The sequence below is a fragment of the Empedobacter stercoris genome (assembly GCF_020281205.1).
Lineage (GTDB): Bacteria > Bacteroidota > Bacteroidia > Flavobacteriales > Weeksellaceae > Empedobacter > Empedobacter stercoris.
This window is the reverse complement of sequence record NZ_JACXZC010000014.1, coordinates 1-57671: the sequence shown is the minus strand read 5'-3', so window position 1 is coordinate 57671 and position 57671 is coordinate 1. Positions and strand designations below refer to the sequence as shown.

Below are 57671 nucleotides of genomic sequence, written 5' to 3'. Positions count from 1 at the left end.
TTATTAATTGGTTTCGGAACACGCTATGCAGGTGGTTGTACATCTGGACACGCAATTTCTGGTTTGAGTGATTTGCAATTACCTTCATTAATTGCTGTAATCGGATTTTTTATCGGTGGACTTTTAATGGTTCATGTATTGTTTCCTTTAATTTTTTAATTTCATGAGAAGTTTAGTTTATATCATATTAGGTATTATCTTTGGTGCAACCATGTATAAGGCAGAAACAGCCTCTTGGTTCAGAATTTTTGAAATGTTCAATTTTCAATCTTTCCATATGTACGGATTTATTGGTTCGGCATTGGTTGTCGGAACGATTGGAATTCAATTAATGAAAAAGAAAGAAGCAAAAGATATTAATGGTCAGAAAATTGTGATTCAACCCAAAGCAAAATCGATTGCACGTTATTTAATCGGAGGTATTTTCTTCGGTTTAGGTTGGGCATTAGTTGGTGCTTGCCCTGGTCCAATTTTTGTATTGTTAGGTGCTGGTGTTTATCCAATTTTAATTACAATTGCTGGTGCATTAATAGGTACTTTTGCTTACGGAAAAGTTAGAAATAAAATCCCACATTAAACATGATAAAAGAGAAAATAGAAGCAACTTACCCTTATCAATTTGAAGATGAATTGTTGGATGAAATTAATGAATTAGGTTCATTGATCGAGTTCAAAGCAAATGATGTCATGATCGATTTAAACCAATTTATCAAAGGAATGCCTATTCTTTTGAAAGGTGCTATTAAGATTATGCGCGAGGATTTTGATGAAGGTGAATTGTTGTTATATTTTCTTGAAAAAGGGGATACATGTGCCATGACAATGGCGTGTTGTTTGGGTGATAGACAAAGTAAAATTCGTGCTATTGCCGAAACAGATGGTGAATTGGTGATGATTCCGATTACTAAAATGGACGAATGGTTAGCGAAATATGCTTCTTGGCGTCGTTTTATTTTTGATAGTTATAACAATAGAATGGAAGAGATGTTGGTTGCGATTGACAATTTAGCATTTAATGACATGAACCAACGATTGAAAAAATATCTGTTGGATGTTGCAAGTATTAACAAAGGGAAAGTGATTGTGAAAACACATCAAGAAATAGCATACGAACTCAATACTTCTCGTGTGGTAATTTCTCGCCTTTTGAAAGCATTAGAAAAAGAAGGTTTCCTTCAATTAAATCGAAATGAAATCACGATTAATTAAGAAATCATTTTAATCATACATAAAAAAGGAATCTCAATTTTGAGATTCCTTTTTTATTCTTCAGTATAATCAATAATATCACCAGGTTTGCAATCTAAAGCTTTGCAAATCGCATTTAAAGTTTCGAAACGAATAGCTTTAGCTTTTCCATTTTTTAGAATGGATAAATTAGATAAAGTAATACCAACTTTTTCGCTTAGTTCATTTAATGACATTTTGCGTTTTGCCATCATAACATCTAAATTTATAATTATTGCCATGTTATATCGTTAAATCGTTTTCTTGTTTCATATAAAGACTTTGTTTTAGAGCAACTGCAAATGCAAGCACAAATAATCCTATAAATAAACTGGAAGTATCAATCATATTGTTATAAGAAATGGTGTAATTGCTACCAACAAGATATTTTTGGAGATGGAAGTTTTTTATAAAACTTATTAAGCCATCAATTAAAGAAAAGGCAATTATAGCAAAACCATTGTATAGTAAGTACTTTGTTCAAATAATTCTCCTTTAATGAACCTTTTTATTAATCGAATAAGAGAAAAAAGATAAAAAATAATTGCAACAGCTAATAATAAGTAGATGACCCAAATATAAAATGGATAGATTGACAAACTTTTTTCTGTATGAACGCTCAAACTTATTTTATTAGGGATAATTGTACCGCTTATTTTAGGAAGCAAAACAGCTTGATCGATAGCACTATTTGGTACAACATCAAAATATTTATAAGATTCTGCGATTTCTGCATTTTGCCAACCTCTTTTAAAATCATTGAAACCATTGTTGAAAAAGAAGTCAATAAAAGGAAGAAGAAGAATTAATACACCGATTAATTTTAAATAAAATTTAGATTTAGTTTCCATATTGGTTAAAAATTTATAAGACAAATTAAATCCATATTTTTTGAATTGCAAAATTTATTTATTGTAAAACGATAAATAAATATCGTTTTATAATTGATTTTTAAAACTAAATATTCAAATAATTAATCTGTTTTTTTAAAAATTTTGTAACAAATGTTACAATTTGTATTCTCATGCTTTTCTACCTTTGCCGCGTTATATAAATGACGATATGATTGCCCGTATAATTTATTTTGGATTATTGCTACTTACATTTTTTCCGTTTATAGAGTCGTCAGTAGCGCTTCTTTTAGGAATTGGTTATGGATTAATTTTTCAAAATGAATTTGGTGATTTTTCAAAAAAATATTCCAAAAAGTTATTAAATATAGCAATCATAGGTTTAGGGTTAGGTTTGAATCTTCACGAAGCAGTTTCGGTAAGTAAAGATGGGTTTATTCTCACTTTTATTTCTATAATAAGTGTTTTTTTATTAGGATTTGTGTTTTATCGATTATTAAAGATCAATAAGAATACATCGTTGCTGATTACTTCGGGAACTGCTATATGTGGAGGAAGCGCAATTGCGACTATTTCTTCGGTTTTACAACCAAAAGCGAACCAAATTACGATTGCAATGGCAGTAGTTTTTGTGTTGAACGCAATAGCGCTGGTTATTTTTCCTACGATTGGACATTTATTTCATTTAACCCAATATCAATTTGGTTTGTGGTCAGCGATTGCTATTCATGATACAAGTTCTGTGGTTGGAGCAGCAAAACAGTACGGAGAGCAAGCATTAGAGATTGCGACAACTGTAAAATTGAGCCGTACATTGTGGATTTTTCCATTGGCTTTGTTCATCGGTTATTTTAATAAAAAAGAAAATTCTACTTATAAATTTCCTTACTTTATTTTAGGTTTTGTCGCAACGATGCTAATTGCAACTTATTTTCCACAAGGCGAAAAAGTTTATCAAATCTTACAAGGCATTTCGAAACAATTAATGGTAGTAGCGTTGTTTATGATTGGTTCGTTAATTAATTTACAATCAATCAAACAAGCAGGTTTCAAGACTTTGTCTTATGGAATTTTACTTTGGATATTCATCTCGATTTTATCTTTGGTATTGGTTCTGAAATTTTTCTAAACAACAGATAAGCATTCTTATTCATCTGTAACATTGGTTACTGTCCATTGTTTTTTAGTCACTTAACTTTGTATCAACAAAAGAAAAAAGGTTAAACCATAAAAATATACACATATGTTTTTTCAACACATTTTTGAGAAGTCTTTAGCACATTCAAGCTACATTGTAGGATGTCAAGTTGCTGGAGAAGCGATTGTAATTGATCCAAAAAGAGATATCGATACTTATATAAAAATAGCCGAAGAAAATAATCTTAAAATTACGCACATTGCGGAAACGCATATTCATGCAGATTATCTTTCAGGAAGTCAGGAATTGGCTTATGTGACAGGTGCTAAAATGTATTTGTCGGATGAAGGAGGTAAAGATTGGCAATACGATTTTGACCATGTTGGATTAAAAAATGGAGATAAAATAGAAGTCGGAAATTTAATCTTCGAAGTGATGCATACACCAGGACATACGCCAGAAAGTATAAGTTTCTTGTTGACTGATACACCTGCAACAAAAGAACCTGTCATGATTTTTACAGGAGACTTTGTATTTGTCGGAGATATTGGTCGTCCAGATTTGTTAGAAGAAGCGGCAGGTTTGGTTGGAACGAAAGAGGTTGGCGCAAAGCAGATGTTCGAATCATTGAAAAAATTTCAAGCTTTACCCGATTATCTTCAAGTTTGGCCAGCGCATGGTGCAGGATCAGCTTGTGGAAAAGCATTGGGAGCTGTAGCAAGTTCAACAGTTGGATACGAAAAAATAAGAAACTGGGCATTACAATTTGATCAAAATGAAAAAGGTTTCATCGATTATCTATTAGCAGATCAACCAGAGGCACCAGCTTATTTTGCTATGATGAAAAAATTGAACAAGACAAAACGTCCTTTATTAATAGAAGTTCCGAAATGGGCGAAGTTGACATACATTGAGTTTGAGAAAGCAAAATATTTTGGAATGAAAGTAATTGATGCAAGAATCAAAACAGATTTTTCACAAATACATGTGCCAGGAACAATCAATATTCAAAATAATAAAACATTCAACACTTGGATGGGTTGGATGGTAAATTATCAAGAACCAATCGTGTTAGTTGTAGAAGAAAATGAGGTAGAGGACATGACACGAAAACTAATGCGAATTGGTTTAGATAATGTGTACGGTTATATTACACCAGCAGAATTATTGAGCAATACAGAAGAAATGACTTCTTCAACTATTATTGATGCTGATACGATGGGAAATTATATCGGGAATGATGAGGTTCAAATTTTAGATGTAAGAGGTGAAGCCGAATTTAAAGAAGGTTTTATAGAAGGAGCAAAACATATTTTTGTAGGTTATTTACCAAAACGATACCATGAATTGGATCCGAATAAAAAAGTAGTTTTACACTGTCAAGCAGGTGATAGAGCAACAATTGCACAGAGTTTTTTAGAATCAAAAGGTTTTGAAGTAGAAAATTATAGTGCAGGAATGGCAGATTGGAAATTGAATAAAAAACCATTAGTCAAATAATATGTTTTTCAAAAAAATTATTAAAATGTTGACATCAAACTCAAACGTAGAAAATTATCTACAAGAAGGCGCATTGCTATTGGATGTGCGTACAAACGCGGAGTTTTTGGCAGGACATCATGCAGATTCGGTCAATATTCCATTACAAGAATTAGAAAGCAGAATAGGCGAATTGTCGAGCAAGAAGATAGTAACGGTATGCAGAAGCGGAGCAAGAAGTGGGCAAGCTGCAGTTATACTAAAGAATAAAGGTTTTGATGCCATCAATGGCGGACCTTGGAACATGATTTAAGTACATAATTAAATTATATTGAATGGATTTATTAGACAGAATACAAGGAAATAATTTTTATCTAATTGATTTTTATGCAGATTGGTGTGCACCATGTCAATTACAACTTCAATTTTTAGAAAACTTAAAAGGAAAACTTCCTGATCATGTCGAGATAATAAAAATTGATGTAGATAAAGACAAAATAAGTACGATTCAGTTTGATGCGATGTATCAAGTAAATGGCGTACCAACTTTAATGCTTTTTCATCAAGGAAAACTTCTTTGGAAGCATTATGGAGTTAAGTTTGAAGATGATTTACAAAAAATAGTAGAACAATTTTTGATCTAAAAAAACAGTAATCGTGTCTGAATCTTTTAAAAGATAACGCGATTACTGTTATTTTTTTTTAAACAATATGTGATAATTACTAATTTATTCCTTGTCTTATTTAGATAAAACAAAAAATATTAGATAAAAAGTGTGAATACAATAAAAACGTCAACATTTATTTAAAAAAAATCATACATGATTTGCATTAGTATGATTTATGTTATAGTTTTGAGTAAATAATATTACAAATAGGTAATATGAATTAACACTAATTATGATTGTAAGGCTTCTGTAAAAAGAAGCCTTTTTTATTTTCATTAAAAATAAAGCAGATTAAGCAAACATTTAAACAACACAATTGGTTGTGTCGACTTACTTTTTTAAAGTTAATTACAGTAGTTGAGAAGTTTTTTACAAAATTATTTTTGAAATTCGGTTGCTAATAATTCAACTATTTTCATGATGTTTTGATTTGTAAATAAAAGATAAGATTACATCAGGTAAAAAAAAACAGCTTCACTAAATTGTAAAGCTGTTTTTATATTTTAAATATCATCCGTGTATAAATCGATAATTGGTCGAGGTTTTTTTCGTTTGATTTGCGTTAACCAATAAATGAAAATACCTATTCCATTCCCGAAAATAATCACGGTTATCCAAACTAAACGTTCGTCACTTTTAATCAAATTTGGATTTTTTAAGGCATGTACAATGAAGTAAACAAAAGAAATTACGCCAGTAAAAAAACTCATTAAAACTAAAAAGATGAAAATGATAAGATTTCCTAATAAAGCACTCAGAAGCGATTTCGAATTTCCCATATGTCCAAGTTGCGCATCGAGCGTATTAAACATCGAATAAAAAATTCCAAAATAACTCAGCAAGCCAAGTATAAATAAAGTGATTGGAACAATAGCCAAAGTGGCTTGTAGCTTTGGATTGTTTAAAAGAGACGTTAGATCTCTGTCAATTAGTAGATTTTTCATCATTTGAAAAATAATCTTTTATTTTTTTTGCTTTAGATTTCCCTATACAATCGGTTAACTCTAACAAAGATGCATTTTTTATTCGTTCAACCGATTTAAATTTTGTTAATAATTCTTTAATTGTTTGCGGACCGATTCCATTTATTTCTTCTAAAACCGAATTATAGGCATTTTTACTGCGACGATTTCGATGGCGAGTAATCCCAAATCGGTGCGATTCGTCTCGTACATGTTGCAGCACTTTTAAGGTTTCAGAATTTTTGTCCAAGTACAAAGGATAAGGATCGTCTGGATAATAAATTTCTTCCAAACGTTTTGCAATTCCAATGACAGATACTTTTCCACGTAAACCTAAACGGTCAATCGATTTTAAAGCCGAACTTAATTGTCCTTTTCCTCCATCAATCAAGATTAGCTGAGGCAATGGTTCACCTTCAGCCAAAACGCGTGTATAACGACGTTCTATTACTTCTTCCATTGTTGCAAAATCATTTGGACCTTCAACTGTTTTGACATTGAAAATTCGGTAATCTTTTTTGCTTGGCTTTCCATTTTTAAAGACAACACAAGCCGATACAGGATTTGTTCCTTGAATATTAGAGTTATCGAAACCTTCTATATGACGAGGTTCTGCGGGTAATCGCAAATCAACCTTCATTTGATTCATAATGCGATTTGTATGACGGTCTGGATCGATAATTTTGGTTTGTTTGAGCTGTTCCAAACGATAAATTCGCGTGTTTTTTAACGATAAATCAACAATGTGTTTTTTATCGCCAATTTTTGGAACTGTAATTTTTCGGAATGGAATTTCTAAACTTAATTCGAATGGAACATAAATTTCTTTCGAAGTAAGATTAAATCGTTCTGAGAAATCAATAATCGCGCGCTCCAATAAATCTTCATCCGTCTCATCCAATTTCTTTTTCCACTCTTCGGTATGAGATTGTATAATTGCACCATGATAAATTTTCATGAAATTGACATACGCATATTCCTCATCCGATGTAATCGAAAAAACATCAACATTGGTAATGGTAGGTGAAACAATTGTTGAACGTGCTTGGTAATTTTGTAAAGCTTCGATTTTCTCTTTGATCATTTGTGCTTTTTCAAATTTCAAATCCGATGCATATTTTGTCATTTGATTGATTAAATATTGCTTTGCTTCGTTAAATTCTCCTTTGATAATATTACGAATCGCCGAAATTTGCTCATTATAATCTTCTTCGGTTTGGTAATTTTCGCAAGGTCCAAGACAATTGCCAATATGGTATTCTAAACAAACTTTGAATTTATGGTTTTCGATGTTTTTTTCGCTCAAATCGTACGAACATGTTCTGATTTGATACAATTCTTTGATCAAACCTAATAAAACTTTCATGGTTTTGACATTAGAATATGGACCAAAATATTCAGAACCATCTTTGATTACATTTCGTGTCGAAAAAATACGTGGAAATCGTTCGTTTTTAATGCAAATCCATGGATAGGTTTTGTCATCTCTTAACAGAATATTGTAGCGAGGTTGATGTTCTTTGATCAGATTATTTTCCAATAACAACGCATCATATTCGGAATTAACATTAATCGTTTCGATGTTATCAATATTACTCACCAAAACACGCAATCGTTTCGAATCGTGTTGTTTATTGAAATACGAATTCACACGACGTTTCAGGTTTTTCGCTTTACCAATGTATAACAAATCTCCTTTTTTGTTATAATACTGATAAACACCTGGCGTTTCGGGTAAACTCGCTAATTTTAATTTTACATTTTCATTCATCAAACTACCTCTACAACATTTATTTTTTGCTGTTCATCATCAATATAAATCAAGATTTTTGTTCGAATTTTATAGCCCAAATTGTTGAAAAATTCAGCATATCTATTCACTTGAAAATGATGATCTAAATCGGGTTGCCCAGTTTTATAATCAATAATTGAACAATTATTTTCAGCATCAATGACAACACGATCGGCTCTGAAAATTTGTCCATTTTCATCAATAAAATCGCGTTCATTTAAAACCGTTAAACCTTCAGCAAAATAGGGAACTAATTTAGGATCTTGTAAGAGATTTTGCAAGGTTTTTTGCAGATGTTCTACATTTTCAGCAGAAACAGTACCACGTTGTTTTTCACTTTCGATGATTTTTGGCAAATCATTTTGCGTTACAATTTGTGATAAAATAGTATGAATTGTATTTCCAAATTCTGTGAATTTTAACTTTTCTTGTGCTTTTTCTGAATTGGTGTTAATCACCAAACGTGTATTCCAATCCGAAGAATAAATTTTAAGTTCTGCCGAAGAGTTTTCAATAACTTTTGGTGTTGAAATACGTTCTGGTGTACCTTTCAAAATAACTTCATCTTCAGAAAAGCCTTTGCTGAAAACAAATTCGTGTAAATAGTTGGCAATATTTTTTGATTTCGAAGACTCTTTAGGCTTTTGCGCAATCATGTACAATTGTTCTTTTGCACGTGTTGTTGCAACATAAAGTGTATTAATTTCATCCAATTGAACCAAGTTTTCTTCTTCGTCAATTTTTGATTTTATCGCTTCGTTTTTGATGGTTTTTAATTCATTGTTAATCCCAACATAAAACGTTTCGAATGGATTATCTTCATTTTTTTGCAGTGGAATCCAAATTTTAGAATTCTTACTTTGCCAATCCAAAAATGGTAAAATAACAACTGGAAACTCCAAACCTTTAGACTTGTGAATCGTCATAATTTGAATTGCATCGACACCTTTTGGCGTTTTGATACTTGCTTTATCTTTGATCGTTGACCAAAATTCGAGAAACGAATTAAGATCTGATTCATTTTTTGATGAATAGTCTAAAATAACATCCAAAAAGCTCAAAATATAAGCAGGTGAACGTTCTTGTAAATGCAATGTACGAATAGCTTTTTCGGTGAAATCATATAACGAAAGGTTTTGATCTTGAATAAAATCTAATTCAATTCCAAGTGATTTGGTTAATTTCAAAAATTTCGGCAAACCTTCTTTCAACGCTTTTTCAACGGTGATGGTTAAATCATCTGTTCTGAATAATTCTAATTCGTACGCAACCATCAAAAAGCGTATTTTAGATTGTTCATCTTGTGGATTTGATGTTATTTTAAACAAATATTCGATTAATTGTATTTCGAATGAATTTTTAAGTAATAAAGCTTCATTGGAAATGACAACCAAATTATTTTCAGTCAAATATTTCGCCAACAGAACGCCTTGCGCATTACTACGAATCAAAATTGCAATATCACTTAAAGAAAAACCATTTGCACGACAATCTTCAATCGTTTTCAGAACCAATTCTAAGTTTTTTTCTTTGAATAAGTCTTTTGATCGACCTTCTTGTTCGATAAAATTTATTTTGACAAAACCATCTTTTTGATGATTGGTGAATTGTTTATTACCGATTTCATACAAATACTGAAAACTTGGTAAATTAAGTTTAGGCGCTATAAACGAATACAATTCATTGTTAAATTGGATGATATTTTCGTGGCTTCGCCAGTTTTTTTCTAATTCTTCAACCTTGATATTTTCTTCTTCTTTTCGATCAATTAAATCTATCATTTGTGCTGGATTTCCTCCTCGCCAACGGTATATAGATTGTTTTGCATCACCAACCAACATAATCGTGTCAGATTGCGCACGCGCATTTTCCACCAACGGATTTAGATTGTTCCATTGTAAAGTTGAAGTATCTTGAAATTCATCAATAAAATAGTGATTGTAGCGCGAGCCAATTCGTTCGTAAATAAAATTAGCAGGTTGTTGTTGCAGATTTTTACTGATGATAGTATTGAATTCGTTTATCAATAAAACATTCGAATCTTTTTTGATCGAATCCAACGATTTTTCGACTTCATTAATCAACGAAATTGACGAAATGTTTTTTTGAATAGACGTTAATAAAAGTAAGTGATCATTAATATTTGCAGCTTTTTCGAACAAATCTTTAATCTGTGGAAAAATAGATTCGGCAATTACATCTTTTACTTTCGAAAGATAACCGCCTTCTAAAACATCTTTTGTGTTGGCATCGGTTGGTAAAATCAATCCAAAACCATCATAATTCTTTAATTTTTGGAAAAAAGCGGCAATACCACGACTTTTTCCAGGTAATTCGTTTACAGAAATTCCATTGTTTGCCAGCAACTCAAAAAACTCATTTCCGATTGTAATCAATCCATCTTTCAACGTTTTGATATCATCAAAAATAACCTTTCGGTAACGAATAAATTCGTCTAATGAAATATTTTTTAACTTTTCTAAATCTTGTAAATGACGATCGTTTGAAATATCAGAAGTGTCAGAAGAAAGGGTTTTACGGATATCCCATGATTTATTTTCGTCCATATTATCCAACGCAATTTTGATCATGGTTTGCGTTAATTTTTCGTCTTCTCCAATTTTTGAATAGAGTAAATCAACCGATTCGTTGATAATTTCTGTTGTATTCATTTCGACATCAAAATTCATCGATAAACCCAAATCTTGTGCAAAAGATTTCATCAATCGTAGATTAAATTTATCAATCGTAGAAATTGAAAATTTGGAGTAATTATGAAGAATCGCAATCAGAATATTATACGCTTTCGCCTTGATAATTTCTGGCTTCATGTTCAATTCAGAAGAAAGTTCAAGAATATAAGAATCTTCTTTTGGATTCGAACTTTTGGCAATTTCTTCCAATGTTTCGATGATACGCTCTTTCATTTCACCAGCAGCTTTGTTGGTAAACGTGATGGCTAATATATGTTCGAAATGATAATCGCTTTCGTTGGTTAATAACAACGAGAGAAATTCTTTAACTAATGTGTAGGTTTTACCTGCACCAGCTGATGCATTGTAAATTTTGAAATCGCCTGCTTGTAACAAATTCTGAATTTTTAGGAAAGTTAAACAATCTTCTCAAAAATAGAAAATCAGAATGCCAAAACATGACGTACTAAAAAAGGAAACTCAACTGAGTTTCCTTTTTTGTAAATGTTATAAAAGAATGATTAGAATGAATATCCTAAACCAACAGAAAATACAGAATTTTTGATATCTCCTCCGTTTTCATCAGAGATATTTGAAAGTCCAAAATTGTAACGAGCTCCTGCATTAAGACCGTTTGATAACTCATATCCTAATCCAATGTTTAATCCGAAATCTATAGATTTTAAGTAATCTTTCATATCTACATCTTCATCAATTTTTTGTCCTAGCGCAGTAGTTTTTACATTTAATTTAGAACTTACTAAAAAACCTACTTGCGGACCAGCTTCAATATTAAAACCTTGTGTAGGATAAAATTTAAACATTAAGGGAATATTAATATAATCTAATTTATACTTTACGTCAGCATTTACGTTACCAATTTGTTCATTAACATAAATTTCTCCAGATTCTTTAGCTCCTTGTGTAGAATATAATAATTCAGGTTGAAACGCAAATTTCTCAGCAAATTTAATATTAGCATAACCTCCAATATGAAAACCTACTTTTGCATCAGCATTTTGGTTATCTCCAGATAAATTTGATACATTAAGACCTGCTTTAGCTCCAAATTTAGTTTGAGCATTTGTATTAATAGCGAAAGCTAATAATGAAATAAAAAATAAACATTTTTTCATATAAGTAAAATTTTAAAGTTTGAGTAAATATATAACAATAATGCAAAAAAGGTACTAATTTTTATTCTTTTTACGCTCTTCTTTTTGTAGTATTTCGATTTCTTTTATTTGCTTTTTAGTATTTTGCTCATCAAGCTTCAATTCTGTTAGCTTTTCATCTAATTGTTTAGATAATGATTCATTAGATTCCGTAAATTTATATTCTACTGAATATCCATTCTTTGGAAGAATCGTAATATTCATATCATCACTATTTCTATTATCAACTTTTAAACTTGTAATTGTTTTAGGAAATTTGGATAAATCAAATTCACCATTTTTATTATTTGTAATATAAATTTTATCAATCTCTGAACTAATAATTTTGTGTTCAACACCATTTTTGTCGGTGTAAATAGAATATCCATTTTTCAGAGTAATATTATTTTTTACCGTAGGCATTTTAGCAGTTGTTACTTTTTTATCAATATTCGGAATATCTTTTTCAGAGTTAAAAATTCTGATAACACTTGAATCTTTTTTGAAAATTTCTATTAAACCTTCGCTCTTTTTTACAATTACTTTATTAATATCTTTTGGATCTATTTTTTGTAAAACTTTGCCATCTTTACCATATAGTGTTGTCGGTATTAATTCTTTTTTTCTAACAATATCTTTTATTTTTATCGAATCATTCAAGATGATATCTCCAGCATCGTTTAAAATAATTTTGTTTTGCGGATTACTTTTCAAAATATCTTTTAATTCTTCTTTGGTCATTGTTTTACCATCAGATAAATTTTTGATTAACGTAATAGTGTCATTCAGGTTTTTCGTTATTTTATTTTCTTCTTTTGTATCAAATATCAAATCCGCTTGCGATTGAACAGGTTTTTCCAATGCTTGTTCTACCTTTTTTGCTTTATTTTCTACTTCCTGAGCAAAAGATTTTTGAGAAAACAATACAAAAGCGCTTAGTATAAAAGGTAAAGATGCAAAAGAAAGAGTTTTAGCTTTTCGATTTGAGGTGTTTTTCGTCATCATAAGTAGGCGTTTTTTGGTTAATATAAAATTGAAATTACTCGCCATCATTGATGGATTTTGAGTTGCAATGCAATCTAAAATTTGATGTTGATAAGTTTTTAAATCAGAGTTTCTTTTTAACACATATTCATCTGCTAAAAACTCATGATTTAGTTTGATCGATTTTTTGTAGAAATAAATAAAAGGATTGAACCAAAAAAGGATTTGAAAAATTTCTATCCATAATATATCAAAACTATGTTTCTGAATACAATGTGCTTTTTCGTGATCAATTAAATTTTGATGTAAATTCTCGAGTTGTTTTTTGGGGATAAAAATATAATTCCAAAAACTATAAGGTTGACTTGATTGTAAATCGAGAACATAAGTAATTTCGTGGTCTTTTATTTTTTCTTCTGTTTTAATTTTAAATAACAAGTTGTACAAATTGTAACTAAACCTGGCTAAAAATAAAACTGCAAATAGGATGTAAATTACATTTAAAATATCCCCAAAGTTAATTCCTTCTTCTTGTTGCAATACGTCAGGGTTTTGCATTAAAAAAGCTAATAGTTCAGGCGAAATATTTGTTTCGTTAGCTGTAATTGGTAAATCTATTTTATACAAAGGCGCTGTCAACGAGAAAACTAACGAGAATAAAAGATAAAATCGATTGATTTTATACATACTTTCGCGCTCCAATAAAAGTTTGTAAAATGAATACAAAAAACCAGAGCAAAGAATAAATTTTATGACATAAGCAACCATAAGCTATTTCTTTTTACGGTCTATTTCATTGTCGATGATATCACGTAATTTTTCTAATTCTTCAATAGACATATTGTTTGATTTTGCAAAAAATGAAGCAAATTGTGTTGCCGAATTATTAAAGAAGTTTGAAATCATTCCTTTTACTTCTTTCGAAAAATAGTCGTCTTTTTTTACCAAAGCGTAGTATCGACGCGAGTTTCCCATTTGTTCGTAATCAATATAACCTTTGTCGCGCATCCTTTTTAATAAAGTAGATATAGTCGTGTTTGCAGGTTTTGGATCGTCATAAGAATCGATAATATCTTTGGCGAAAACTTGTTTTCCACTCCAAATAACTTCCATCACTTCTTCTTCTCTTCTTGATAATTTAACTTTCATAATCTACAATTGTAATTTAATTACTACAAATATAGAATTAAATTTAATTTGACCAATTTATTTTTAACTTATTTAACATTTACACACAAAAAAAGGAGCAAAAAGCTCCTTGATATTTTGATTTGAAATGTTATTACATTTCCATTAATTTATACGCTACACCAACACTAAAATAGGTATTCGTAGTACTTTTTGAAGATGGATTATGATTAATATCTGTTAATCCTTTTGTAAAACGAGCATTGATTTCTAATTCGTCAGTTACTTTGTATCCAGCTCCTATATTTAATCCAAAATCAAATGTTTTGAAATTATCTGTAATTGGCTCTTTAGTCTTAATTTTATTGAATTCTGTTTTTTCTTTAGCAGAAACCAAGAAACCTAATTGAGGACCAAATTCAACATTCAATCCGTCCATAATTTCATAACGTCCCATTAGCGGAATATTGATATTATGTGTAACTATTTTTTTATCACTACCATCATGTTTTTTGATTCCAGCACCTTGTTTTGAGTATAATAATTCTGGCTGAAAACTAAATTGATCAGTTACTTTGTAATTTGCATAACCACCAACATAAAAGTCTGTTCTAAATTTTGCACTTTCAGTACCAGATAAAGTAGGGAAGTTAAGACCTCCTTTTACTCCTAAATCAATTTGCGCGTTCGCTGCACTTAATCCACCGAAAAGTGCTATTCCTAAGATTAGTTTCTTCATTTTTTTATTACTTAAGTTTGAGTTATATTATTTAATTCAAAAGTAAAGTTTTATTCATAGATAAAATTGAGCTGTTCTTTAAAAAAACAATAATGCTTTTTTATTTCACAATATCTATGCCTTTTTTGTTAAAAATTCATAAAATATTATGACTTAAATAATTTTCGCTAAATAATCCATAATAATTTTCGTTGCATTTGGAGAATTTTGAACAAAATCTCCTGCTTTTTTTCCACTTGCTTTTCTAAAATTTTCGTCATTCATCAAATGGTTCATTATTTTATTAAATTCGGTTTGATTTGAAATTGAAAAACCACCACCAACTGCTATTAAGTCAACAGCTTCCTGGAATTTTTTGTATTTAGGTCCAAATACAACAGGATTTCCATACGTTACAGCTTCTAATGTATTGTGAATTCCTGCTCCAAAACCACCGCCAATATAAGTGATATCTGCATATGCATACACTTTGGATAGTAGTCCAATTGTATTTAGAATAAAAACTTTTGAATCAATTAAATCTTGTTGCGAAGTTTTTTCTAAATCAGAAAATTTAACAGTTTTTTGATTGATTTTACTCAGAAAAGAATTGATCTCAGCATCATTCAAATTATGTGGTGCGAAAACAATTTTCCAATCATTCGTTAATTTTTGATTGATTAATTCAATAAATAATTCTTCATCTTTTGGCCACGAACTTCCAACAACAATGAATTTTGAATGTTGTTTGAAAGTTTCCATAAAATCCAAGTGATTGTCTTGGTGAATAATTTGTTTTACACGATCAAAACGCGTATCACCTGCAATTGTATTCTGTGTAATCTGAATAGAGTCTAATAAATTTTTAGAATTTTCGTTTTGCACAAAGAAATGATTAATTAAACTTAATTTTTTAGCAAACCAGTTATTTCCATCCTTTTTGAAAAAGTTTTGACTCTCTCTAAAGATAGAGGAAACCACAATTGTTGGTATTTTGTGTTGATGTAAAGTCGAAATTAAATTGAACCAATATTCGTATTTCACCAAAATCAAAATTTCGGGATGCAAGACTTTTATTAGTTTTTCTGCATTCGATTTTGTGTCTAAAGGTAAATAGAAAATTACGTCAGCTCCTTGATAATTTTTTCTAATTTCGTAACCTGAAGGCGAGAAAAAGGAAACAGCAATTTTATGTGTAGGATACTTTTCTTTTAAGGTTTCGATCACAGGTCGACCTTGTTCAAACTCGCCTAAAGAAGAACAATGTACCCACAAAACTTTATCCGTTTTAGATAGTTTAGAAGCTATTTTTTCTTCCCAATTATCACGACCATTTATCCAAAGTTTCGCTTTTTCGTTAAAATTCGAAGCCAATTTTAGCGCCATTCCGTACGCCTTGATTGATATATTATAAAATCCTTGCACAATCTTGCAAAGTTAGAAATTTAGAACGAGCTTTTTTTGTACATTTGTTGTAATAATATCGACTTTTTAAAGTTGTAGATGTTGAAAGATTCATTAAGTTATGAAAAAAATACAAATGGTTGACTTACAGAGTCAATATCAAAAAATAAAAGGTGACGTTGATGCAGCAATTATGAATGTTTTAGATTCGGCTGCTTTTATAAATGGACCAGAAGTTAAACAATTCGAAACTGAATTACAAGAATATCTTAACGTAAAACATGTTATTCCTTGTGGAAATGGGACAGATGCTTTACAAATCGCTTTGATGGCATTAGGATTGGAGCTAGGTGACGAGGTAATTACGGCAGATTTTACTTTTGCGGCAACGGTAGAAGTGATTGATTTATTAAAATTAAATTCTGTTTTAGTGGATGTCGATTATGATACATTTACAATTGATACAGAAAAATTGAAAGCTGCTATTACACCAAAAACTAAAGCAATTATACCAGTTCATTTATTTGGGCAATGTGCTAATATGGATGAGATTATGGCAATTGCAAAAGAGCATAATTTATATGTTGTAGAAGATACAGCGCAAGCAATTGGTGCAGAATACAAAGGTCAAAAAGCCGGTACAATTGGTCATATTGGTTGTACATCTTTCTTCCCTTCTAAAAACTTAGGATGTTACGGAGATGGTGGAGCGATTTTTACGAATGATGATGATATTGCACATCGTTTACGTGGAATTGTAAATCACGGAATGTACAAGCGTTACTACCACGATGAAGTAGGGGTTAACTCACGTTTAGATTCAGTTCAAGCAGCAGTTTTACGCCGCAAACTACCATTCTTAGACGAGTATAATGCTGCACGTAACAAAGCAGCGGCTTATTATTCAGAAGCTTTTAAAGATATTGATGCGCTAATTACACCATCAAAAGGAGAAGATACAACGCATGTTTTTCATCAATATACTTTACGTGTAACAAATGGTAAACGTAACGAACTGCAAGCTTTCTTAACAGAAAAAGAAATTCCAGCAATGATTTATTATCCTGTTCCATTACGTAAACAAAAAGCGTATGATAACGGTCATTACAATGATGCAGACTTCCCACATACCAATAAATTAGTTGAAGAAGTGATGTCTTTGCCAATGCATACAGAGTTAGAAGAAGAACAATTGGTTTATATTACTTCTGCTGTGCGTGAATTCTTTGGAAAATAATTTACCTTAAAAAAATATGAAAAAGCTTCTGATTGGTTTCAGAAGCTTTTTTATTTGCTTAAATTTGGACTAACTAATTCAATGAAATTACATAAAATGAATAAAATATTAGTAACTGGTGGTTTAGGCTATATCGGTTCGCATACAGTTGTAGCACTACAAAATGCAGGTTATGAAGTGGTGATTATTGATGATTTATCAAACACGAATATTGATTTTTTAGATAGAATTACATCGATTACTTCTATAAAACCATCTTTTTATCAAATAGATTTAAAAGATCAAGAAAAAGTAAATGAATTTTTTAAGACTAATAAAATTGACGGAATTATCAATTTTGCAGCACATAAAGCGGTTGGTGAATCTGTTGAAAAACCGTTGATGTACTATCGTAATAATCTTTTAGGATTAATTAATCTTTTAGATGCGATGAAAGATTATAATGCAGATAATATCATTTTTAGTTCATCTTGTACCGTTTATGGACAGGCAGATCATATGCCAATTAATGAACAAACACCACTAAAGAAACCAGAATCTCCTTACGGAAAAACGAAACAAATGGGTGAAGAGATTTTAGAAGATTTCTCTACAGCTTTCGATAAAAATGTGATTTGTTTACGTTATTTCAATCCAGTAGGCGCCCATCCTACAGCGAAAATTGGTGAATTACCAAAAGGAATTCCAAATAATTTGATTCCATATGTTACGCAAACGGCGGCAGGAATTAGAGAAGCTTTATCTGTTTGGGGAGACGATTACCCAACGCGTGATGGAACAGCAATTAGAGATTATATTGATGTGAATGATTTAGCAGATGCGCACGTAAAAGCTGTAACTCGTTTGATTGAAAATAAAAATAAGGCGAAATTAGAGTTCTTTAATCTTGGAACAGGAACGGGTTCGACAGTTTTAGAAGTTGTTCATGCTTTTGAAGATGCAAATGATTTGAAATTGAATTATCAGATCAAAGAGCGTCGCGCGGGAGATATTATCGAAGCCTATGCAGATAATTCGTATGCAGAAAAAGAATTGGGATGGAAACCTGAAACTCAACTTGCAGAAAGTATGCGTACAGCTTGGGAATGGCAAAAAAGTTTAGAACAATAAAAGAAAACGCTGTCAGGTTTAAAACCTTGACAGCGTTTTAATTGTTATAGAGTAGAAATTTAACTTTTGAAATTATTTCTTTACTTTTTTCAATACGTATAAATCTTTTAAATTTCCAGTAATTTCTTTTCCTTCTTGATCTAAAACTTTCAATCTATTTTCTTCAACTTTCAGGACCAAAGGGCTAATATTCGAGTTTAAGTGCAAAATATTTCCAGTAGCATCCCATTTATAAAAACCTTCATCTTGGTAAACCGTTTCTTTTCCTAAATATTCTTGTTCAATGAAAAAGTTACCGTCTTTTTTTAACTCAACAATATATTTTATTCCTTCGCAATCCGCACATGGTAAAGTACCTTCATATTTTCCATCCCAATCCAAAGAGTTTCTTGAATTATGTTCATCTTTAAATGTTTTTGTAGAGTTTTGAGCCACTTCAGCTTTTTTTTCTTCTTGTTGGACACCTTTTGATTGGCATGAGAATAAGATAAATGATGCAAAGATGCTCACTAATATAGATTTCTTCATAATTAATTTTATGATATGTTTAACAACAAATATGGTACCAAATTACGACTATATTTTTCTAACTTTCAATTAAAATTTAATAAAATGTTTCACGCAAAAAAAATACAAACACCTTTGGGAGAAATGCTTGCAATTAATTCACAAAAAGGACTTTGTGTATTAGCATTTTTTGATGGGAAATCAACCGAAAAACAACTTAAAGAGATTGAAAAATTGGGTGAAATTGTAGAAAATAAGCACGATGAAGTTTTGTTAAATTTAGAAAAGGAGTTAGACGCTTATTTTGAAGGGAATTTGAACGAATTTAGCATTCCGCTTGATTTGATTGGAACTGATTTTCAGATAAAGGTTTGGAACGAATTAATTAAAATTCCATTTGGAAAAACACGGTCATATAAGGAGCAATCGATGGCTTTGGGTAATTTGTTGGCGATACGTGCAGTTGCAAATGCAAACGCGAAAAATAAAATAGCAATTATTGTGCCTTGTCATCGGGTTATTGGAACAAATGGATCTCTGACAGGATACGCAGGAGGTAATAAGCGCAAGAAATTTTTGTTAGAATTAGAATCAACACAATTGAATGTATTCTAAAAAAAACTTCGAGAATTTTCTCTCGAAGCTTTTTTAATTTATTTTAGAATAATTATTCCATCGTTTTCAATTCGTTCAAGAAATCAACAATATCTTGACCAGAATAATCCGCCATTCCCATTGTGGTGTGTGCAATGTTTCCTTTTTTGTCTAAGATAATAGTTGTTGGTAACGAACCATTAAAAAATTCAGTCGGAATAGATGAGTTGGGATAAACCACTGGTAACGAAAGTTTTTTACGTTCCATGAATTTCGCTACTTTATCACGTTTTCCTTCTACTTCCACTGTTAAAATCACGATATCTTTATCCTCTTTTACTTTGTCATATAAAGTTTGAATAGAAGGCATTTCTGCAATACAAGGAGGGCACCAAGTAGCCCAAAAATTCATAAACACTACTTTTCCTTTCAGATCTTCCATGTTGACAGTTTTTCCATCCACATCTACCATTTCGAAAATATAATTTGCTTCGGTTTCTGGTTGAGAAGACTTTTCAACTTTTTCTAATTTTGGATCGAATAATCCTAATTTCATTAAACCTTGCTGTATCATTGCTTTAGCTTCTGGTACAAAAAGTAAGACCAAAGCCAACGCTCCTACGATAATAGTTGAGTAATTTCTTTTTAACATTGCTATAAATTTATTGTTTGTTCCCATTGTAATCCGCTTATATCGGTTAGTACTACTTTGTGAATTTTATGCTCTATTTCAAAATTTAAGTTTGCTTTCGCTCCCAAAGGTAACACTAAACTGTGTTTATGTGGTGTAACTTTTGCTACATAATAATTCGAAATTTGTTGTTGGTCTAAATTTGATAACTCTTTCATATCTAATGATTCAATGATTTTATTTTGGTCATTGTAAAAATCAATTTGGATTAAAAAAGAACCATATACATCAGCACCTTCTATTCGCATAACGTCAAATGAAACCTTATTTTGAAGTTGTTTTAAATTGGTGATTTCTACTTTTGGCTTGACCGATTTATTGTGTAAAGTTCCATAAACACCACCATGAAATACTTGATTTGTAAATAACGTAACGAATAATATGAAAAAACTAAATCCGATAAAATGAGGTGTATATTTTTTAAAAGAAATAGAATTCCATTTATTTTCTTGTTCAACAAATTGATTTTTATTGAATAAATAATCCAAGGATATTTTACCAGAGCCCGCTTGCATTAGCGTGAATCCTCCTGCCAAACCTAATACGCCAATTTGCCATTCGTCCAAACAAGTTGTTCCAATCCATCCCGAACCTAACAAAATTCCCATTGCTAAAAAGAAAACACCGATACTCATGAAACGCGTTTTGTAACCAAGCATCAAACACAAGCCTACCACGCCTTCTATAATGGTGAAAATCCACATGTTCCACAATAAAGCTTCGGGATTTTCGACCAAATATTGAATAAGAGGTTTGATGAAAAGAGCGTTCGGTAAAAAATGATTAAATTTTTCGCCAATGTATCCAGTTGCTTCTGGATCAAGTTTGTTTTCTAAAATTAAGCGCCTCCAAAAGGCAGAAAAGTAGGTCCAACCAATGACTAAACGCAATGCCAATACAGCATTACCCATTGATAAAACAGATTTGTTTTGCATGATATGTTATATTATATAAGTTACTTAAATCTACATTTTTGTTTTGTAGTCTAAAACTGTCAACTCGAGTGAAATTCATTTAGAATTTTGTATCGAGAATAAGGTTTTAGAAGATAAAATTCATCTTAATTATCGATACAATTTTTCTTCTTTTTATAGTTCGAAAAATCACTCGAATTGACTAACTCTAATTCAATAATGTACAAATAAGTATAAATTGTTGAATAATTATTGTTGAATTAATTGTGAAAATTACGACAACAACGAATATTTCAATTGCTTATACAATAAATAGAAAGGTATTTTTGGAGATTGTATTTTATTCGAATCAATATCTTCTACGATCAATGAAGATCGTGCGTATTGAATGAATTGTAAAGATATTTTCGGTAAATCAAAATGAGATAAATCAAGTTGTTTGCTTGATTTCTTAATTACTTCAAATTTAATGTTAACACAAGATGTTGTATTACTCTGAATTGTTTTACTTGGAGTTGATTTTGTTTGCTGAACATTTTCAATTTCTAAAATAGTATGAATAGAAGCTTTCATGCTACAAGGTGTAAGTAGCATGAAAATCGAAGAAATAATTAAAACAAGACTTCTAAAATTCATGAAACGAAACTAATCATAAAATTTGATTTAAAACGAATTTATAATTAAACTTTAAGAAATTATTAGAATTTCTATCTTTGTCTTGATGAAAGAAAAACCGTTATTTTTTGTATTGATTATTTTAACACTCTTACTTTTTGTGATCAGTTTAAGTGTTGGAAAAGTTCCGATTTCTTTCACCGAAATATTCAGTGTTATTTTTGGGCATTCAGACAAAATGTACCATAACCTTGTACTCAATTTTCGATTGCCAAAATCACTAACAGCTTTATTGGTTGGTATTGCTTTGCCTATTTCAGGTTTTTTGATGCAAGAATTATTCAAAAATCCTTTAGCAGAACCTTCCGTATTAGGAATTACGTCGATGGCCAGTTTAGGTGTTGCAATTGTGATTTTTCTTTTTTCGATGATTGGATTAGATGAATTTTTAAACAATCCTTGGATTACAATTATAGCTTCATTCTTAGGTGCAATAGTTGCTTTGTTAATGGTTATTTCACTTTCTTTTCGCGTTAAATCATCTGCATCCTTAGTGATTATTGGTTTTATGATTGCTGGTTTAGCTGGCGCATTAATCGGAATGATGCAATATTTTGCACCTTCGGATAAGATAAAAACCTATTTAGTTTGGGGATTCGGTTCATTAAGTGGTTTATCTTGGGAACAATTAGGTGTTTTCGGATTATTTGTTCTAAGTGGAATTATCGTTTCCTTGTTTACTTTACGAGGAATTACAGCTTTGTTATTGGGCGAAAAATATGCACAGTCGTTGGGAATAAATATTAAAAAATTAAGATTAACAATTCTTATTTCAACCGCATTGTTAACAGCTTCAGCGACCGCATTTGCAGGGCCTATTAGCTTTATAGGATTAGCCGTTCCTCATATTTGTAGAACATTATTACGAACAGGCGATATGAAAATTCTATACCGATGGATTTTCGTGTCAGGTATATTTTTTATGTTACTTTTTTCAATCTTGACTGAAATTTTTCCATTTGGAACTTTACCTATTAATATTATTACCGCATTGTTCGGAGCGCCAATTGTGATTAGTATTTTGTTGAATAATAAAAATGGAGTGCGATGAAAAGTGAGGTATTAAAATTGGAAAATCTTTCAGTTGGTTATAATGCAAAAAAAATTGTTTCAACGATTAATACTACGATCTTCACAAATGAATTGATTACGATTTTAGGGAAGAATGGAGCAGGGAAATCAACATTGATTAATACCATTTTAGGTTTTGAGAAAAGTCTTGAAGGTAAAATATATTTGGATAATAATTTATTGCAAAAATTATCTTCTCAAGAGATTGCACAACATATCGCTGTGGTTTTACCACGAATGGCAATTGTTCCAAAAATTAGAGTTTCTGAATTGGTAGCGATGGGACGTTTGCCTTATCATAAAGTTTTGAAGAAAGTTTCGAAAGAGGAACAATACTTAATTGATGAGGTGTTAGAACTGGTCGGAATTACCGATTTGGCTCATCTATTTGCGAATGAAATTAGCGAAGGCCAATTGCAATTGGTAATGATTGCGCGTGCTATATGTCAAGATGCTAAATTGGTAATTTTAGATGAACCAACATCTAATTTAGATTTAGCCAATCGATATAAAATATTTAATTTATTAAATGAATTGAAAACTAAAATGGATAAATCGTTTTTGATGATTACCCATGAAGTAGATTTTGCCTTAGAAAATGCGGATAAAATTTGGTGGATAGAAAAGGGTAACCTTTCTGAAGGAATTCCAGAACAAATAGCATTTGAACACCATATTATTCAGAAATTATCCAACCATAATTTGATGTACGATAAAGCGAATAACCGTTTTTCGACTCCCACTAATTGCACAAAAGTAATAGGAATAAAAGGAAATTCTGAATTAGCTTTTTGGGTAAAAAATGCGTTGTTTCGAAATGGAATTTCTGTCGAAAATACTGCCGAAAATCATATTGAAATAACAGAAAATAACATCATCTTTGAAGGACAAAAATTTGAATCGATAGAACAAATCGTAAAATTTGTACAACAGTATGAAAAATATAATCGTAACGGGAGCAAGTAGAGGAATTGGTTTTGAATTGGCAAAACAACATTTAGAATTAGGAAACCGTGTGTTGACAATTTCTCGAAATGTAGATAAATTAAAAGAATTAGAGGTTTACGCAAAAGAAAATCAATATTGGTTTATAGGAATTGATTTGACTAATTTTGATGAGATTTCACAAGTGAAAGAAGCGGTTAATTCTTGGGAGAAAGTAGATGTTTTATACAACAATGCAGGGATATGTATTAACAAACCTTTTGAGGAAATACAAGAAGCGGATTTATTAACATCTTGGCAAGTGAATTTTATGGCGCCATATCGTTTGATACAAGTTTTGATGTCTAAGTTTGATACATCTTCACATGTTGTCAATATTTCGACAATGGGTGCAGTACAAGGTTCAGTAAAATTTCCTGGATTATCAGTTTATTCATCTTCTAAATCGGCGACAGTTAATTTAACAGAATTGTTGGCAGAAGAATTAAAAGATCATGGTCCAAGAATTAATGCAGTCGCATTAGGAGCCGTACAAACTGAAATGTTAGAAGAAGCTTTCCCTGGATATATTGCGCCTTTACAACCAAATGAAATGGCCGAATATCTTGTTGATTTTGGATTGAATGGTTGGAAATATTTTAACGGAAAAATTCAACAAGCTTCGATTTCTACACCATAAGAATTTAATTTATATAATACCTTTCTAAAGTCGCTCTTGAGCGACTTTTTTAATGTTTCAATACTCGTTTTCTCAAAATATACATCAACGGAAAGCTGTGTATAATCCAAATTTTGAAAAAAAATATCAAATTATACTTAAATTATTTTTGGAGCTATTTTCATGTCTCATAGGATAAAATCCTTAAAATTAAATCCTTATTTTTGTAATATGCATATTTTAATAGTAGAAGACGATCAAAGAATGTCAGCGTTAATTCGAAGAGGTTTAGAAGAGAACGGGTTTGAAACAACGGTAGTTTATGATGGAGAAATGGCACTAAAATTGGCTCTTCGTGAAGAGTATGATTTGGTTGTGTCAGATATTATTTTACCTAAATTAAGTGGATTAGATTTTTGTCAAGAATTAAAAAAGTTAAAACCTTTTCTTCCTATTATCATGTTAACAGCTCTAGGAACAACCGATGATAAAGTTGAAGGGTTTGATGCAGGTGCAGATGATTATATGGTAAAACCTTTTGAAATGAGGGAACTTATCGCAAGAATTGGCGTCTTGTCTAAAAGAAAGTACAATATGCAGACGTTATCTTTCATTTTGGAATATGATACATTAGAGATGAATCTCCATACAAAAATAGTGAAAAGAGAAGGGAAAGAAATTAATCTAACACCAAAAGAATTTCGTCTTTTACATTATATGCTCGAAAATAAAGAACGTGTGCTATCTAGAACTGAGATTGCGGAAAAAGTTTGGGATACACATTTTGATACGGGGACTAATTTTATTGATGTTTATATAAATTATTTAAGAAATAAAGTTGACAGGCATTTTGGGGCAAAACTAATTCATACCAAAACAGGTCAAGGATTTATATTTAAGAAAGATGAAAATTAGAATTAGACTGACACTTTTATTCACTTTGCTTACAGCAACTATTCTTTTTTTCTTTGCTTTTATAATTTATTATTCAGCAAAAAAAGACAGAGAAAAAGAATTTTTTGAATTGCTTAAAAAAGAAGCTATAACTAAATCAAATCTTTTTCTTAAAGCTAAAGTTTCATCCGATGTTTTGCATCATATCTATCAAAATAACAGACAAACTCTCAATGAAGTTGAAGTTGCAGTTTATGATCACAACAAAACATTAATTTACCACGATGCAGTAGAAATCGATTTTGTTAAAGAAACAGAAGCGTTATTCGATCAAGTACAGCAAAAAGGTTACATTAATTTCTACCAAGATAGGTGGCAAGTCGTCGGGATGAAATATACTGTAGATGGAATTGATTATTTTGTTACAGCTGCAGCTTTGGATGAATATGGTTACAGTAAAATCAACAATTTATTAAAAAATATTATCCTTATCTATACATTGTCTTTGCTGCTAATTTTATTGTCTGCTTTCTTTTTTACCAATAAAGCGATAAATCCAATCAAGGCGATAACGAGTAAAGCAAAACAAATTTCTGCTTCAAATTTAGATCTTAGAATTGAATTAAAATCAAAAGGAGATGAGTTAGCAGAATTAACAATTACAATCAATCAAATGTTACAACGATTAGAAAATTCTTTTGATTCTCAGAAAAGTTTTGTTTCTAATATAGCACATGAACTTCGTACGCCATTAGCAGCGATAATAACAGAATTAGAAATGGCTTTAGGGAAGAAGCATTCTAATGAAGAATATCAAGAGTTAATCCAATTTGCATTAAATGACACAAAAAGAATTGTTCGTTTATCCAACAGTTTACTTGATATGGCGAAAGCTAGTTACGATCCTTCAGAAATTAATTTTAAAAGAATTAGAATTGATGAAATACTTTTAGATTCGGTGGTTCAGGTTCAAAAAAATAATAAGGAATATAAAGTAGAATTAAATTTTATTCGAATTCCAAACGAAGAAAACGAGGTCGAAGTGAATGGAAATGAATATTTATTAAAAGTTGCTTTTACTAATTTAATAGAAAATGCATGTAAATATTCAATTAATTCCACTTGTGAGATTCAAATTGATTTTGATGAAACCGAAGTGAACATTGATTTTATTAATGAAGGTGAACGGATAAGACAAGAAGAATTAACCATGATTTTTCAACCATTTTATAGAAGTGCTCAACATAAAAATATTCAAGGTCAAGGAATAGGTTTGTATTTGGTGAAAAAAATTATTGATTTGCATTTTGGTCAATTAGCTGTATATACCATAGAAGAAAATAAAACTTTTTTTCGAGTAGTTTTGAAAAAAAACAACTAATAATAAATCATAAAAATAGAAAAAAGCCTGCGTTATTGCAGGCTTTTTTGTTCTAATAAAATTCTAATATTCTTCTAAAAGGTTTCTAACAGCAACTGTTTTCCATGTCATGTAGATTTGCAACAGAAAAAAAATAACAATGGAAACAGATTCCCAATTCGTCAAACAATAAACCAAAGATTCATTTATTACTGCTTTTAAGAGAATTGAAACTTTGGTTTTCCTTAAAAAAATATAAAATGAATTTAATAAATTTTACAATGCAGTTAGGATTAGCTTTTCTATTAGGAGCTGCAATAGGTTTAGAGCGTGAATATCGTCAAAAAAGTGCTGGATTAAGAACAAATACCTTGGTATGTGTAGGTTCAGCAGCATTTATCTTAATGTCTTATGCCATTGGAGGAGATGCCGTAGGACGAATAGCTTCATATGTTATCAGTGGAATAGGTTTTTTAGGCGCTGGAGTCATTATGAAAGACGGAGTGAGTGTAAGAGGGTTGAATACTGCTGCAACGATTTGGTGTTCAGCAGCAATCGGGTTATTTGCTGGTTCAGGACTTTCTATACAAGCGGTTATACTTACTTGTATTATAATGTTAGCACATCTATTATTAAGACCGATTAGTAATCAGATCTACCGTTACTCTTTCAAAAATAAAAACCACAAGGATACCGAATATTTATTGGTAATAAAATGTAGAAATGATGTAGAAAATCATTTAAGAGTATTACTAATGCGTTCAATTGAGAATAATGAAAACCTTATGATGAAATCTCTTTCGAGTGATGATGATTTAATAAATGATTCTGTAATGATTTCAGCAGAGATATCAGCTTTATATCAGCAAGATAGTCTTTTAGAAAAAATAGCAAGTCGATTAACCATTGAAAAAGATGTCCAAAAAATTCGTTGGGAAATTATCAGAAATGAAGTTTAGAAATAAAATAGATAGAATATATCTTATGAAAAAATCAAAAGTAACTCTTTTTTTGCTGCTTATTATTGGGAATGGTTTTGTTTTAACAAACAGTTGTAACAGTAAAATAGAACAATCAGAAACAGCAGATTATTACTGGGATAAAAATGAAATAATATTCAGTGATAATTCCACTATTATAACTCAATTAAAAATAGAAAAAGCACAACTTCAGTTGGTAGAGTCTGATTTGAATTCACCTGGAATTGTAAAAACAATTCCAGAACATTTTGCTCAAGTTGCTTCTCCATTTGCTGGACGAGTAGTTAAATCTTTCGTTTCATTGGGACAGCAAGTGAAAAAAGGAGCACCAATATTTGAAATTAAATCTGCAGATTTTTTTGTTGCACAACAAGAATATTTAGCAGCGCAACAAGAATTAAAACAAGCCGAAATAAATTTAAAACGACAAAAAGATTTATTTGATCATGCTGTTGGAGTAAAAAGAGAATTAGAAGAAGCGCAAACAGATTTTAAAATAAAAAAAATAGCTGTAGATCAAGCTGCAGCATCTGTAAAGGTTTTTAATACTTCTTCTCAAATAGGAATGGGACAATCTTTAATGGTTCGATCGCCAATTTCTGGTCAGATTATAAAAAATGAACTAGTTACAGGACAATATTTAAAAGAAGATCATGAAGCTTTGGTAACAGTAGCAGACCTGTCAAAGGTATGGGTTTCTGCGCAAATAAAAGAGCATAATTTAGGTTTTCTAAAAGAATTAAAAAGAATTTCATTTACAGTTGAGGCCTTTCCCACAATTGTATTTGATGGAAAAATAATTCATATAGGACAAACTTTGAACGAAGAAAGCAGAAGTGTAGAAGTTTTAATTGAAACTGAAAATAATCAATTCCTTCTAAAGCCAGGTATGTATGTTAATGTCGTACTTAAAGGTTTTGGTAAAGAAGAAATTATTCTTCCTTCAAAAGCTGTTTTTCAGGACAAAGCAGATCAATATGTTTTTGTAAAAATTGATGAAAAGAAATACCATAAAACAAAAGTTGTGGCGATAGGTCATTCTGAAGATAATCATTTAGTTCGTGTTACAGATGGATTAAAAGCAGGAGATAAAGTGGTGGTTGATGGAGGAGTGTTTTTAATGGGGGTAAAATAAACGATTGAAATGAACAAATTAATCGAAATGGCAATTGCCAAGAAATGGCTAATGGTGACTTTGTTTTCATTGATAGCTGTATTTGGTTATTATTCTTGGAAGCAATTAGCAATAGAAGCTTATCCAGATATTGCAGATGTAACTTCTCAAATTGTTACGCAAGTTCCTGGATTAGCAGCTGAAGAGATAGAACAACAGATTACTATCCCGATAGAAAGGGAACTCAATGGTTTACCTGGTATGCATGTAATGCGTAGTAAAAGTACATTTGGTTTATCCATTATTACAATTGTATTTAAAGATGGAGTTGATGATTACTGGGCACGCATAAGAATACAAGAACGATTGAATGATATTGACTTACCTTATGGAGCGGAACCTGGATTAGATCCTTTAACGTCACCAATTGGAGAGGTCTATCGTTACATTATAGAAAGTGATACAAAAGACTTAAGGGAGTTAACAGATTTACAACGTTTTGTCATTGTTCCTAGAATTAATCAGGTGTCAGGTGTAGCGGAAGTAACAAATTTTGGAGGGATTACAACGCAGTATCAAATAGAAATAGACCCAACTAAATTAACTCAATATAATATTTCACTCAATGATGTTGTCGAAACCATAGATCAAAATAATGTGAACGCTGGTGGAAGTACATTACCTCAAGGAGATATTGGCTACGTAATTAGAGGAATAGGTCTGGTGAAAGATTTGGATGATTTTGGAAAGATTGTTATTAAGACAGAAAATGGAGTACCTATTTTATTATCTGATATTGGACAATTAAAATACGGAAGTGTTGAGCGAAAAGGTGTTTTAGGGTATAGTGACAAAACGAGAAATTATTCAGATGGAATCGAGGGAATTGTATTGTTATTAAAAGGTGAAGATCCATCTACAGTTTTAGCAGGTATTCATGAAGCTGTCAATGAACTTAATCATGATATTTTACCAAATGATGTAAAAATTCATGCCTTTTTAGACCGAACAGATTTGGTCGAGACAACACTTAATACTGTTTCTCATACTTTAATAGAAGGTATCTGTCTTGTAGTTATTGTATTAATCGTTTTTTTAGGAAGTTGGAGAGGCGCACTTTTAGTTGCAATCACGATTCCACTTTCATTGCTTATCGCATTTGTTTTCATGCATTTTACCTCTATTCCTGCAAATCTATTGTCTTTAGGAGCGATTGATTTTGGAATTATAGTAGACGGAGCAATTGTAATGATGGAAACCGTTTTGAAAAAAAGAGAGAAAAATCCTACAGAATATTTAAAAGAACATAGTATTTCTAAAGTCGCAAAACAAGTCGCAAAGCCTATATTCTTTGCGACTCTAATAATCATAACGGCTTATTTACCTCTATTTGCTTTTGAGAGAGTCGAACGAAAGCTTTTCACACCAATGGCTTTTACTGTAGGTTATGCCTTACTTGGTGCATTGTCAGTAGCTCTTTTGTTAATTCCAGGGTTAGCATATGTAATGTATAAAAAACCTCAAAAAATTTACCACAATAAATGGTTAGAGAAATTAACACAATCTTATTCATCTATTATCGAGAAAATTATAGTAAAACCAAAAAAAGTTATTTTACCACTTATTATAATTCTTGGTTGTGCAGTAGGTTTATCCATTTCTGTTGGAAAAGATTTTTTACCAACATTGGATGAAGGGTCGATTTGGTTACAAGTTGAATTACCTCCTGGTTTATCAGTAGAGAAATCAAAGGAAATGAGTGATGCATTGAGATCTCATACAATGCAATATGATGAGGTTACATATGTAATGGTACAAGCAGGCCGAAATGATGATGGAACAGACCCTTGGACTGCTTCTCATTTCGAAGTTTCGATTGGATTAAAACCTTATAAAGAATGGCCTAAAGGGAAAACTAAAAATGATTTGATTCGTGAATTGGAAAAAGAATATGCCGCTATGCCTGGATATACGGTAGGTTTTTCTCAACCAATGATAGATGGTGTAATGGATAAAATATCAGGTACACATAGCGAATTGGCAGTTAAAATTTATGGTAAAGAATTTACCGAAACACGTAAAATAGCTGAAAGTATGATGAAAGAATTGAAAAAGGTAAGAGGTGCGGTTGATGTTTCAATTGATCAAGAACCTCCATTACCTCAATTGCAGATTCATGCTAATCGAGATAAAATTGCTCAATATGGACTAAATGTGTCTGATGTTGCTGAATTAATTGAAGTTGCAATCGGAGGTAAAGCGATTTCTCAAATCTTTTTAGATGATAAAGTGTACGATTTTATTTGTCGGTACAAAGAAGATAGTCGAAATACACCAGAAAAAATAGGACAATTGAGTTTAACCAATATAGATGGTATAAAAATACCTTTAGCACAAGTGGCAGATATCAAGCTTAATACAGGAGAGAGTACGATTACGCGCGAAATGAATAAGCGACATTTAACAATAAAATTAAATTTAAGGGACCGCGATTTAGGTTCCTTTCTAAAGGAAGCTCATGATAAAATAGAACAAAATATAACTTATGATCATCGCTTATATCATCTCAAATGGAGTGGTCAATTCGAAAACCAAAACCGTGCATACAAAAGACTTTCAATCGTTATTCCAATTGCAATTCTAGTCATGTTCACTCTTTTATATGTTGCATTTGGAAACTTGAGACAAGCTTTGTTATTGATTGGAATCATTCCCTTAGCTGTATTTGGAGGTATGTTAGCATTAAATGTAAGAGGGATGACATTGAATGTTTCTTCTGCAGTTGGCTTCATTGCGCTATTTGGAGTAGCTATTCAAAATGGTGTGATAATGCTCTCTCAATTCAATCTATTAAAAAATCAGGGAATAGACCTTTTAGAAGCAGTTATTGAAGGAACAAAAAATCGTTTTCGACCTGTTTTAATGACAGCTACTGTGGCTATTTTAGGTTTATTTCCTGCTTCGTTATCAACAGGAATCGGATCGGATGTACAACGTCCATTAGCAACGGTAATAGTATATGGTTTATTATTTTCAACGGTTATTACACTTTTTGCACTTCCAGCATTATACTATATGATCGAAAAAAAATGGGGAAGAAATTCTTTGGATAAGTCTATAAATAAATAAGAAGGAGAAAAATGAAGAAATATTGGTTTATATTGGTTTGTGTTTTAATACTTCCAAATAGTTTATTAATGGCTCAACAAACTACTGGGTACGAACTAGCGTATAAGAAGTTTATCCAAACAGTCGAAACAAATAACATCTTACTGGCTTCAGAACGCTTTAATGTAGCTATAGCTGAATCGGAAATTATTAGTGCAAAAGCATTTGAGGATCCAGAACTTCAGTTTGCATATTTTGATAATGGAGAAACCAACAGAAAGATGGGAATAGGATACTCAGCAGAAGTTGGATGGTTAGTAGAATTAGGAGGAAAAAGAAAAGCTCGAATTAATTTGGCTAAAAGCGAATATGAATTGACGAAACTGATTCTTTTGGATTACTTTAAAAATTTAAAAGCTGATGCAACATTGGGTTTTTTACAAACAATCTATCAGAGAGAGTTATTGAATGTTAAAAAGAATTCTTATGAAATGGTGAATCAGCTTGCAAATTCGGATGAGATGAGGTTCAAGTTGGGGGATATTTCAGAAACTGACGCTAGACAAAGTCGATTAGAAGCTCAAACATTAAAAAATGAAGTCACTCAAGCAGAAACAGATTTAGCAGCATCATATATTCGATTGGCTATTTTTATGGGAGTTGATTCAGTAAATCAAATTACGACTGTTGGTGAATTGAGAACATTTTACCGAGATTTTGATTTGGATCATTTGGTTGAAATAGCAATAAATAATCGTACTGATCTGTCCGCAGCATTACAAAGTAAAGAGGTTAGTCAAAAGATGATAGCGTTAGCCAAAGCTAATCGTGCAATAGATTTGGGGTTGATGCTAGGTGTTGAACATTCAGGAGAAGTTCGGAATTTAGCTGCTGAAACCCCTCAGTTTACACAAATAAAAGGGGGAGTGAATATTCCTTTAAAATTTTCAAACAGATACAATAATGAATTGAAAATATCTAAAATTCAGCTGAATCAAGCAGAATTAAATTATAAACAAATTGAGCTAGAAATTAAAACTCAAGTAAAAGAAGCATATACATGGTACGAGGCATATAAAAAACAAATGAAACAATTTGATGATGAAATTGTAAACAATGCTAACTTAATAGTAGAAGCAAAAAAATACAGTTACAGTAGAGGGAATACTTCTTTATTGGAAGTATTAGATGCCCAACGCACATACAACGAAATACAAGTTCAATATTTAGAGATGTTATTTAATTGTGCATCAGGATTAATAGAACTTGAAAGAACAGTGGGGATGTGGGATATTGATTTTTAAAGGGAATTATTTAAAACTGCTAAATCTCATGTTTCAATACTCGTTTTCTAAAAATATACATCAATGGAAAGCTGCGTAAAAACATCCAAACGCCAAAAGAAATCCAAATACCATAAATGTTCAATCCGAAATAATCAGTGAGGTAAAGAGTAGGTAAAAAGCCTAAAAAAGTAGCAAAAATCAAGTTGTTTCGAAGTAGTTTAGCATCTCCCATTCCTTTGAAAAAACCGTCAAAAATATAAGCAAGTGTATTAATAGGTTGCATCATTAAAACTATCCAAAAAACAGCATTGAAAATGTTGAGTACATTTGGATCTTGATTAAAAATTGCACCTATTTGATTATAAAAAACAAAACAAATTGCAATCAAAATACAAGCAATTAGAACAGAGTATTTGGAAATATCCTTGCTTAGAATCCAAAGTTTAGGATAATTTCGTTCGCCTTGCAATCGTCCTGCCATAGCATTTCCAGCTCCTGCATATCCATCAATAAAAAAGGAGAAAAATAACCAAATATTCATCAGAATACTTTGCGCAGCGATATAATCTTTTCCATAATCCGTGGCATAGGAGTTGGCTAGGAAAAAAGCGACATTAAGTGAAGCTGTACGTAAGATAAAATTAAAACTAAGGTTGATATATTTTCTAAATAAAGGATGTAGCGATGTTCCAGGATTTAGGTTGAATGAGGTTTTTGTAAAATAGTAATAAAACGCCATGATAACCATAATCAATTGTGCAATAAGACTCGCGTAAGCAGCGCCTTTGATATTTAATGCAGGAATAAGTCCTTCAATACCAAAAATCAAAATATAATCTAAAAAAACATGGATTATCGCTGCTGTTAAACTACATTTCATTGCCCATAAAGTATTCTGTATTCCTCTAAAAGCGCCAAAAAGCGTTAATGAAATAAGTGTAAGAGGAAATCCAAAAGCTCTGATTTTATAGTATTCAACCGAAAATTGAAGAACTAAATCTGTGGCATTGTAAAGTTCGAAAAGATGTTGAGCAAAAAAGTAAGTTGGAATAAAAATCAATAAACTTAAAAAGATATTAAAATACAAGGCTTGAGGAACCAAGTTTTTGATAGTTTCTAATTTATTTGCACCAAGACTTTGAGAGACCAAAGATGAAATAGATGTTTTCGTTTGGGCAACGATCCAAATTATACCAGATAAAAAAGATCCAACTAAACCAGTTGCAGCAAGGGCTTCTACAGAATGTTCAGATACGTTACCAACCATTGCGATGTCGGTTAATGTAATCAACGATTCGGCAATTCCAGAAAAAATGGCTGGAATTGCAAGTTGATTGATTTGTTTGAACGTAATTCTATCCGAAACCAAATTCATACTAACGTATTATTGTTTTACACGTTTGTAAGGTGGTTTGTTTTTGATGAGTTGACTTAACATGAATAACGTAATTCCGACTAAAAAGAAATATCCCAAAAGCGGTAATCCTGGAATGTTGTAATCATTGTATTTGAACATGAAAATACAACCTAAATATCCAGCAAAAATTAAATAATAAATTACCTTTTTGAATGATCCGTAATTAAATTTTCCTCGAATAAATTCAATTAAATTGAAAAGAATTAGTACAAAATAAAATCCGAAAAAGATATAACGTAATGGGTTTATAGGACGATCAGTCATTCTCACATTAATCATTAAATCATAATTGTAAATACCATTATAAATTAATAACAATAAGATAAAAATGATAATAAAACGAAGTGCTTTCATATAAGATATTGGATTAAAAAAAGCTGTTTTGGAACAGCTTTTAAAAAAAAATTATTTTTGAGGTTTAAAATCTAAAGATAGTGAATTTATGCAATATCGTAAACCCGTTTGTGTAGGACCATCATCAAAAACATGGCCTAAATGGCTTCCGCAATTTCCACAAAGAATTTCGGTTCTTATCATTCCATGCGAAGAATCTACACGTTCTACAATTTTTCCAGTTGCAATCTCTTTATCAAAACTTGGCCAACCACAATGTCCGTCAAATTTAGATTCGGAAGAAAATAATTCTTCGTTACAAGCGGCACAAGTGTAAATACCATTTTCGAAATGCATATTAAATTTTCCAGTAAATGGACGTTCTGTTCCTGCTTCTCTTAAAACGTAGTATTCTTCCGAAGTAAGTTCTTTTTTCCATTCTTCTTCCGTTTTATTTACTTTAAATTGAGGTTTCTCATTCATCGCAATCGTATTTTGTGGTTGTTCTACTTTTTGTTCATCTTTTTTGTGTTGCGAAGTACATGAAACGCTAAAGTTTACAAGTAACGATACAACAATAAAAGAGGTATATTTTATTAAGCAATCCATTGGTTATATTTTTCAAATGCTTGCCTGATTTCATCTTCAGTACAAACTACATCATAACGACAATGTCCAATTTTATTAATCAAACTAAAGTTGATTGCATTGTTTTGGTTTTTTTTGTCGTGTTTCATCCATTTCATCAAGTTAGGGAAAATCTTCATGTCAATTGTATTTAATGCATACATCGAGGCAAAGCTTTCGCACACTTCTTCTAAATCAGCTTTAGAAATTAATTCTTGATCGTAACTAAGAAACGTCTCAATAATCATTCCGATTACGATTGCTTCTCCATGCAAAAGTGGAAAATCTGTTTCTAACGATTCACTTTCGATTGCATGACCAATGGTATGGCCAAAATTTAAAATCTTACGTTCACCTTTTTCAAAAGGATCATTGTCCACAACATTTTCTTTTATTTGGATAGAATCCATAATAAATGGCGCTAAAGATTCGGCGTTATGAGAAGGTAATTGAACTAAATTATCCCAATGATCACGATTTTTAATTAATCCATGTTTTAACATTTCGGCCAAGCCAGATTTTACCTGACGTTGTTCCAAAGTCAATAAAAAATTGGGATCAACCAATACCATTTCGGGTTGATTAAATGTGCCGACCATGTTTTTCATTCCTTCTATATCAATTCCATTTTTACCACCTGCAGAAGCATCTACTTGAGATAATAATGTTGTTGGAATGTTGATAAACTTGATACCACGTTTAAAGGTGGAAGCCATAAAACCTCCCATATCGGTTAAAACACCACCGCCAACATTTATAACCAATGAGTGACGATCTGCACCCAATTCGCTTAATGCTAACCAAAGATTATTTACGGTTTCGATGTTTTTATTTTCTTCTCCCGAATCAATTTCAAGGATTTCGTAAGCAGAAATGTTATCCAAATCAGCTAATAAGATTGGTAAACAATGCACATGTGTGTTTTCATCTACCAAAAAGAAGATAGAAGAAAAAGTGTTTTTTGCAAGGTAATCGTCTAATATATATGCGATTGAACCAAAATGAATCGGAGCTGATTTCAAAACGGAAAAATATTTTTTAAATGTGCCTAAAATTACGGCGACCTTTTTACATCAACCAAATATTTTAAATGATTTATTTTAGGCTGTTATATTGATAAAACTCTATTGAACGTATGAGCTTATAGAATAATTATTTTAAATTTGCACAAATTCTTAATTAATGAATATAATTCTTTTTGATGGTGAAGAATGGGAAAATCTTTTGCCACTGACGTTTACTAAGCCAGTAGCGTCATTACGAATGGGAGTTTTAAGCTTTGCCGAACGTTGGGAGAAAATTCTAAATTCGTCCATTTCATATAAAACTCAACACTATTTAGAAGAAAAATTTTCGACACATTTACAATCAGAAAATATATTCATTAATCCTTCATTTTTTCCGACAAAAGAGTTAATACAAGCCATAAAAAATATAGAATTAAATACATCTATTGTTTTTGAAAATCAACTTGTAGCGGTTAGAACAACAGAAGCAGTACCAAAGATTACGACCAAAATTATTGAGTTAGATCAAATTATTCATATCAAAAATTCGTGGGATTTATTTACTTATAATTTCCAAGCAATAGAGTTTGATTATGATTTATTAACAGAAGGTAGAAAGTCACAACCAATTTCACAAACAAACCAAGTTTTACACGCTGAAAGAATTTTTCTTGAAGAAGGTGCAAAAGTAGAATTTTCGATTTTGAATGCGTCTGAAGGTCCAATTTATATTGGAAAGGATGCAGAAATTATGGAAGGTTCTATGATTAGAGGTGGATTAGCTTTGTGTGAACATGCAAAGATAAACATGGGTGCAAAGATTTATTCAGGTTGTACAATTGGTCCATTTTGTAAAGTGGGAGGAGAACTGAATAATGCAATCTTAATGGCTTATTCTAACAAAGGACACGATGGTTTTTTAGGAAATGCTGTAATTGGTGAATGGTGTAATTTGGGAGCGGATACAAACAATTCAAATCTTAAAAATAATTATGCAGAGGTGAAATTATGGAGTTACAAAGAGGCTCGATTTGTAAAAACTGGTTTACAATTTTGCGGATTGATTATGGGAGATTATGCAAAATCTGCAATTAATACACAATTTAATACTGGTACAGTTGTTGGTGTTTGTGCCAACGTTTTTCAATCTGGGTTTCCACCAAATATGATCAAACATTATAGTTGGGGAGGACAATCAGATGCACCAATATTTAGTTTTGAACGTGCTTGCGAGGCTGCAGAGAAGATGATGGAAAGAAGAAAAGTGGAATTTACTTCTACTGATGAGAAGATTTTAAAACATATTTTTAATTTAAATAATAACTAATTTAATAAAAAGTAAATAATTAGATTTTTAGTTAAAAATTGTTAGAAATTAATTTTACAAGTTAAATTTTTAACAATTAATTAAAAAATCCGTAATTTTGCTTTTTGTTAGAAAAGAATATTTGTGAAATGACTGGTAAATATAAAAACGTTTTAGAGTTAATTGGAGATACTCCATTAGTTCAGTTAAACAGAATTAACCAAGACATTCCAGGCGAAGTTTATGCAAAGTTAGAATGTTTCAATCCTGGACATTCAACAAAAGACAGAATAGCTTTACATATCATAGAAGAGGCTGAAAAAAAAGGTCTATTAAAACCTGGTGCTACTATTGTAGAAACAACTTCAGGTAACACTGGATTTGCAGTAGCGATGGTTGCTATCGTAAAAGGATACAAATGTATCTTAGCGGTATCGGATAAAACAAAAGCAGAAAAAATTTCATTTTTGAAAGCAATGGGTGCAAAAGTATTTTTATGCCCAGCGAATGTACCTGCTGATGATCCAAGATCATATTATGAAGTGGCAAAACGAATTGCTGCGGAAACACCAAATTCTCTTTATATAAATCAATATTTTAATCAAGGGAATACAGAAGCTCACTATTTAACAACAGGTCCTGAAATCTGGAATCAAACGGAAGGTAAAATTACTCACCTTATTGGATGTACAGGAACAGGAGGAACTTTGACAGGTAGTGCACGTTACATAAAAGAGCAAAATCCTGATGTAAAAGTCATTGGAGTTGATGCTTATGGATCAATCTTAAAAGGATATCACGAAACGGGTAAAATTGATCAAAATGATATCTATCCGTACAGAATCGAAGGAATGGGAAAAAATTTAGTACCAGGAGCTTTAGATTTTGAAATGGTTGATAAATTTATAAAAGTTACTGACGAAGAAGCTGCTTATCGTACAAGAGAAATTGCTTTGAAAGAAGGAATTATGGCAGGTTATACTTCAGGTGCTGCAACACAAGCGTTTAAACAACTGGCTGAAGCAGGAGAATTCGATGAGAATTCTTTGGTTGTAATTCTTTACCCAGACCACGGATCTCGTTACATGACAAAAGTCTTTAGCGACGAATGGATGGCGGAAGAAGGTTTTACAAACAGCAGGCTTAATGGTTTAGAAGCTCGTGCAACTGTAGAACGAATTAAATAATACGTATATTTGTAAAAATTAAATAGTAAAGTAGGTTGTGTTTGTTCACTTTCTACTTTTTTTTCAATTAATCAAAAAATTAAACTATAATAAAATGGACATTTTTGAACGTTTAAAACAAAATCCTGGACCATTAGGTCAATTCGCTGATTACGGTGAAGGTTATTATGTTTTTCCTCAATTAAAAGGAGAAATTGGACCAGTAATGGAATTCCAAGGAAAAAAAGTAATTACTTGGTCAATCAATAACTACTTAGGCTTAGCTAATCACCCTGAAGTTCGTAAAGCTGATGCTGACGCTGCTGCAGAATATGGTATGGCTTACCCTATGGGAGCTCGTGCAATGTCTGGACAAACAGATTATCACGCACAATTAGAGCAAGAATTAGCTGATTTCGTTCAAAAAGAATCTGCTTATTTAATGAACTTTGGATACCAAGGAATGGTATCTACAATTGATGCTTTAGTTTCTAAAAATGATGTAATCGTTTATGATGCTGAATGTCATGCTTGTATTGTTGATGGTGTTCGTTTACATTTCGGAAAACGTTTTATTTACCAACACAATAACATCGAAAGTTTCGAAAAAACAATTATTCGTGCACGTAAATTAGCTGACAAACAAGGCGGAGGTGTTTTAGTGATTACAGAAGGTGTTTTCGGAATGACAGGTAAACAAGGAATCTTGAAAGAAATTGCTGCTTTCAAAGATGAATATAAATTCCGTTTATTAGTAGATGATGCACACGGTTTTGGAACTTTAGGTAAAACTGGAGCTGGAGCTGGAGAAGAGCAAGGTTGTCAAGATGCAATTGACATCTATTTCTCTACTTTCGCAAAATCGATGGCTGGTTTCGGAGCTTTTATTGCTGGTAATAAAGATATTATTCGTATTTTAAAATACAACTTACGTTCTCAAATTTTCGCAAAATCATTGACTATGCCAATGGTAATCGGAGGTTTAAAACGTCTTGAGTTATTACGTAATCACCCAGAGCTTAAAGATAAGTTATGGCATAACGTTGAAAAAATTCAAAAAGGTTTACAAGAAAGAGGATTTGATATCGGAGGGTCTAACACTTGTGTTACACCAATCGTATTGAATGGTTCTCCTATCGAAGCAACTGTTTTAGCAAAAGAAATGCGCGAAGAGTACGGAATTTTTGTTTCTGTAGTAGTATATCCAGTTATTCCAAAAGGAATGATTATCTTCCGTATTATCCCAACAGCTGCTCACGAAGATGAGCACATCGAATATACTTTAAATTCTTTCGCAGAAATTAAAGATAAATTAGCAGATGGTTACTACAAAAGAAAGGCTGAAGAATTGAATGTTGATTTCGTTCAATACTAAAAAAGAATTCATTCAGAAATTATATAACCCTAAACTTTTACAGTTTGGGGTTTTTTGTTTGTAAGTCTGTTCAAAAGTTAGCTTTAGAATCGCTTATAAGAATTTTTGATTTACTATATTTGTTACAATTTAATACACACAAATACACAATAATTTTAATTATGAAAATTCACAATTTTAGTGCAGGACCATGCATTTTACCACAAGTTGTTTTCGACAAAATGGCGCAAGCTTGTTTAGATTTCAATCATTCAGGAACATCTATCTTAGAAATTTCTCATCGTCGTAAAGATGCAGTTGAAGTAATCGATACAGCAAGAGCTTTGGTAAAAGAATTAATGAATGTTCCAGAATCGCATGATGTTTTATTTATGCAAGGAGGAGCTTCTTTGCAATTTCCTACAGTTGCTTATAATCTATTGAAAGAAGGAGGGAAAGCTGCTTATACGCAAACTGGGAAATGGGCTGAGAACGCTATTAAAGAAGCAAAACGTTTCGGTGAAATAGAAGTTATTGCATCTTCTAAAGATAAAAATTACAACTATATTCCAAAAGGATATTCTATTCCAACAGATGTGGATTATTTTCACTGTACATCAAACAACACGATTTTTGGAACACAAATAAAAGAGTTTCCAAATTCTCCGGTTCCTATGGTTTGTGATATGTCATCTGATATTTTGTCAAAACATGTAGATGTTTCAAAATTTGGTGTGATTTACGCTGGAGCTCAAAAAAATATGGGACCTGCAGGTTCTGCAGTTGCAATTGTTCAGAAAGATTTATTAGGTAAAACAGGACGTAATATTCCTGATTATTTAAATTACGAAACGCATATCAAAAAAGAATCATCGTTCAATACTTGGCCTGTAATTGCGATTTATGGAGTTATGTTAAACTTACAATGGTTAAAAGAACAAGGTGGAGTAGAGGCTATTGCAAAAGTAAATACTAAAAAAGCAGACGCCATGTACACAGAAATTGATCGTAATGGATTGTTTACAGGAACTGCTGCTACAGAAGATCGTTCGCAAATGAATGCAACTTTTGTTTTGAATAATGAAGATTTAAAAGCTGATTTTGATGCTTTATTAAAAGAAGCTGGAATTGTTTCACTTGCTGGTCACCGTGATGTAGGTGGATACCGTGCATCAATGTATAACGCTTTACCATTAGAATCAGTTCAAGTTTTGGTAGAAGTGATGAAACAATTTGAACAAAAATTTGGTTAATCATTAGACATTAGATGCTCGATATTAGTATTGAGAAATATTTTATCTAACATCTAAAATCTCACATCTTAATTCTATAATAATAAAATGAAAATATTAGCAAACGACGGAATTTCTAAAGCAGGACAAGAAGCTTTAGAAGCAAAAGGTTTCGAAGTCATAACAGCTCATGTAGCACAAGAACAATTAGAAAATTATATCAATCAAAATAACATCGAAGTACTTTTGGTACGCTCTGCAACAAAAGTTCGTCAACCATTAATCGATGCAACAAACCTTAAAATTATTGGTCGTGGAGGTGTTGGTATGGATAATATCGATGTTGAATATGCACGCAACAAAGGAATTCAAGTAATTAATACACCCGCATCTTCTTCGCAATCTGTAGCAGAGTTTGTAATTGCGCATTTATTTTCTATTGTTCGTAATTTACACAATGCAAACCGTAACATGCCTTTAGAGGGTGATTCTAATTTCAATGGATTGAAAAAAGCGTACGCAAAAGCAATCGAATTGAGAGGGAAAACAATGGGTGTAATTGGTTTTGGACGTATTGGAGTAGAAGTAATTCGTGAAGCAATCGGTTTAGGAATGAATATATTAGTGTATGATAAATTCCCTGCAACTCGCGATATCGAATTAGAGTTTTTTGATGGTCAAAAAGTGAATTTCTCCATTACTTCTGTCGATTTTGATGAAGTCATTACAAAAGCAGATTTTATCTCGTTGCATGTACCTGCTCAAGATGGATACATTTTAGGAGAAAAAGAATTTGCTAAAATGAAGGATGGTGTAATTGTGATTAATACTGCACGTGGTGGAGTTGTTGATGAGCGTGCGTTGGTTGATGCCATTGAAAATGGTAAAGTAGCTGGTGCTGCATTAGATGTTTTCGAGAAAGAACCAACACCTGAAATGGGATTGTTGATGAACGAAGCATTGTCGTTATCGCCACATATCGCAGGGTCTACAAATGAAGCTCAAGATCGAATTGGAACTGAATTAGCAGCGCAAATCGTAGAGATTTACGGAAAATAATTTTGTTTTTTATTCTATTTAAAGTTAACTGAAATGCCACAATTTAAACCATTCAAAGGAATTCGTCCAACGGAGGAAACTTCTCAAGAATTTGTTACCCTTGCGGTGAATCAATATTCGAAAGAAGAAGTGGATTTTTATATCAACACAAGAGAAAACACTTTTTTGCATATTATTCTACCAACTTGGGACGATTCTATTCAAGATCCGAAAGAAAAATTCAGAAAAGTTCGTCAGAACTTAGAAAAATTTATCGAGAAGAAAATACTGATTCAAGATAAATCATCTTATTATATTTATCAAGTGATTCAGGCAAATGGTCGCGAGACAAAAGGTCTTTTAGGACTTGTCAATATAGATGATTATAGAAACAATAAAATCAAAAGACACGAAGAAACGTTAGAACGTCGCGTGGAATTATTTGCGGAATATCTGAAAGAATCTCATTTTCATGCAGAACCTGTTTTGTTGACCTACAAACCTGCTCAACGAGTAGATTTGTTGATCGATACAGAGATGAAGCGTAAACCTATTCTGAAAATAGATGATCCTAATGGTTCGCAACATTTGTTGTGGAGAGTTGATAATCGATTGAATTTAAAACAAATGAAAGATTCAATCGAAAAGTTAGATGAATTATACATCGCTGATGGTCATCATCGTATGGAAAGTTCCGAGCGTTATACAAGATATGCAACAGAAACTTCTAAAGAAGAGGTTTATGGCGACGAAGCGTTTAATTATACATTAGCGCTTTTGGTTTCGAATGAAGAATTGATTATTAATGATTATAATCGTTTAATTAAAGATTTGAATGGATTATCTTCCGAAGAATTTATTCAACGTTTAGAAGAATATTATGAGATTATTCCAAAGAATGATGAATTAATTGTTCCGACCAAAAAACATCATTTGGTAATGTATTTAGATGGTCAATATTATAGTCTTTATGTCAAAAATAGTATATTGATGACAGAAGGTTTGAGTGAATTGGATACGTATATTTTTGAAGAAACTGTATTGAAACCAATTTTAAAAATTGAAGATACAAAGAAAGATAAACGTGTTCATTACGAATGTGGAACGCGTGACAAAGATGGAATAGAAGCTTTAAAAAATAAAGTAGATCATCACGATTATATCGCTGCATTTGCTTTTTACCCTGTCGATGTAAAAGATCTACAATTGATTTCGGATTTAGGACTTAAAATGCCTCCAAAAAGTACGTACATCGAACCAAAACCGTTGAGTGGTTTTGCAGTATTTGATTTGAAAGAATAATATAAAATGAGTATTCAAGATAATTTAAAAACAATTGAAACGACAATTCCTAATCATGTAACACTTGTTGCAGTTTCTAAAACAAAACCTGTTGAAGATTTGCAAGAAGCTTATGAAGCTGGAATTAGAGATTTTGGTGAAAATAAAATTCAAGAAATGTGCGACAAGTACGAAGTTCTTCCTAAGGATATTCGTTGGCATATGATTGGACATGTACAAACCAATAAAGTGAAGTATATGGCGCCTTTTGTGCATTTGATTCACGGAGTTGATAGTCTAAAATTGTTGAAAGAAATTAATAAACAAGCAGAGAAAAACAATCGTATTATCGATGTTTTATTGCAACAATTTATTGCAGATGAAGAGACTAAATTTGGATTAGATGTGGAGGAAACTCGACAAATTATGCAAGAAGAAATTCAGCATTTGCCTCATGTTAGAGTAGTAGGTTTGATGGGAATGGCAACATTTACCGAAGATAAAAATCAGATCAGAAATGAATTCAAGACCTTAAAATCTAACTTTGATTTCTTGAAAAATAATTTTGAAAATATAACCATTTTATCCATGGGAATGTCAGGTGATTACCAAATTGCAATAGAGGAAGGTAGTACAATGGTTCGCATTGGAAGTTCGATTTTTGGACATCGAAATTATTCCATATAATGGACTAATTTTTTTTAAAATAACAAAACCCTAAAATGATAAGTTTTAGGGTTTTTGTATTTTTAGTTTTGATGAAAAAGTTTTTATATGTTAACCATTTCCTCCGCCTCCGCTTTGCTCTTGGTTAGATTTTGATCGTTCTATTTTGAATTGTTTTCCAAAATTATAACTTATTCCAATTCGGTACGATCTGTAAGATTGGCTTACACCAGTATTTATAACATTATTAGAAATGCTTGTGTATGAACCATTTTTGTTTTCGAAAAGGTTAGAAATATTGGCAGAGATTTGCAATTTCTTTTGAAAAACCATTGCTCTTAACCCAATATTATGTCGCGTGAAATCTCCAAATTTATCCAAGCCATCTGTGCTTTTTGTGTAATACGAATACGAGTAATTTGCAAAAAGGGTTTTCTTTTTGTTTAAATCTAAATTATTTGTAATTCTAAATTCACCATTCATACCATCTAATGTATAGTTCATTTCAGGAATTTTACTTGTGGTTTTGCGATAAAAAACATCTGCCGAAGCATTTATTTTCCACCATTTGTATGGTTTTACATTGATGTTTTCACTAAATCCAATACTATATGTTTTTCCGATGTTAAATGGTTTAGAAAGCGAAATTTTCGTTTCAGGATCATAGATAACGACTTGTTCAAAAAGATCAGTTGCATTTCTGTAATAAATACTCGATACAAATAAATCTTTATAGGCATGTTCTAATTCGAAATTATTAGAATTAGAAGGTGTTAGATTTGGATTTCCTTCATAGTAACTGTATTCGTTTTGTTTGGTTGTTCTCGGATTTAAATACCAAATAAATGGTCGATCTACACGGCGCGAATAGTTTAGGGTAAACGAATGATTTTCCGAAGATTGATACATCAAATAGGCAGTAGGGTATAAACCGTCATACTCTTTTTTGTAATTATATTGCGGATCATCCATTATACTTTTTGATTGTGCATGTTCGTAACGTAAACCAACTTTAGCTGTCCATTTTTCATTTAATTCTCGTTCGACTGAATAATAAAGTGCATACACATTTTCGTTATATTGATAGTTATTCGAGAAATTAACATCTTCTTGGAAATCTTCAGTTGGATTTGATTTTGAGTAACGGTGATTGTCTGCTTTATCTTTAGCCCAACGCAAACGTGTTCCATAATTCATTTTCCACGAATTAACAGGATGCTCCATATCAAGACTTACATTAAATCGATCCGATGAACTTTCTGATAAACTATAGTTGTTGTCGTATTTATTATCAATTGGATTCCAATCTGAATCAAATTCGTTGCTTATATTTTTGCTGTTGTTATCGTTTATATTGTTCGAATAATCGAAGTCAAATGTTAACTTTTTTCCTTCTTGTTTAAATTTTTTGATGATATGATAATTCAATCCAAGATACCCCCAATCCCAAGTCGTACCATCTCTGTTGGTTGTCATATATCGGTTTAAGGTATTATTTGTTAAATCAAAAATAGAAGTGATGGAATTCCCTTTGTTCATCCCATCTCCATCAGAATAGTCAAAGTTAAATCCTGTAATGAATAAATCGTTTAGTTGGTAGTCAATACCAATTCTTCCACCATAATACTGGTTCTCATTTTTATTTTTTCCGTTTGTCAACCATTTCTGATCAGGATAAATAGTCGAATTTTCACTTTCATTGTACCAATTTCCAACACCACTATAAACACTCGAGGTTAAGGTCCATTTCCCTTTTCGGTAATTGATATTCCCATTTAAGTTAAAACCTGGATATTTTTGCTGACTATAAGAACTTGAAATAGAGCCATTGAAACTTTCTTGTTTTGCATTTTTCAATACGATATTAATGATTCCACTATTTCCAGTTGCATCGTATTTTGAAGGTGGATTGGTGATAACTTCTATTTTATCGATATCTTCTGTTCGGATAGTTTTTAGATAATTGGCTAATTGTTCACTACTCATTTGCATCAAACGATCATTAATCATCACACTTACAGAACCTTTTCCAATGATAGAAATCGCATCTGTAGCTTCTTCAACTTTGATACGTGGTGCAAGTTTTAACGCATCTAAGGCATTTCCTCCTTTTGCGCCTTCGGCTAATTCTGGATTAAAAATGATTCGATCAACTTTCTTTTCAATTAATTTTTTTTGGCCAGTTACGACAGCCTCTGTTAACGATACATTCTCTGTTTTAGGAACTAAAATAATTCCTAAATCCGTATGATTCGTAATCGTGAGAGAGGATGAATGAAGTAAAATTCCAGCTTCTTCAATTCTATACGTATAAGTTCCTTCTTCTAAAATAACCGTAAAGTGCCCATTTTCGTCAGTAGAAATTTCATCTATAATTTTTTCGCCTTGAAAAATGATTACATCTGCTAACGATATTGGAGCTTGATTGGTATATTGAAAAGTTCCTTTTATTTCTTGTTGAGCAAAAGTATGAACAGATGCAATACAAATAATTGGAAGAAAATATTTTTTCATTTATAGGGTTGTTTACAAATAAGACGCATCAATCATCAAAAAGTTACAAAACTATAAGTGAAAATATCTTAAATAATAATGAATTAAAGAATCAAAAACTCCCAATAAGGGGATTATTGGGAGTGAATAAACTTATTTAAGTTCTTTTTCTAATTGAATAGATTTTGGAAATAGAATGTTGTTTTCGATGTGAATATGAGTATGCAAATCATTCTCGAATTCTTCTAACATTGCATAGGTCACGCGATAAGTGTTACACGCATCTGCTGGTGGAGTGTAATGATTGGTAAGTTCTGCAATCTTTGCAAAACGATCACCTTCTGCGGTATGTTCATGTTCCATCATGTGAACTGGATTTTCAACTGTACCAAAATGAGGAACTTCTAATTCTATTCCTCTTTTCTTTGCATGAGTCATTTTTTTGATAAATGGAAAAAGAATTAATTCTTCTTTTTTTAAATGAGCACTCAAATCTTGAGCTGTTTGATTAAATAAAGCGTTTATTTCATAAAGTTCTGGATGTCTTTCACCATGAACTTTGCATAATTTGTCTAAGAAAGCGAGTAAAACAGGTATTTTTTCTTCCACATAAGCATGATGTATTTTTTCAACATATTCACTTAGCAAATCCAATGGCCACGATTTAAAATCAATTGAAGCTTCGGTTTGAGAAGGTAAATTTTCCAAATCATTATACACTTTGTTTACATCTGTAGTTTTATTTTCACAGGCTTCTTCGATGGTTCTTCCACCACGGCAACAAAAATCAATGCCATGTTTTTTGAAAATCGCCGCAGTTCTAAAATCTTCTGAAACCATTTCTCCGATTAAATCTGTTTTTATGTCCATAATAGAATACTTTTTTGTCTTTTATTAAATTAAATTTTTTTTGAGCCTTTTAGCATTATTATTTTTTCTTTGCAATCATGACAAATGCACACAAATGTTCTTCGTATTTTTTGAAAACTTTCTTCATTTTTATTACTCTTTCTCTTACTTCTGTTTGAGTTGCAATATTTTTTATGATAGTTAAAAATCCTGAAAATCCTTCATCATCAATTAATCTTGAAGGTTCAAGCAGGCGCATTTCAGCTGTTTTAATTTCAATAATTTCGAAACCTTCTTCTTTTACAAGAATTTTCCATTCTTCAACTGTTAATGGTCTTGCATTAACATTCATCGTAATTGCAAGCTCTTTTTGAATGCTCTTTTTGATTTCATCTGAAATATTATTCGATTTTAATGCTAATTCATGAATTGCATAGTATCCATCTTTTTTTAGAACACGATGAGCTTCTTTTATGATTTCACTTTTACGATGATTGGCATGCATCGTTAGCATAGCTTCTCCAAAAACTTTAGTTTGAGAACAGTCATCAAGTCTTGTGTCAGCAGCATTTCCTAATTGAAAAACAGCTTTCTGATTATCAAATTTTTGATTTAAATTCTCGATAATTTTTTCGTCTAAATCAATTCCAATGTATGATGTTGGCTGTTTGTCAAGTACAATAGAAGTGGTATAACCAAGCCCAGGAGCAAATTCTACAATCGCATCATTTGTATTGATATCTAACAATTCAACCATTTCATTTGTCAACTTTTTTCCTCCAGGTCTTAGTACTTTTTTCCTATTTTAGCAAGAAGCCAATGTCCAGACATTTTATCAATTGTATCATTTTTCATTTGAGTAAGTTTTTTATTTTCAATTCAAATAAAAAGACCTTTTTATCTTTTATTAAGCTAAATTTTATTCTAAATTTAATTTTAGAAATACTTCTTGCGAATCTAATTTCTCAACCAATTGGTTGATAGTAGTTGTTTCTAATAAATGCTTTAAAGTATTTCGTATTTCTTTGAATTGCTGATGCAAAGGACAAGGATTTTTTTCTGAACATCGTTTTAGTCCAAGTGCACAACCACTAAAAATTTTATCTCCATCAAAATGTCTAACAATTACAGCCAATGAATTTTTCATATCTTTTTCATCGAGATGAAAACCACCATTTGGTCCTTTTGTAGACTGTAAAAGATTTTTTCGAACCATTTCTTGCAAAATTTTTGCAATAAAATATTCAGGAGAATCAATTCCTTTCGCTACATCTTTTATTCCAACTCGATTTCCGTCTTTGGTTTGCTGTGCGATATAAATTACTGCTCTAATGGCGTATTCACAAGTTTTTGATAACATTTACAATTCTTTTACACTACAAATATACATCATTTCTTTAATAAAAGAGTAAAAGGTGTTTTATTAATTCTAATTATTTCCAAAATTCGTCTTCAAAATTATCAAATGGTTTTGTGTGCGAGTTTTCTAATCTTTTACCTATTTGTTTCAAATCACTTTCATCAAGATTTTCTTGTAAGTAAGGAAACCATTCACGTTCCTCGAACCGAATATGATTTTTTAATAAATGAGCAAATTTTTCTACTATTGATTTCTCTGGATGTTGAGCAATCTTTTGTGCCAAAACCTTTAATTCTTGATGTTCGGTTTTAATTTGTTGGTTGTATGTTTCGTTTGAATAGGGAAAAATAATCGTTTCTTCATGTTTAAAGTGCTCAGAAAGATGATTGTTCCAAAAATATTCAACATAAGATGCAATTCGTTCTAATGCAATATTTTTAAAGAAACCTTGTTCAATTTTCCAACTACAAAGCAATCCAAAATGATGATCCTTTGATAAAACGACAATGTGTTCACTTCTTTTCATAATTAACTGTTTTTGTGAATTAAAGTTATGACAATTTTTCAATAAAATACTTTTTAGTATTCTATTTTAAAATTTAGACGTATTTCAGATCTTTTTTAGGTTGACATAAATGGAAAAGTATTCAATAAAAAAATCATTCTAATTTCCTGCTATTGGACTACGGAAAACTCCGACAGCTAATTCAGTCCATATTAATAAACCAATGAGTAAAACCATTATGCAGAAAAAGATTTTATTTTGTAAACGGTTAGTCAGTTGTAGAATGTAGTTTATCGTTAATCCAATAACCGACAGTAAAATAAATGCAATAATAAAATCAAAATAAACTCCAGTTGACTTCATTTGTAAATTGCATAGCAATTAGTGGAATTGTTATTATTAGACTAATTATTCCAACAAATTAAAGATTGTTTATGGTGCATTTTTGTATTCATAACTAACTATTTATTGAAATCACTTTGAGAAATAAAGTAATAAAATAAAAATGAGATTCAAAAAAAAATAGTTTAATTGATAAATTGTGAACGATTGAGTTTGGATTTATTGAAAAATTAATTTAAATCAATATTTTTCTAAAAGCATTGTTTAAATTTGAGGTATGAAAGCAAGTTTTGAACCTTATATATTGAAATTCAAAAATCCGAGCGGGACTTCACGAGGGATTTTGACAGAGAAATTAACGTATCTTTTTACGATAGAAGAAGATGGGAAAGAATATGTTGGTGAATGTGGATTGTTTAAAGGATTGAGTTTTGATGATCGACCAGATTATGAAGAAAAATTGCAATGGGTTTGCGATCATATCGATTTAGGAATTGAGGAATTATGGAATCAATTACGAGATTGGCCTTCAATACAATTTGGAATAGAACAGGCTTTTCAAAGTCTTTCTACTAATCGATACAATGATGCTTATACAGATAAATTGAATCCAAATTTGTACGAGTCAGCATTTTCTTCAGGAGATCAAGGTATTCAGACAAATGGTTTGATTTGGATGGGTTCAATTGATTTTATGCGTGAACAAATCAAAGAAAAATTAGCGATTGGTTATAAATGTATTAAACTGAAAATTGGTGTTGATTGGAAAAATGAGCATGAAATTTTACAACAATTGCGTTCAGAATTTTCTGTAGAACAATTAGAATTACGTGTTGATGCAAATGGAGGATTTACGTTTGACGAAGCTAAGGTTGTGTTACAACAATTAGCTGACTTAAAAATTCATTCGATCGAGCAACCCATAAAAGCAGGGAATATTGAACAAATGACCGAATTATGTGCTACCACACCAACGCCAATTGCATTGGACGAAGAGTTAATAGGAATTGTTCAACAAGAGGATAAATTTAAATTGTTAGAAAAAATTAAACCTCAATATATTATTCTAAAACCAAGTTTAGTAGGAGGAATAAGAGGGGCTTTGGAATGGATAAATGCGGCCGATACCTACGAAATTCCATTTTGGATTACTTCTGCTTTGGAAAGTAATATCGGACTAAATGCTATTGCACAATGGACAGCAATTTTATATCCAGAGATGCCTCAAGGATTGGGAACAGGCGGTTTGTTTACCAATAACTTTCCAAGTCGATTAGAATTAAAAGGAGAATATTTATTTAGAAACAAATTATGATCAATAAATTATTAGTAGCAATAATCTCAGTTGTTGTGTTGATGAGTTGTCAAACAGCAAATAAAATGACTGATACAAACGCAATTCAAAAATATCAAACTGAATTAGCGTCATTTTATACAAATCCTAAAACAACACCTTTGGTAGATGAGGAGAAAACAAATTTTAAAGGAATTACGTTTTTTCCGATTAATGAAAAGTACCGTGTAAAAGCGAATTTTACTCCAATTAAGGATGGAAAAGTTATTCCATTTCCAACTTCGGCGAAGAAAATCAAAAATTACAAAGAATACGGAACAATTACGTTTACGATTGACGATATGGAGCAAACGTTAACGATTTATCAATCTTATCCGATTATGGAGAAATACGAAGAAAGTTTGTTTTTGCCTTTTATGGACGAAACAAATGGCGTTACTTCTTACGGAGGAGGAAGATATTTAGATTTAAATACAAAAGATTTTGGCGGTAATTCAAACGAAGTAACAATTGATTTTAATCAAGCGTATAATCCATATTGCGCCTACAGCAAGCATTACAATTGTCCAATTCCACCGGCAAATAATGTGTTAGATGTGGAGATTAATGCAGGTGTAAGTTATCATAAATAAGATGTTGTATTTAGATTTTTCTACCCCTAATTTTAATGTCAATTCTATTCAACCAACCAATGAATTTGAGGAAACAGTCAAATCATTTTTAGATGATTGGTTTTCTGATTCTACAGTCATGGTTGCGCATACTTCTGGCTCAACAGGAACGCCAAAAGAGATTATTCTAACCAAAAAAAATATGCGTAAAAGTGCGAATATGACAGGGAAATACTTGAATTTGAAAAAAGGGGATTCAGCCTTGTTGGTGATGCCTGTATCTTATATTGCGGGTAAATTAATGTTGGTTCGTGCAGTAGAAATTGGGTTAAAGTTGATTTGTATGCAACCTACTTCGAATATTTTGATGGAAGATATTTCAAAAGGAATTCAAAAAGAGTTGGGTTCGATTGATTTTGTAGCATTAACGCCTATGCAAGTCGAAAATTCGTTGTCGTTTGTTTCAAAATGTAAGAAATTAATCATTGGCGGAGCAGCGCTTTCAGAGAAAGTTAAATTAGATTTGGCGGCTTTTGATAACGAAGTCTACGAAACCTATGCAATGACAGAAACGATTACACATATTGCTTTTAAACAAGTTCAGAACAAAAAATATCAAAATGTTTCTAATTTATTTGAAGCCTTTGATGAGGTGAAAATTTCACAAGATAATCGAGGTTGTTTGGTGATTGATACACCGTATGATGGTTTGCGAGTGGTGACAAATGATATTGTTGAAATCATCAATAAACGTCAATTTAATTGGATTGGGCGTGCAGATAATGTGATTAATTCGGGCGGAATAAAATTATTTCCTGAACAAATAGAAGATAAACTGAAACCTTTTATTCATTCAGCCTTTTATGTGACATCAAAAACGGATGAATTGTTAGGACAAAAATTAATTTTAATAGTGGAAGGCGAGGAAAGAAGTTTAGATTTTTCTTTGGTCGATTTGACGAAATACCAAGTTCCAAAAGAAATTATATTTATAGAAACTTTTCCGAGAACGGAAAGCGGGAAGATAAAACGACAACAGTTTTAGAAATAGCTGATTTTATTTTTTCATGCATTTTATCTAAAAATAGCTTAATTTTAGCACTACTAAAAAACTTATACCGTGGACTACAATAAACTTTTTAACGATATTTTTTTCTTAATTCTTGATGATGAGATGGATGAAAATCAATATCCAATTTGGAAAAGTTTTTCGTTTATCCACAATCCGATTCAGCAATTGATTAAGGCGCAAGATTTATTGAATCAGCTGTTGCACGAATTTCCAAAAGACAAAAAAGCACTTTTTTTAAAGGGCGTTGTTCAACGAAACTTGAACTTCAACGAAGAATCAATTTTATACCTTTTAGAAGCAAAGAAAGAAGATTATTACCTGTATGCTGCTAATTTTTATATTGCTGAATATTACATTCATAAATTAAAATTTGAAGAAGCAAAAAAGTATTTAAAAGAAATTGAAATTATATACCCTACTAATCAGCGTTTTCTATTTTTATCGATTTTGGTAAGTTTGGAATTGTTTGATTTTGAATCAGCTAAACGATATTTAAATATTCTTTATCAATTAATTGAAGACAAAAAAGTTTTAGAATTATTGAGTAAAAATCTTCAAATTACAGAAGAAATTGTTCTGAAAACAACGAACCGTTTGGTGTTAAAAAATTTCAAATTAAGAAGTTTTAATTATAATCTTCAACTCAAAACAAATTTGATTTCTTTTTACAAAAACTTCGCTGATATTGGTGTTAACTTTAATGGAATCAATTGTTTTATAATGGCATTGACCTTGAAACAAATTACGCTTTATCCAACGTTTCAATATTTCGAAATGTATACTGTACAAACGGTTTTAGATTATATTGATGTCGATAAAAAAGGTGTACAAATGCGTTTGGATGATATAAATTTTGATCAAGATTTTGTCAAAAATTATCATGAATATTTAGAAGTTGAAATTTTACTGAAAGAAGATTAAAAAATCTCTATTTTTGCCAAAATATATATGATGGAGTTTGTTCAAAATAAAGAAGAAATTTTTGACAATGTTGAATTGTTTTTAGAAAGTTTGGAAATGGGAACTGAACAGGAAAAAGCCAAAGCAATTCAATTGATCAAAAAATCAAAAACATTTTTAGTAATCGATGCTGAAGAGGTAATGGTTTTTGCACCAAGTACTTTTATTGGTTTTAAAGACAATTCGATTTTAAATTTTTCTGGAAAATTGTTGGAACATGAAACAAATCCAGTATTAACCAAAATAATTGGTTCAACTCCAAAAATTGACAAAACCTTAGACGAATTATTTTTAGATTTCTGCGATGAAGTAGCAATCAATCGTAATGATGTAGGGCTTTCTCGAGATTATTGGATTGTAAAAGAGATATAACATAAAAAAGGCTTTTCAACAATTTTGAAAAGCCTTTTTTGTATAACAAAAACTAACCAATTAAATTCACTTCAAGTTTAGAGATTGGATTTATTCCAGCCAAAACTCCATCAATTTCGCATTTTAACAAACCACTTCCACCACCGTAATGATGTATTTGTTTTATGGTAGGAAAATAGGTGTTTATCCATTCTTCTACACCTTCTAACTCCGAAGCACCAATTCCACTACTATATAAAACAATTTGGACCTTGTTTACAGCGACAAACCATTTCAATTCCTCTTGCGTGCAGGTGCAAAATGCTTTCCATTTGTCATTGTTGTTAATTACACGTTCTAATGTATCAACAATCTCCTTATTTTTTCCAAAAACAGCTATTTGCACTTGCATACCCGATTTGTTTACCTTGCAAAGAAAGGATATAATAAAAAGTTAGACATTGATTTAGGTCAAGAAATGAATTCGATCAAAAAAACCGTTTCTTTTTGAAACGGTTGCTTAGTTATTTTGATTTTCTAATTGTGCTAATCGTTCTGCAGCTAAATAAAATTCTGGGTTCAACTGCAAGGCTTTTTTGTATTGTTCAACAGCTTCATCTTGCTTTTCTAATTTCTCTAAAATTGCACCTTTGTTGTAAAACGATAAGAAATGATTTGGATTTAAATCGATTGATTGATTAAAATCGTTCAATGCATTGTCTAAATCATTTAATACAAAATAAGTATTTCCTCTGTTGTAAAACGATAAGAAATGTGGTTTCATTTCAATCACTTTTGAATAATCTTCAATGGCTTGATCAAATTGTTTTAATTGATCAAAACAAAATGCACGATTATGGTAACAAGATTCGTATTCTGGATTAATTTCTAAGGCTTTATTAAAACAAGCAATTGCATCGTCATATTTGTTTAAATTCATCAATACATAACCCTTTTGATGATAAGCGACAAAACTATTTGGATCAATTTCGATGACTTTATCAAAGTTTTCAGCTGCTTTTGTAGGATTATATTGATTAAAATTCGCCATACCTCTATAAAAATAGAAGTTAGGATTTTTATCATCTAATTCAATTGCTTTATCAAAATCCTTGATTGCATCTGTATTTTGTTTCATATAATACTGGCTCAATCCACGTCCGAAATATGAATTTGCCACTTCTATTTGACGTTTAATCGATAATGTAAAATAATCAATCGCCTTTCTATACTGACCTTTGCGGAGATATTGACTCCCATCTTCATAAAAACTCATAGTTCAATATTACAACAATCTCTTTAAATTTTAAATAAAAATTTTCAGAAAAGTTTATCTTTACACAAAACAACACACATGAAAATAGAACATATAGGGATTGCCGTAAAAGATTTGGGATTATCAAATGATTTATTCGAGAAATTATTAGGAAAAGCACCTTATAAAGAAGAAGCTGTGGAGTCGGAAGGCGTGCGTACATCTTTCTTCGAAGTAGGAGAATCGAAGATTGAATTGGTAGGTTCTGAAAAAAAAGACAGTGCAATTGAAAAATATTTAGAAAAAAATAGAGAAGGTATTCATCACATTGCTTTTGGAGTAGATAATATCGAAGTTGAAATCGAGCGTCTTAAAAATCAGGGATTTACTTTTATTAATGATCAACCGAAGTTAGGTGCAGATAATAAACGAATTGTATTTTTGCACCCTAAAACAACCAATGGTGTACTGGTAGAGCTTTGCGAAGATGTAAAATAATTTTGTTATTTAAAAAATATGCTTTAATATTGCACTCGAATTAAGCAGTAGACTATTTGCGAAAGTAGTTGTTATAATGGCTTAAATTCAGGTCCTATAACTCAGCTGGTTAGAGTAGCTGACTCATAATCAGCAAGTCGTTGGTTCGAGCCCAACTGGGACCACAAAAGCACCTTTTTAAAGGTGCTTTTTTTATTTAATAATGCTGATTATTAATAATTTATCAATTTCACTACATTTTAAAATCACCATTTTTTACCATTGTTTTGATACCCGTTTGATACCCATTTTATATATTTGCTAATAATTGCTATTGTTTTATTGTAAAATTTATAAATGTCAGAAACTAAAAATGCCTTTTTAAGGTATCAAATATTAGATGATTGTTTCTCGAACTTTCATCGTAAATATTTTTTAGATGATCTTATAAAAAAATGTTCTAAAAAACTTTCAGATTATTATGGTTATGAGATTTCTGTATCAAAAAGAACCATTCAATACGATATAGACTTTATGAAGGGTTCTGGAGGTAATTTTGCACCAATTGAAAAATTTAAAGAAGGTCGTAAGTCTTATTATAGATATTCAGATCCGTCTTATTCTTTTATGAAAAAGGATTTAGATGCGAATGAGTTTGCTGTTTTAAAAGATGCATTAATTACAATGTCTCGTATAAAAGGTTTACCTGGATTTGATTGGTTAAGTAAAATGCAGGTCCAGTTGGAAACAGCATTGGATATTGATACAAGTAAAGAGAAAATAATCAGTTTTGAAGGGAATGAATATTTAAAAGGGATTGAATATCTTCATCAATTATATCGTCAGATTATTAACAAAGAGGTGTTAGAAGTCTTATACCATCCTTTTACCGAAGTGAATCCAATTCAAGTTTTAATATCACCTTATTATTTAAAGGAATATAATAAGAGATGGTTTTTGTTAGGGATGAATCATAATGAAAATTATATTCAAACTTTGGCTTTAGACCGTATTGTTTTAGTTGAAAGTACTACTTTTGAGTATACTGAGAGCACCATTGATTTCGAAAATTATTTTAATGAGATTATAGGGGTTACAAATTATCAAGATAAGCAAGTGGAGAAGGTTAAAATAGAATTAATGAATAATATTATACCTTATCTTGAAACTAAACCACTACATGAAGAACAGTGGATTGAAGGTAATGTCTTGGTATTGAATATTAAACTGAATTACGAATTAGAAAGCTTAATTCATGTAAATCGTCAGCAAAAAGTGGACATCTAAGACCTAAAATTTAAGGTAGTGTTTTAAAAATCATTAACTTTAATTA

At 31.2% G+C, this 57671-nt stretch carries 60 protein-coding genes and 1 tRNA gene (1 of these 61 running past the window's edge); 34 read left to right on the top strand and 27 right to left on the bottom strand.

The window, feature by feature from the left end; genetic code table 11:
• The 3 genes in view from IF125_RS08250 to IF125_RS08240 are tightly spaced (at most 4 nt apart) and all read left to right on the top strand, a layout consistent with a single transcriptional unit that may run on beyond the window.
• Positions 1–159: the 3' portion of a YeeE/YedE family protein gene (locus tag IF125_RS08250; protein WP_225542155.1), read on the top strand. The gene continues 390 nt to the left of window position 1, outside the view; 159 of the gene's 549 nt are visible here — the last part of the coding sequence; the start codon falls outside the window, past its left edge; its stop codon occupies positions 157–159.
• A gap of 4 nt (positions 160–163) precedes the next feature.
• The gene (locus tag IF125_RS08245) at positions 164–577 is read left to right on the top strand and encodes a YeeE/YedE family protein (RefSeq protein ID WP_225542154.1); all 414 of its coding nucleotides are present in this window, start codon (positions 164–166) and stop codon (positions 575–577) included.
• Positions 578–579: 2 nt separating this feature from the next.
• Positions 580–1209 (top strand): Crp/Fnr family transcriptional regulator, encoded by a 630-nt coding sequence (locus IF125_RS08240; protein WP_171622875.1) that lies wholly within the window; start codon positions 580–582, stop codon positions 1207–1209.
• A gap of 53 nt (positions 1210–1262) precedes the next feature.
• On the opposite strand, the gene IF125_RS08235 is transcribed toward IF125_RS08240, so the two are convergent.
• From IF125_RS08235 to IF125_RS08225, 3 genes are read right to left on the bottom strand one after another with little or no spacing between them, the layout of a single operon-like run.
• Complete coding sequence (locus IF125_RS08235; protein ID WP_225542153.1) at positions 1263–1469, bottom strand: helix-turn-helix domain-containing protein; 207 nt, start codon at positions 1467–1469, stop codon at positions 1263–1265.
• 1 nt (position 1470) lies between these two features.
• Positions 1471–1638, bottom strand: a complete 168-nt coding sequence (locus tag IF125_RS14330) for a DUF2975 domain-containing protein (protein WP_225542166.1) — start codon at positions 1636–1638, stop codon at positions 1471–1473.
• 35 nt (positions 1639–1673) lie between these two features.
• Positions 1674–2078: a hypothetical protein gene (locus IF125_RS08225; RefSeq protein ID WP_225542152.1), complete on the bottom strand. Its 405-nt coding sequence runs from the start codon at positions 2076–2078 to the stop codon at positions 1674–1676.
• Positions 2079–2289: 211 nt separating this feature from the next.
• On the opposite strand from IF125_RS08225, the gene IF125_RS08220 reads away from it, so the two are divergent.
• From IF125_RS08220 to IF125_RS08205, 4 genes are all read left to right on the top strand, one after another.
• Entirely contained in the window at positions 2290–3207 is a 918-nt protein-coding gene (locus IF125_RS08220) for a YeiH family protein (RefSeq protein ID WP_225542151.1), read from the top strand.
• Positions 3208–3321: 114 nt separating this feature from the next.
• Positions 3322–4716, top strand: a complete 1395-nt coding sequence (locus tag IF125_RS08215; protein ID WP_225542150.1) for an MBL fold metallo-hydrolase — start codon at positions 3322–3324, stop codon at positions 4714–4716.
• 25 nt (positions 4717–4741) lie between these two features.
• The gene (locus tag IF125_RS08210) at positions 4742–5008 is read left to right on the top strand and encodes a rhodanese-like domain-containing protein (protein ID WP_225539054.1); all 267 of its coding nucleotides are present in this window, start codon (positions 4742–4744) and stop codon (positions 5006–5008) included.
• A gap of 22 nt (positions 5009–5030) precedes the next feature.
• A complete protein-coding gene (locus IF125_RS08205) occupies positions 5031–5339 on the top strand; it encodes a thioredoxin family protein (protein ID WP_225539055.1) in 309 nt (102 codons plus the stop codon).
• A gap of 527 nt (positions 5340–5866) precedes the next feature.
• On the opposite strand, the gene IF125_RS08200 is transcribed toward IF125_RS08205, so the two are convergent.
• The 8 genes from IF125_RS08200 to IF125_RS08165 form a co-directional block, all read right to left on the bottom strand.
• The gene (locus IF125_RS08200; RefSeq protein WP_225532452.1) at positions 5867–6307 is read right to left on the bottom strand and encodes a hypothetical protein; all 441 of its coding nucleotides are present in this window, start codon (positions 6305–6307) and stop codon (positions 5867–5869) included.
• Positions 6288–8096 (bottom strand): excinuclease ABC subunit UvrC, encoded by a 1809-nt coding sequence (gene uvrC, locus IF125_RS08195; protein ID WP_225542149.1) that lies wholly within the window; start codon positions 8094–8096, stop codon positions 6288–6290. Before uvrC ends, IF125_RS08200 begins: the two co-directional genes overlap by 20 nt.
• On the bottom strand, positions 8096–11206 hold the full coding sequence (locus tag IF125_RS08190; protein WP_225542148.1) for a UvrD-helicase domain-containing protein: 3111 nt from the start codon (positions 11204–11206) through the stop codon (positions 8096–8098). Before IF125_RS08190 ends, uvrC begins: the two co-directional genes overlap by 1 nt.
• 125 nt (positions 11207–11331) lie before the next feature.
• Entirely contained in the window at positions 11332–11946 is a 615-nt protein-coding gene (locus IF125_RS08185; RefSeq protein WP_225542147.1) for a porin family protein, read from the bottom strand.
• Between the two features lie 54 nt (positions 11947–12000).
• Positions 12001–13716 carry a M56 family metallopeptidase gene (locus tag IF125_RS08180; RefSeq protein ID WP_225542146.1) on the bottom strand — a complete coding sequence of 572 codons (1716 nt, stop codon included), beginning with the start codon at positions 13714–13716 and terminating at the stop codon, positions 12001–12003.
• A gap of 3 nt (positions 13717–13719) precedes the next feature.
• Entirely contained in the window at positions 13720–14097 is a 378-nt protein-coding gene (locus IF125_RS08175; protein ID WP_225542145.1) for a BlaI/MecI/CopY family transcriptional regulator, read from the bottom strand.
• 133 nt (positions 14098–14230) lie between these two features.
• On the bottom strand, positions 14231–14815 hold the full coding sequence (locus IF125_RS08170) for a porin family protein (RefSeq protein WP_225542144.1): 585 nt from the start codon (positions 14813–14815) through the stop codon (positions 14231–14233).
• Between the two features lie 153 nt (positions 14816–14968).
• Complete coding sequence (locus tag IF125_RS08165) at positions 14969–16219, bottom strand: 3-deoxy-D-manno-octulosonic acid transferase (protein WP_225542143.1); 1251 nt, start codon at positions 16217–16219, stop codon at positions 14969–14971.
• Between the two features lie 100 nt (positions 16220–16319).
• On the opposite strand from IF125_RS08165, the gene IF125_RS08160 reads away from it, so the two are divergent.
• On the top strand, positions 16320–17435 hold the full coding sequence (locus IF125_RS08160; protein WP_225539059.1) for a DegT/DnrJ/EryC1/StrS family aminotransferase: 1116 nt from the start codon (positions 16320–16322) through the stop codon (positions 17433–17435).
• Positions 17436–17531: 96 nt separating this feature from the next.
• Positions 17532–18545: a UDP-glucose 4-epimerase GalE gene (gene galE / locus IF125_RS08155; protein ID WP_171622887.1), complete on the top strand. Its 1014-nt coding sequence runs from the start codon at positions 17532–17534 to the stop codon at positions 18543–18545.
• Positions 18546–18617: 72 nt separating this feature from the next.
• On the opposite strand, the gene IF125_RS08150 is transcribed toward galE, so the two are convergent.
• A complete protein-coding gene (locus IF125_RS08150) occupies positions 18618–19073 on the bottom strand; it encodes a copper resistance protein NlpE (RefSeq protein ID WP_225542142.1) in 456 nt (151 codons plus the stop codon).
• Positions 19074–19157: 84 nt separating this feature from the next.
• Here IF125_RS08150 and IF125_RS08145 point away from each other — a divergent pair, with 84 nt between their 5' ends.
• Positions 19158–19667 carry a methylated-DNA--[protein]-cysteine S-methyltransferase gene (locus IF125_RS08145; RefSeq protein WP_225542141.1) on the top strand — a complete coding sequence of 170 codons (510 nt, stop codon included), beginning with the start codon at positions 19158–19160 and terminating at the stop codon, positions 19665–19667.
• Positions 19668–19719: 52 nt separating this feature from the next.
• Here the strand turns inward: IF125_RS08145 and IF125_RS08140 are convergent, their stop codons facing one another.
• The 3 genes from IF125_RS08140 to IF125_RS08130 all read right to left on the bottom strand — a co-directional run bounded on the left by IF125_RS08140 (position 19720) and on the right by IF125_RS08130 (position 21887).
• On the bottom strand, positions 19720–20298 hold the full coding sequence (locus tag IF125_RS08140; protein WP_225542140.1) for a TlpA family protein disulfide reductase: 579 nt from the start codon (positions 20296–20298) through the stop codon (positions 19720–19722).
• A 2-nt stretch (positions 20299–20300) separates the two neighbouring features.
• The gene (locus tag IF125_RS08135) at positions 20301–21272 is read right to left on the bottom strand and encodes a TQO small subunit DoxD (RefSeq protein ID WP_225542139.1); all 972 of its coding nucleotides are present in this window, start codon (positions 21270–21272) and stop codon (positions 20301–20303) included.
• A gap of 252 nt (positions 21273–21524) precedes the next feature.
• On the bottom strand, positions 21525–21887 hold the full coding sequence (locus IF125_RS08130; protein WP_188319708.1) for a hypothetical protein: 363 nt from the start codon (positions 21885–21887) through the stop codon (positions 21525–21527).
• Positions 21888–21972: 85 nt separating this feature from the next.
• Between IF125_RS08130 and IF125_RS08125 the strand changes: the two genes are divergently transcribed.
• The 9 genes from IF125_RS08125 to IF125_RS08085 all read left to right on the top strand — a co-directional run bounded on the left by IF125_RS08125 (position 21973) and on the right by IF125_RS08085 (position 33360).
• Complete coding sequence (locus tag IF125_RS08125) at positions 21973–22977, top strand: FecCD family ABC transporter permease (RefSeq protein ID WP_225542138.1); 1005 nt, start codon at positions 21973–21975, stop codon at positions 22975–22977.
• Entirely contained in the window at positions 22974–23963 is a 990-nt protein-coding gene (locus IF125_RS08120) for an ABC transporter ATP-binding protein (RefSeq protein ID WP_225542137.1), read from the top strand. Before IF125_RS08125 ends, IF125_RS08120 begins: the two co-directional genes overlap by 4 nt.
• Positions 23932–24621: an SDR family NAD(P)-dependent oxidoreductase gene (locus IF125_RS08115; RefSeq protein ID WP_171622894.1), complete on the top strand. Its 690-nt coding sequence runs from the start codon at positions 23932–23934 to the stop codon at positions 24619–24621. The genes IF125_RS08120 and IF125_RS08115 overlap by 32 nt, the downstream gene beginning before the upstream one ends.
• A gap of 210 nt (positions 24622–24831) precedes the next feature.
• Positions 24832–25515: a response regulator transcription factor gene (locus IF125_RS08110; protein ID WP_171622927.1), complete on the top strand. Its 684-nt coding sequence runs from the start codon at positions 24832–24834 to the stop codon at positions 25513–25515.
• Positions 25505–26875 (top strand): HAMP domain-containing sensor histidine kinase, encoded by a 1371-nt coding sequence (locus IF125_RS08105; protein WP_225542136.1) that lies wholly within the window; start codon positions 25505–25507, stop codon positions 26873–26875. The genes IF125_RS08110 and IF125_RS08105 overlap by 11 nt, the downstream gene beginning before the upstream one ends.
• Before the next feature lie 239 nt (positions 26876–27114).
• Positions 27115–27813: an MgtC/SapB family protein gene (locus tag IF125_RS08100; protein WP_225542135.1), complete on the top strand. Its 699-nt coding sequence runs from the start codon at positions 27115–27117 to the stop codon at positions 27811–27813.
• A 25-nt stretch (positions 27814–27838) separates the two neighbouring features.
• Positions 27839–28969: an efflux RND transporter periplasmic adaptor subunit gene (locus IF125_RS08095; RefSeq protein WP_225542134.1), complete on the top strand. Its 1131-nt coding sequence runs from the start codon at positions 27839–27841 to the stop codon at positions 28967–28969.
• 9 nt (positions 28970–28978) lie between these two features.
• Entirely contained in the window at positions 28979–32077 is a 3099-nt protein-coding gene (locus IF125_RS08090) for an efflux RND transporter permease subunit (RefSeq protein WP_225542133.1), read from the top strand.
• An 11-nt stretch (positions 32078–32088) separates the two neighbouring features.
• Positions 32089–33360 carry a TolC family protein gene (locus IF125_RS08085; protein ID WP_225542132.1) on the top strand — a complete coding sequence of 424 codons (1272 nt, stop codon included), beginning with the start codon at positions 32089–32091 and terminating at the stop codon, positions 33358–33360.
• 19 nt (positions 33361–33379) lie between these two features.
• Here the strand turns inward: IF125_RS08085 and IF125_RS08080 are convergent, their stop codons facing one another.
• The 4 genes from IF125_RS08080 to aroB are packed head-to-tail and all read right to left on the bottom strand — an operon-like array spanning position 33380 to position 36741.
• Entirely contained in the window at positions 33380–34717 is a 1338-nt protein-coding gene (locus tag IF125_RS08080) for an MATE family efflux transporter (protein ID WP_225539074.1), read from the bottom strand.
• Between the two features lie 9 nt (positions 34718–34726).
• Positions 34727–35113, bottom strand: a complete 387-nt coding sequence (locus tag IF125_RS08075) for a hypothetical protein (protein ID WP_171622901.1) — start codon at positions 35111–35113, stop codon at positions 34727–34729.
• Positions 35114–35164: 51 nt separating this feature from the next.
• Positions 35165–35701, bottom strand: coding sequence for a peptide-methionine (R)-S-oxide reductase MsrB (gene msrB / locus IF125_RS08070; protein ID WP_317197133.1), 537 nt, complete (start codon positions 35699–35701; stop codon positions 35165–35167).
• On the bottom strand, positions 35689–36741 hold the full coding sequence (gene aroB, locus IF125_RS08065) for a 3-dehydroquinate synthase (RefSeq protein ID WP_171622903.1): 1053 nt from the start codon (positions 36739–36741) through the stop codon (positions 35689–35691). Before aroB ends, msrB begins: the two co-directional genes overlap by 13 nt.
• A 160-nt stretch (positions 36742–36901) precedes the next feature.
• Between aroB and IF125_RS08060 the strand changes: the two genes are divergently transcribed.
• The 7 genes from IF125_RS08060 to IF125_RS08030 all read left to right on the top strand — a co-directional run bounded on the left by IF125_RS08060 (position 36902) and on the right by IF125_RS08030 (position 44790).
• Positions 36902–38053, top strand: a complete 1152-nt coding sequence (locus tag IF125_RS08060) for a GlmU family protein (RefSeq protein ID WP_225542131.1) — start codon at positions 36902–36904, stop codon at positions 38051–38053.
• A 128-nt stretch (positions 38054–38181) separates the two neighbouring features.
• On the top strand, positions 38182–39219 hold the full coding sequence (locus tag IF125_RS08055; protein ID WP_171622905.1) for a PLP-dependent cysteine synthase family protein: 1038 nt from the start codon (positions 38182–38184) through the stop codon (positions 39217–39219).
• Between the two features lie 94 nt (positions 39220–39313).
• Positions 39314–40573: an aminotransferase class I/II-fold pyridoxal phosphate-dependent enzyme gene (locus tag IF125_RS08050; RefSeq protein WP_225542130.1), complete on the top strand. Its 1260-nt coding sequence runs from the start codon at positions 39314–39316 to the stop codon at positions 40571–40573.
• A gap of 161 nt (positions 40574–40734) precedes the next feature.
• The gene (serC, locus tag IF125_RS08045; protein ID WP_225542129.1) at positions 40735–41805 is read left to right on the top strand and encodes a 3-phosphoserine/phosphohydroxythreonine transaminase; all 1071 of its coding nucleotides are present in this window, start codon (positions 40735–40737) and stop codon (positions 41803–41805) included.
• An 87-nt stretch (positions 41806–41892) separates the two neighbouring features.
• Entirely contained in the window at positions 41893–42843 is a 951-nt protein-coding gene (locus IF125_RS08040) for a D-2-hydroxyacid dehydrogenase (protein WP_188319710.1), read from the top strand.
• Positions 42844–42876: 33 nt separating this feature from the next.
• On the top strand, positions 42877–44124 hold the full coding sequence (locus IF125_RS08035; RefSeq protein WP_225542128.1) for a DUF1015 domain-containing protein: 1248 nt from the start codon (positions 42877–42879) through the stop codon (positions 44122–44124).
• A 6-nt stretch (positions 44125–44130) separates the two neighbouring features.
• Positions 44131–44790 (top strand): YggS family pyridoxal phosphate-dependent enzyme, encoded by a 660-nt coding sequence (locus IF125_RS08030; protein WP_188319711.1) that lies wholly within the window; start codon positions 44131–44133, stop codon positions 44788–44790.
• Between the two features lie 90 nt (positions 44791–44880).
• Here the strand turns inward: IF125_RS08030 and IF125_RS08025 are convergent, their stop codons facing one another.
• The 6 genes from IF125_RS08025 to IF125_RS08000 all read right to left on the bottom strand — a co-directional run bounded on the left by IF125_RS08025 (position 44881) and on the right by IF125_RS08000 (position 50339).
• Positions 44881–47283 carry an outer membrane beta-barrel family protein gene (locus IF125_RS08025; RefSeq protein ID WP_225542127.1) on the bottom strand — a complete coding sequence of 801 codons (2403 nt, stop codon included), beginning with the start codon at positions 47281–47283 and terminating at the stop codon, positions 44881–44883.
• 132 nt (positions 47284–47415) lie between these two features.
• Complete coding sequence (ric, locus tag IF125_RS08020) at positions 47416–48132, bottom strand: iron-sulfur cluster repair di-iron protein (protein ID WP_188319713.1); 717 nt, start codon at positions 48130–48132, stop codon at positions 47416–47418.
• A 58-nt stretch (positions 48133–48190) separates the two neighbouring features.
• Complete coding sequence (locus IF125_RS08015) at positions 48191–48868, bottom strand: class I SAM-dependent methyltransferase (protein ID WP_262903664.1); 678 nt, start codon at positions 48866–48868, stop codon at positions 48191–48193.
• 162 nt (positions 48869–49030) lie between these two features.
• Positions 49031–49471 carry an RrF2 family transcriptional regulator gene (locus tag IF125_RS08010; protein WP_225542125.1) on the bottom strand — a complete coding sequence of 147 codons (441 nt, stop codon included), beginning with the start codon at positions 49469–49471 and terminating at the stop codon, positions 49031–49033.
• A 73-nt stretch (positions 49472–49544) separates the two neighbouring features.
• Positions 49545–49997 carry a hemerythrin domain-containing protein gene (locus tag IF125_RS08005; RefSeq protein WP_038337008.1) on the bottom strand — a complete coding sequence of 151 codons (453 nt, stop codon included), beginning with the start codon at positions 49995–49997 and terminating at the stop codon, positions 49545–49547.
• 138 nt (positions 49998–50135) lie between these two features.
• Complete coding sequence (locus IF125_RS08000) at positions 50136–50339, bottom strand: hypothetical protein (protein WP_225542124.1); 204 nt, start codon at positions 50337–50339, stop codon at positions 50136–50138.
• A gap of 256 nt (positions 50340–50595) precedes the next feature.
• Between IF125_RS08000 and IF125_RS07995 the strand changes: the two genes are divergently transcribed.
• From IF125_RS07995 to IF125_RS07975, 5 genes are all read left to right on the top strand, one after another.
• Positions 50596–51633: an o-succinylbenzoate synthase gene (locus IF125_RS07995; protein WP_225542123.1), complete on the top strand. Its 1038-nt coding sequence runs from the start codon at positions 50596–50598 to the stop codon at positions 51631–51633.
• A complete protein-coding gene (locus tag IF125_RS07990; protein ID WP_225539080.1) occupies positions 51630–52244 on the top strand; it encodes a DUF1684 domain-containing protein in 615 nt (204 codons plus the stop codon). Before IF125_RS07995 ends, IF125_RS07990 begins: the two co-directional genes overlap by 4 nt.
• Position 52245: 1 nt before the next feature.
• The gene (locus IF125_RS07985; RefSeq protein WP_225542122.1) at positions 52246–53268 is read left to right on the top strand and encodes an AMP-binding protein; all 1023 of its coding nucleotides are present in this window, start codon (positions 52246–52248) and stop codon (positions 53266–53268) included.
• A 75-nt stretch (positions 53269–53343) separates the two neighbouring features.
• A complete protein-coding gene (locus IF125_RS07980) occupies positions 53344–54216 on the top strand; it encodes a tetratricopeptide repeat protein (RefSeq protein WP_171622919.1) in 873 nt (290 codons plus the stop codon).
• A gap of 30 nt (positions 54217–54246) precedes the next feature.
• A complete protein-coding gene (locus IF125_RS07975) occupies positions 54247–54627 on the top strand; it encodes a hypothetical protein (protein ID WP_171622920.1) in 381 nt (126 codons plus the stop codon).
• A 52-nt stretch (positions 54628–54679) separates the two neighbouring features.
• On the opposite strand, the gene IF125_RS07970 is transcribed toward IF125_RS07975, so the two are convergent.
• Positions 54680–55018, bottom strand: coding sequence for a hypothetical protein (locus IF125_RS07970; RefSeq protein WP_225542121.1), 339 nt, complete (start codon positions 55016–55018; stop codon positions 54680–54682).
• A 108-nt stretch (positions 55019–55126) separates the two neighbouring features.
• Positions 55127–55882 (bottom strand): tetratricopeptide repeat protein, encoded by a 756-nt coding sequence (locus IF125_RS07965; protein ID WP_225542120.1) that lies wholly within the window; start codon positions 55880–55882, stop codon positions 55127–55129.
• A gap of 78 nt (positions 55883–55960) precedes the next feature.
• Between IF125_RS07965 and mce the strand changes: the two genes are divergently transcribed.
• The 3 genes from mce to IF125_RS07950 all read left to right on the top strand — a co-directional run bounded on the left by mce (position 55961) and on the right by IF125_RS07950 (position 57625).
• The gene (gene mce, locus IF125_RS07960; RefSeq protein ID WP_225542119.1) at positions 55961–56359 is read left to right on the top strand and encodes a methylmalonyl-CoA epimerase; all 399 of its coding nucleotides are present in this window, start codon (positions 55961–55963) and stop codon (positions 56357–56359) included.
• A gap of 90 nt (positions 56360–56449) precedes the next feature.
• Positions 56450–56523 (top strand) — tRNA-Ile (locus IF125_RS07955).
• 172 nt (positions 56524–56695) lie between these two features.
• On the top strand, positions 56696–57625 hold the full coding sequence (locus IF125_RS07950) for a helix-turn-helix transcriptional regulator (RefSeq protein ID WP_225542118.1): 930 nt from the start codon (positions 56696–56698) through the stop codon (positions 57623–57625).
• The last annotated feature ends 46 nt before the right edge of the window (positions 57626–57671 follow it).

Coding starts and splice junctions, on each gene's coding strand:
- IF125_RS08115 (WP_171622894.1), top strand. CDS start 23,932: ATGAAAAATATAATCGTAACGGGAGCAAGTAGAGGAATTGGTTTTGAA.
- IF125_RS08210 (WP_225539054.1), top strand. CDS start 4,742: ATGTTGACATCAAACTCAAACGTAGAAAATTATCTACAAGAAGGCGCA.
- IF125_RS08145 (WP_225542141.1), top strand. CDS start 19,158: ATGTTTCACGCAAAAAAAATACAAACACCTTTGGGAGAAATGCTTGCA.
- IF125_RS08010 (WP_225542125.1), bottom strand. CDS start 49,471: ATGTTATCAAAAACTTGTGAATACGCCATTAGAGCAGTAATTTATATC.
- IF125_RS07995 (WP_225542123.1), top strand. CDS start 50,596: ATGAAAGCAAGTTTTGAACCTTATATATTGAAATTCAAAAATCCGAGC.
- IF125_RS08080 (WP_225539074.1), bottom strand. CDS start 34,717: ATGAATTTGGTTTCGGATAGAATTACGTTCAAACAAATCAATCAACTT.
- IF125_RS08125 (WP_225542138.1), top strand. CDS start 21,973: ATGAAAGAAAAACCGTTATTTTTTGTATTGATTATTTTAACACTCTTA.
- IF125_RS08220 (WP_225542151.1), top strand. CDS start 2,290: ATGATTGCCCGTATAATTTATTTTGGATTATTGCTACTTACATTTTTT.
- IF125_RS08225 (WP_225542152.1), bottom strand. CDS start 2,078: ATGGAAACTAAATCTAAATTTTATTTAAAATTAATCGGTGTATTAATT.
- IF125_RS08160 (WP_225539059.1), top strand. CDS start 16,320: ATGAAAAAAATACAAATGGTTGACTTACAGAGTCAATATCAAAAAATA.
- IF125_RS08100 (WP_225542135.1), top strand. CDS start 27,115: ATGAATTTAATAAATTTTACAATGCAGTTAGGATTAGCTTTTCTATTA.
- msrB (WP_317197133.1), bottom strand. CDS start 35,701: ATGGATTGCTTAATAAAATATACCTCTTTTATTGTTGTATCGTTACTT.
- IF125_RS08005 (WP_038337008.1), bottom strand. CDS start 49,997: ATGAAAAGAAGTGAACACATTGTCGTTTTATCAAAGGATCATCATTTT.
- IF125_RS08150 (WP_225542142.1), bottom strand. CDS start 19,073: ATGAAGAAATCTATATTAGTGAGCATCTTTGCATCATTTATCTTATTC.
- galE (WP_171622887.1), top strand. CDS start 17,532: ATGAATAAAATATTAGTAACTGGTGGTTTAGGCTATATCGGTTCGCAT.
- IF125_RS08035 (WP_225542128.1), top strand. CDS start 42,877: ATGCCACAATTTAAACCATTCAAAGGAATTCGTCCAACGGAGGAAACT.
- IF125_RS08235 (WP_225542153.1), bottom strand. CDS start 1,469: ATGGCAATAATTATAAATTTAGATGTTATGATGGCAAAACGCAAAATG.
- IF125_RS07975 (WP_171622920.1), top strand. CDS start 54,247: ATGGAGTTTGTTCAAAATAAAGAAGAAATTTTTGACAATGTTGAATTG.
- IF125_RS07970 (WP_225542121.1), bottom strand. CDS start 55,018: ATGCAAGTGCAAATAGCTGTTTTTGGAAAAAATAAGGAGATTGTTGAT.
- IF125_RS08085 (WP_225542132.1), top strand. CDS start 32,089: ATGAAGAAATATTGGTTTATATTGGTTTGTGTTTTAATACTTCCAAAT.
- IF125_RS08040 (WP_188319710.1), top strand. CDS start 41,893: ATGAAAATATTAGCAAACGACGGAATTTCTAAAGCAGGACAAGAAGCT.
- IF125_RS08105 (WP_225542136.1), top strand. CDS start 25,505: ATGAAAATTAGAATTAGACTGACACTTTTATTCACTTTGCTTACAGCA.
- IF125_RS08075 (WP_171622901.1), bottom strand. CDS start 35,113: ATGAAAGCACTTCGTTTTATTATCATTTTTATCTTATTGTTATTAATT.
- IF125_RS08015 (WP_262903664.1), bottom strand. CDS start 48,868: ATGGTTGAATTGTTAGATATCAATACAAATGATGCGATTGTAGAATTT.
- IF125_RS08050 (WP_225542130.1), top strand. CDS start 39,314: ATGGACATTTTTGAACGTTTAAAACAAAATCCTGGACCATTAGGTCAA.
- IF125_RS08060 (WP_225542131.1), top strand. CDS start 36,902: ATGAATATAATTCTTTTTGATGGTGAAGAATGGGAAAATCTTTTGCCA.
- serC (WP_225542129.1), top strand. CDS start 40,735: ATGAAAATTCACAATTTTAGTGCAGGACCATGCATTTTACCACAAGTT.
- IF125_RS08240 (WP_171622875.1), top strand. CDS start 580: ATGATAAAAGAGAAAATAGAAGCAACTTACCCTTATCAATTTGAAGAT.
- IF125_RS07990 (WP_225539080.1), top strand. CDS start 51,630: ATGATCAATAAATTATTAGTAGCAATAATCTCAGTTGTTGTGTTGATG.
- mce (WP_225542119.1), top strand. CDS start 55,961: ATGAAAATAGAACATATAGGGATTGCCGTAAAAGATTTGGGATTATCA.
- IF125_RS08120 (WP_225542137.1), top strand. CDS start 22,974: ATGAAAAGTGAGGTATTAAAATTGGAAAATCTTTCAGTTGGTTATAAT.
- IF125_RS08095 (WP_225542134.1), top strand. CDS start 27,839: ATGAAAAAATCAAAAGTAACTCTTTTTTTGCTGCTTATTATTGGGAAT.
- IF125_RS08000 (WP_225542124.1), bottom strand. CDS start 50,339: ATGAAGTCAACTGGAGTTTATTTTGATTTTATTATTGCATTTATTTTA.
- IF125_RS08025 (WP_225542127.1), bottom strand. CDS start 47,283: ATGAAAAAATATTTTCTTCCAATTATTTGTATTGCATCTGTTCATACT.
- IF125_RS08090 (WP_225542133.1), top strand. CDS start 28,979: ATGAACAAATTAATCGAAATGGCAATTGCCAAGAAATGGCTAATGGTG.
- IF125_RS08140 (WP_225542140.1), bottom strand. CDS start 20,298: ATGTTAAAAAGAAATTACTCAACTATTATCGTAGGAGCGTTGGCTTTG.
- IF125_RS08200 (WP_225532452.1), bottom strand. CDS start 6,307: ATGAAAAATCTACTAATTGACAGAGATCTAACGTCTCTTTTAAACAAT.
- IF125_RS08170 (WP_225542144.1), bottom strand. CDS start 14,815: ATGAAGAAACTAATCTTAGGAATAGCACTTTTCGGTGGATTAAGTGCA.
- IF125_RS07965 (WP_225542120.1), bottom strand. CDS start 55,882: ATGAGTTTTTATGAAGATGGGAGTCAATATCTCCGCAAAGGTCAGTAT.
- IF125_RS08185 (WP_225542147.1), bottom strand. CDS start 11,946: ATGAAAAAATGTTTATTTTTTATTTCATTATTAGCTTTCGCTATTAAT.
- uvrC (WP_225542149.1), bottom strand. CDS start 8,096: ATGAATGAAAATGTAAAATTAAAATTAGCGAGTTTACCCGAAACGCCA.
- IF125_RS07985 (WP_225542122.1), top strand. CDS start 52,246: ATGTTGTATTTAGATTTTTCTACCCCTAATTTTAATGTCAATTCTATT.
- IF125_RS08215 (WP_225542150.1), top strand. CDS start 3,322: ATGTTTTTTCAACACATTTTTGAGAAGTCTTTAGCACATTCAAGCTAC.
- IF125_RS08030 (WP_188319711.1), top strand. CDS start 44,131: ATGAGTATTCAAGATAATTTAAAAACAATTGAAACGACAATTCCTAAT.
- IF125_RS08055 (WP_171622905.1), top strand. CDS start 38,182: ATGACTGGTAAATATAAAAACGTTTTAGAGTTAATTGGAGATACTCCA.
- ric (WP_188319713.1), bottom strand. CDS start 48,132: ATGGACATAAAAACAGATTTAATCGGAGAAATGGTTTCAGAAGATTTT.
- IF125_RS07950 (WP_225542118.1), top strand. CDS start 56,696: ATGTCAGAAACTAAAAATGCCTTTTTAAGGTATCAAATATTAGATGAT.
- IF125_RS08175 (WP_225542145.1), bottom strand. CDS start 14,097: ATGAAAGTTAAATTATCAAGAAGAGAAGAAGAAGTGATGGAAGTTATT.
- IF125_RS08130 (WP_188319708.1), bottom strand. CDS start 21,887: ATGAATTTTAGAAGTCTTGTTTTAATTATTTCTTCGATTTTCATGCTA.
- IF125_RS08110 (WP_171622927.1), top strand. CDS start 24,832: ATGCATATTTTAATAGTAGAAGACGATCAAAGAATGTCAGCGTTAATT.
- IF125_RS08205 (WP_225539055.1), top strand. CDS start 5,031: ATGGATTTATTAGACAGAATACAAGGAAATAATTTTTATCTAATTGAT.
- IF125_RS08135 (WP_225542139.1), bottom strand. CDS start 21,272: ATGCAAAACAAATCTGTTTTATCAATGGGTAATGCTGTATTGGCATTG.
- IF125_RS08245 (WP_225542154.1), top strand. CDS start 164: ATGAGAAGTTTAGTTTATATCATATTAGGTATTATCTTTGGTGCAACC.
- IF125_RS08180 (WP_225542146.1), bottom strand. CDS start 13,716: ATGGTTGCTTATGTCATAAAATTTATTCTTTGCTCTGGTTTTTTGTAT.